The 57671-nt window shown below is 46.4% G+C and carries 44 protein-coding genes (1 of these 44 only partly in view); 29 read left to right on the forward strand and 15 right to left on the reverse strand.

What is annotated here, in order from left to right; translation table 11 throughout:
* On the forward strand, nucleotides 1–642 hold the 3' portion of the coding sequence (locus MKY01_RS13140; protein WP_036608744.1) for a LysR family transcriptional regulator. The gene continues 255 nt to the left of window position 1, outside the view; 642 of the gene's 897 nt are visible here — the last part of the coding sequence; its start codon lies beyond the left edge, outside the window; its stop codon occupies nucleotides 640–642.
* 127 nt (nucleotides 643–769) lie between these two features.
* Here the strand turns inward: MKY01_RS13140 and MKY01_RS13145 are convergent, their stop codons facing one another.
* Both MKY01_RS13145 and MKY01_RS13150 read right to left on the reverse strand, forming a co-directional pair.
* The gene (locus MKY01_RS13145) at nucleotides 770–1486 is read right to left on the reverse strand and encodes a YoaK family protein (RefSeq protein ID WP_339286549.1); all 717 of its coding nucleotides are present in this window, start codon (nucleotides 1484–1486) and stop codon (nucleotides 770–772) included.
* A gap of 86 nt (nucleotides 1487–1572) precedes the next feature.
* Nucleotides 1573–2457 carry an alpha/beta fold hydrolase gene (locus tag MKY01_RS13150; protein ID WP_339286551.1) on the reverse strand — a complete coding sequence of 295 codons (885 nt, stop codon included), beginning with the start codon at nucleotides 2455–2457 and terminating at the stop codon, nucleotides 1573–1575.
* A gap of 245 nt (nucleotides 2458–2702) precedes the next feature.
* Between MKY01_RS13150 and MKY01_RS13155 the strand changes: the two genes are divergently transcribed.
* Both MKY01_RS13155 and MKY01_RS13160 read left to right on the forward strand, forming a co-directional pair.
* Complete coding sequence (locus MKY01_RS13155) at nucleotides 2703–3446, forward strand: GTP pyrophosphokinase family protein (RefSeq protein ID WP_339287155.1); 744 nt, start codon at nucleotides 2703–2705, stop codon at nucleotides 3444–3446.
* A gap of 6 nt (nucleotides 3447–3452) precedes the next feature.
* Nucleotides 3453–4688, forward strand: a complete 1236-nt coding sequence (locus tag MKY01_RS13160) for a multidrug effflux MFS transporter (protein WP_315371610.1) — start codon at nucleotides 3453–3455, stop codon at nucleotides 4686–4688.
* 137 nt (nucleotides 4689–4825) lie between these two features.
* On the opposite strand, the gene MKY01_RS13165 is transcribed toward MKY01_RS13160, so the two are convergent.
* Entirely contained in the window at nucleotides 4826–5476 is a 651-nt protein-coding gene (locus MKY01_RS13165; protein ID WP_253507890.1) for a hypothetical protein, read from the reverse strand.
* 422 nt (nucleotides 5477–5898) lie between these two features.
* Here MKY01_RS13165 and MKY01_RS13170 point away from each other — a divergent pair, with 422 nt between their 5' ends.
* From MKY01_RS13170 to MKY01_RS13195, 6 genes are all read left to right on the forward strand, one after another.
* Entirely contained in the window at nucleotides 5899–6897 is a 999-nt protein-coding gene (locus MKY01_RS13170; RefSeq protein ID WP_143781211.1) for an ABC transporter substrate-binding protein, read from the forward strand.
* A gap of 169 nt (nucleotides 6898–7066) precedes the next feature.
* Nucleotides 7067–7687 (forward strand): flavin reductase family protein, encoded by a 621-nt coding sequence (locus tag MKY01_RS13175; protein WP_076249572.1) that lies wholly within the window; start codon nucleotides 7067–7069, stop codon nucleotides 7685–7687.
* A 233-nt stretch (nucleotides 7688–7920) separates the two neighbouring features.
* On the forward strand, nucleotides 7921–9075 hold the full coding sequence (locus tag MKY01_RS13180) for a type III polyketide synthase (RefSeq protein WP_076327836.1): 1155 nt from the start codon (nucleotides 7921–7923) through the stop codon (nucleotides 9073–9075).
* A 108-nt stretch (nucleotides 9076–9183) separates the two neighbouring features.
* The gene (locus MKY01_RS13185) at nucleotides 9184–11430 is read left to right on the forward strand and encodes an MMPL family transporter (RefSeq protein ID WP_076327837.1); all 2247 of its coding nucleotides are present in this window, start codon (nucleotides 9184–9186) and stop codon (nucleotides 11428–11430) included.
* Nucleotides 11431–11621: 191 nt separating this feature from the next.
* Nucleotides 11622–12641, forward strand: coding sequence for an alpha/beta hydrolase family protein (locus tag MKY01_RS13190; RefSeq protein ID WP_076327838.1), 1020 nt, complete (start codon nucleotides 11622–11624; stop codon nucleotides 12639–12641).
* A 51-nt stretch (nucleotides 12642–12692) separates the two neighbouring features.
* Nucleotides 12693–13865, forward strand: coding sequence for a GDSL-type esterase/lipase family protein (locus tag MKY01_RS13195; protein WP_143781413.1), 1173 nt, complete (start codon nucleotides 12693–12695; stop codon nucleotides 13863–13865).
* Nucleotides 13866–13999: 134 nt separating this feature from the next.
* Here MKY01_RS13195 and mnhG read toward each other — a convergent pair whose 3' ends face one another.
* Genes mnhG through MKY01_RS13225 form a run of 6 tightly spaced genes read right to left on the reverse strand, consistent with a single transcriptional unit; the run spans nucleotide 14000 to nucleotide 19908 of the window.
* A complete protein-coding gene (mnhG, locus tag MKY01_RS13200) occupies nucleotides 14000–14392 on the reverse strand; it encodes a monovalent cation/H(+) antiporter subunit G (protein ID WP_017688856.1) in 393 nt (130 codons plus the stop codon).
* Nucleotides 14376–14660, reverse strand: a complete 285-nt coding sequence (locus tag MKY01_RS13205) for a Na(+)/H(+) antiporter subunit F1 (RefSeq protein WP_017688855.1) — start codon at nucleotides 14658–14660, stop codon at nucleotides 14376–14378. The genes mnhG and MKY01_RS13205 overlap by 17 nt, the downstream gene beginning before the upstream one ends.
* Nucleotides 14660–15136: a Na+/H+ antiporter subunit E gene (locus MKY01_RS13210; RefSeq protein WP_036608718.1), complete on the reverse strand. Its 477-nt coding sequence runs from the start codon at nucleotides 15134–15136 to the stop codon at nucleotides 14660–14662. The genes MKY01_RS13205 and MKY01_RS13210 overlap by 1 nt, the downstream gene beginning before the upstream one ends.
* 6 nt (nucleotides 15137–15142) lie before the next feature.
* Nucleotides 15143–16621, reverse strand: a complete 1479-nt coding sequence (locus MKY01_RS13215) for a Na+/H+ antiporter subunit D (RefSeq protein ID WP_047842678.1) — start codon at nucleotides 16619–16621, stop codon at nucleotides 15143–15145.
* Nucleotides 16614–16952 carry a Na(+)/H(+) antiporter subunit C gene (locus tag MKY01_RS13220; RefSeq protein WP_036608715.1) on the reverse strand — a complete coding sequence of 113 codons (339 nt, stop codon included), beginning with the start codon at nucleotides 16950–16952 and terminating at the stop codon, nucleotides 16614–16616. Before MKY01_RS13220 ends, MKY01_RS13215 begins: the two co-directional genes overlap by 8 nt.
* 1 nt (nucleotide 16953) lies before the next feature.
* The gene (locus MKY01_RS13225; protein WP_339287157.1) at nucleotides 16954–19908 is read right to left on the reverse strand and encodes a Na+/H+ antiporter subunit A; all 2955 of its coding nucleotides are present in this window, start codon (nucleotides 19906–19908) and stop codon (nucleotides 16954–16956) included.
* 461 nt (nucleotides 19909–20369) lie between these two features.
* On the opposite strand from MKY01_RS13225, the gene MKY01_RS13230 reads away from it, so the two are divergent.
* The gene (locus MKY01_RS13230) at nucleotides 20370–22010 is read left to right on the forward strand and encodes a diguanylate cyclase (protein ID WP_339286556.1); all 1641 of its coding nucleotides are present in this window, start codon (nucleotides 20370–20372) and stop codon (nucleotides 22008–22010) included.
* Between the two features lie 71 nt (nucleotides 22011–22081).
* The gene (locus tag MKY01_RS13235; RefSeq protein WP_339286558.1) at nucleotides 22082–22603 is read left to right on the forward strand and encodes a hypothetical protein; all 522 of its coding nucleotides are present in this window, start codon (nucleotides 22082–22084) and stop codon (nucleotides 22601–22603) included.
* A 103-nt stretch (nucleotides 22604–22706) separates the two neighbouring features.
* Here MKY01_RS13235 and MKY01_RS13240 read toward each other — a convergent pair whose 3' ends face one another.
* Complete coding sequence (locus MKY01_RS13240) at nucleotides 22707–23846, reverse strand: GGDEF domain-containing protein (protein WP_339286560.1); 1140 nt, start codon at nucleotides 23844–23846, stop codon at nucleotides 22707–22709.
* A gap of 232 nt (nucleotides 23847–24078) precedes the next feature.
* On the opposite strand from MKY01_RS13240, the gene MKY01_RS13245 reads away from it, so the two are divergent.
* The 7 genes from MKY01_RS13245 to MKY01_RS13275 all read left to right on the forward strand — a co-directional run bounded on the left by MKY01_RS13245 (nucleotide 24079) and on the right by MKY01_RS13275 (nucleotide 35934).
* A complete protein-coding gene (locus MKY01_RS13245) occupies nucleotides 24079–30789 on the forward strand; it encodes a hypothetical protein (RefSeq protein WP_339286561.1) in 6711 nt (2236 codons plus the stop codon).
* The gene (locus MKY01_RS13250; protein WP_127546919.1) at nucleotides 30786–32477 is read left to right on the forward strand and encodes a DUF11 domain-containing protein; all 1692 of its coding nucleotides are present in this window, start codon (nucleotides 30786–30788) and stop codon (nucleotides 32475–32477) included. The genes MKY01_RS13245 and MKY01_RS13250 overlap by 4 nt, the downstream gene beginning before the upstream one ends.
* A gap of 153 nt (nucleotides 32478–32630) precedes the next feature.
* On the forward strand, nucleotides 32631–32888 hold the full coding sequence (locus MKY01_RS13255; protein ID WP_036608707.1) for a YolD-like family protein: 258 nt from the start codon (nucleotides 32631–32633) through the stop codon (nucleotides 32886–32888).
* A 100-nt stretch (nucleotides 32889–32988) separates the two neighbouring features.
* On the forward strand, nucleotides 32989–33108 hold the full coding sequence (locus MKY01_RS13260) for a hypothetical protein (RefSeq protein ID WP_017688846.1): 120 nt from the start codon (nucleotides 32989–32991) through the stop codon (nucleotides 33106–33108).
* A gap of 156 nt (nucleotides 33109–33264) precedes the next feature.
* Complete coding sequence (locus tag MKY01_RS13265) at nucleotides 33265–33768, forward strand: ferritin (RefSeq protein ID WP_036608705.1); 504 nt, start codon at nucleotides 33265–33267, stop codon at nucleotides 33766–33768.
* Between the two features lie 469 nt (nucleotides 33769–34237).
* Nucleotides 34238–34978: a polysaccharide deacetylase family protein gene (locus MKY01_RS13270; RefSeq protein ID WP_074094795.1), complete on the forward strand. Its 741-nt coding sequence runs from the start codon at nucleotides 34238–34240 to the stop codon at nucleotides 34976–34978.
* A 44-nt stretch (nucleotides 34979–35022) separates the two neighbouring features.
* Nucleotides 35023–35934 (forward strand): hypothetical protein, encoded by a 912-nt coding sequence (locus MKY01_RS13275; RefSeq protein WP_076327843.1) that lies wholly within the window; start codon nucleotides 35023–35025, stop codon nucleotides 35932–35934.
* 181 nt (nucleotides 35935–36115) lie between these two features.
* Here the strand turns inward: MKY01_RS13275 and MKY01_RS13280 are convergent, their stop codons facing one another.
* The 3 genes from MKY01_RS13280 to MKY01_RS13290 all read right to left on the reverse strand — a co-directional run bounded on the left by MKY01_RS13280 (nucleotide 36116) and on the right by MKY01_RS13290 (nucleotide 39006).
* Nucleotides 36116–36715, reverse strand: coding sequence for a response regulator transcription factor (locus MKY01_RS13280; RefSeq protein WP_036608692.1), 600 nt, complete (start codon nucleotides 36713–36715; stop codon nucleotides 36116–36118).
* Nucleotides 36712–37848, reverse strand: coding sequence for a sensor histidine kinase (locus tag MKY01_RS13285; protein WP_174806443.1), 1137 nt, complete (start codon nucleotides 37846–37848; stop codon nucleotides 36712–36714). Before MKY01_RS13285 ends, MKY01_RS13280 begins: the two co-directional genes overlap by 4 nt.
* 99 nt (nucleotides 37849–37947) lie before the next feature.
* The gene (locus MKY01_RS13290; RefSeq protein WP_036608678.1) at nucleotides 37948–39006 is read right to left on the reverse strand and encodes a fatty acid desaturase; all 1059 of its coding nucleotides are present in this window, start codon (nucleotides 39004–39006) and stop codon (nucleotides 37948–37950) included.
* A gap of 374 nt (nucleotides 39007–39380) precedes the next feature.
* Here MKY01_RS13290 and MKY01_RS13295 point away from each other — a divergent pair, with 374 nt between their 5' ends.
* The 11 genes from MKY01_RS13295 to MKY01_RS13345 all read left to right on the forward strand — a co-directional run bounded on the left by MKY01_RS13295 (nucleotide 39381) and on the right by MKY01_RS13345 (nucleotide 54424).
* The gene (locus tag MKY01_RS13295; protein ID WP_282321667.1) at nucleotides 39381–40220 is read left to right on the forward strand and encodes a YitT family protein; all 840 of its coding nucleotides are present in this window, start codon (nucleotides 39381–39383) and stop codon (nucleotides 40218–40220) included.
* A gap of 672 nt (nucleotides 40221–40892) precedes the next feature.
* On the forward strand, nucleotides 40893–42098 hold the full coding sequence (locus MKY01_RS13300) for an ROK family protein (protein ID WP_339286564.1): 1206 nt from the start codon (nucleotides 40893–40895) through the stop codon (nucleotides 42096–42098).
* A 36-nt stretch (nucleotides 42099–42134) separates the two neighbouring features.
* Entirely contained in the window at nucleotides 42135–43187 is a 1053-nt protein-coding gene (locus tag MKY01_RS13305) for an ROK family protein (protein ID WP_339286566.1), read from the forward strand.
* A 49-nt stretch (nucleotides 43188–43236) separates the two neighbouring features.
* Nucleotides 43237–44460: an MFS transporter gene (locus tag MKY01_RS13310; RefSeq protein ID WP_339286568.1), complete on the forward strand. Its 1224-nt coding sequence runs from the start codon at nucleotides 43237–43239 to the stop codon at nucleotides 44458–44460.
* A gap of 21 nt (nucleotides 44461–44481) precedes the next feature.
* Nucleotides 44482–46725, forward strand: a complete 2244-nt coding sequence (locus tag MKY01_RS13315) for a helix-turn-helix domain-containing protein (protein ID WP_339286570.1) — start codon at nucleotides 44482–44484, stop codon at nucleotides 46723–46725.
* Between the two features lie 237 nt (nucleotides 46726–46962).
* A complete protein-coding gene (locus tag MKY01_RS13320) occupies nucleotides 46963–47337 on the forward strand; it encodes a hypothetical protein (RefSeq protein WP_339286572.1) in 375 nt (124 codons plus the stop codon).
* Between the two features lie 394 nt (nucleotides 47338–47731).
* Complete coding sequence (locus tag MKY01_RS13325; protein WP_339286573.1) at nucleotides 47732–49333, forward strand: extracellular solute-binding protein; 1602 nt, start codon at nucleotides 47732–47734, stop codon at nucleotides 49331–49333.
* Nucleotides 49334–49444: 111 nt separating this feature from the next.
* Nucleotides 49445–50347 carry an ABC transporter permease subunit gene (locus MKY01_RS13330; RefSeq protein ID WP_017688833.1) on the forward strand — a complete coding sequence of 301 codons (903 nt, stop codon included), beginning with the start codon at nucleotides 49445–49447 and terminating at the stop codon, nucleotides 50345–50347.
* 38 nt (nucleotides 50348–50385) lie between these two features.
* On the forward strand, nucleotides 50386–51258 hold the full coding sequence (locus MKY01_RS13335) for a carbohydrate ABC transporter permease (protein WP_339286574.1): 873 nt from the start codon (nucleotides 50386–50388) through the stop codon (nucleotides 51256–51258).
* A gap of 204 nt (nucleotides 51259–51462) precedes the next feature.
* A complete protein-coding gene (locus MKY01_RS13340; protein ID WP_339286575.1) occupies nucleotides 51463–53181 on the forward strand; it encodes a hypothetical protein in 1719 nt (572 codons plus the stop codon).
* A gap of 289 nt (nucleotides 53182–53470) precedes the next feature.
* The gene (locus MKY01_RS13345) at nucleotides 53471–54424 is read left to right on the forward strand and encodes a TIM barrel protein (RefSeq protein ID WP_339286577.1); all 954 of its coding nucleotides are present in this window, start codon (nucleotides 53471–53473) and stop codon (nucleotides 54422–54424) included.
* A 149-nt stretch (nucleotides 54425–54573) separates the two neighbouring features.
* On the opposite strand, the gene MKY01_RS13350 is transcribed toward MKY01_RS13345, so the two are convergent.
* Nucleotides 54574–55209 (reverse strand): response regulator transcription factor, encoded by a 636-nt coding sequence (locus tag MKY01_RS13350; protein ID WP_100528869.1) that lies wholly within the window; start codon nucleotides 55207–55209, stop codon nucleotides 54574–54576.
* Nucleotides 55206–57287 (reverse strand): ATP-binding protein, encoded by a 2082-nt coding sequence (locus tag MKY01_RS13355; protein WP_339286579.1) that lies wholly within the window; start codon nucleotides 57285–57287, stop codon nucleotides 55206–55208. Before MKY01_RS13355 ends, MKY01_RS13350 begins: the two co-directional genes overlap by 4 nt.
* Nucleotides 57288–57671: the final 384 nt, after the last annotated feature.

Consider the following 57671-nt stretch of genomic DNA (forward strand, 5'->3'; position numbering starts at 1 on the left):
CGGGAGGGCAAGAAAGGACTGATCCGTCTTACGGCAACCTACTTGCCTTCGAATTTTCTGTTGCCTGGCTGGATTGCGCGGTTTAAGCAAATGCACGAGGATGTGGAGATTGTTGTGAGCACAACCAACACCCGGATGGCTTTTGACCAGTTGCTTCGTTATGAGGCAGAGATTGCAGTGTATGGTGGAAGTGGCATTACACATGCAGGTGTCCAATGGGATGAATTGTTTGACGATGAGATGTGGTTTGTTGTGCACCCTGACCATCCGTATGCGGGAAAAGAAATCGAGCTGCATGAGATGATGGCAGAACCGTTCATTATGCGCGAAGAAGGCAGTGCCACGCGTGAGCGACTCGTTTCCCTTTGCACAACAAATAACCTGGCCGCTCCCCGCATTGCGCTTCAGTTCAACGGGCTGAACGAAACGATTAGTGCGGTGAAGGCAGGTTATGGGGCCAACTTTATATCTTCTTTGGTTGTGAACGAAGATGTGCAGCAAGGCAGGCTGGCACGTGTATTTGTTCGAGGTGTACAGCTGAGAAATACGGTTGCCGTATGTACACGAGCCGGGGAGGTATTATCACCTGCTGCACAGCATCTGGTCAAGCTTATCCGCCAAGAAGCTGCTTTGATGAAATAAATAGCGTGATTGTACTTAAAACAATTTAAAGTACGTGTTCAAAAAGACCGGTTTTCAGTATCCTAAAGCGGACTTTTGAACAGCCACTTGAACATGGACAGGGTACTTCTTCTATTATTAACTTTTATTAACTTTCGCTTTGTTGTGAAGTTCCCCATGCATGTAATCGGGCGTATAGGGTTACGCCGCCAATGATCAGGATAGGAATCCAGACTGCAATCATGGGCACACGGTGGAATAACAATGCGGCTGCAATGACGCCGATCAAATAGATGACAACAGCACCTGCACGAAGGTAGGAGTCTGTGGACAAGGCTTTGGTTAACGATCGGATATTGGCATGTCGCAGCTTTTTGAGGATGTTTACGGTATCCTCGACCACAGCGGCCAAATTATTGGTGAGCACGGTTGTTGAGATGCCAGCAATGCCAATGCGGCGTGCCGCAGTTGTTTGCATCCCCATTGCAACGGCTAGGATGACAATTAACAGATAGGACAGTTGTTCTGAAAATGGACTAATCATGGCGATCGCGAACAGCAGGAGCAATATGCTTTCAACAGTAAATACAGCTGTGACCTTAGAAGACCAGCCATTTTTGGTCTGCACAGGTCCAACCATATGTGCTGCAATGGCATTGCCGGCAATAAAACCGATGAGAGCAAGCAATGACCGCAGCACGACAAATTCCTGAGCACGGGCAATGGCAATACCCAACAAAACAATATTTCCCGTCATATTGGCTGTGAGCACATGCCCCAGTCCCAGATATCCGATCAGGTCCACAATTCCGGCAGACATGCAGAGTAGCAACATGGCGTATTTTTGGAGGGTGCTTTGATTCATCCTATCCGTCCTTTCAAAAAAACGTAGCTCCTCCAGTATACAGCCATAACCCATGCATCTTCAAAATGAAATTCATCGCGCAAGATTTAAGGTGCAGCGAGCCAATCAAACATATTGTTCACTGCTGACTGATGTATTTTCTCGTGAAAATGATGATCCTGCCCGCCATAAGCGTGAAATGTGACCTCTGCACCTTGCCGCTTAAGCCAGTGATACATTCGGGTTCCGTGACTATAATTCACTTGTGTATCTGATGTACCATGCATGATCAGCACGGGACAAGATAGTTTGTTCGCTTTCGACAAGGGAGAACGGGCGAGATAAGCTTCTGGAACCGTGCGTGGGGAACCACCCAGGACCCGTTTCAATGTGCGCCTCAGGTCGGTTCGCTCATGGTAAGTGCGTTCCACATCGGCGACACCGCTCCAAAGAACTAACTTATGTACTCTGTCCGGTCCTTCATTATAGGTCGTTGCGGTATGTACAGCATTAATGGCCCCACGGGAGAACCCCATTAACGATATCCGAGTCGGATCGACAAAGGGTAAACGCTGTATCAACCGGTAAGCGGCATGCACATCTTCGGCATCTTTCCCGCCATACTCGTCACGGCCCTCACCTCCTTCGTTGCCACGATAGGATGGGGCGAACACGATATAACCTTTATGTACAAATTGCTCAAGCCAAACGGTATTTACCCCGCCATAGCTGCCAAGTCCGCCGCGGCAATAGATCAGAACCGGCCACTGTTCCGGTAAGTTATCCGTATCATGTATTGTTGCAGCAGGGTAATGGCTGGCGAGCGGTTGCAGATGAAGATGTAGAGGCTTATGTATGGAAGCGAATTCCGGAAAGGCAGAGGAGACAGAGCCGGGATGAGAAGTTTCATATGTTGTGATATCAGGTAATGAACAACCTTGTGGCAGGTATAAATAAGCTTTAACCCGAAGTGTATCGGATGAATACGTCACTTGATAGAGCAGGGAAATCCACCTCTTTTATTAATAATTGCAGGCCAAATGAAAGGGATGCTTCTATAGGATGCGCGTAAAATAAGTTCCCATACCTTCCAGGCTGAATCGCCAGCCCAAATGTGAGAAATTCGTTTATTGGCTCCATATGATTTATAATGGTTCAGGAGACATGTGGATTGACCGCTTGTTCTCATATTCATAAAACTAATTTTAGTGTGCAGAAAGAAAGGGAGAAAGCCATGATGAACGCTCCACATCCAATTGATCAATTCAAGAAATTCAAATATGAAATTACCAGATTTATGATGATCTATAAATTTGCTCTGGATCAAATGGAGACCAAGATTGAAGTCCTGAAGGAAGAATTCCAGTCTTTGCATGATTACAGTCCAATTGAGCATACAAAGTCCAGACTGAAATCTCCTGAGAGCATTATGAACAAGATGTTCCGCAAAAATCATGAGTTAACGTTTGAGAGCATTAAGCAAAATATCAAGGATATCGCCGGGGTACGGATTACATGTTCCTTTATCTCGGATATCTATCGCATTAAGGATATGCTGTGCAACCAGAGTGATCTGCGTGTACTGGAGGTCAAAGACTACATCGAGAATCCAAAGCCAAACGGCTACCAAAGCCTTCACCTTCTGGTGGAAGTGCCTGTGTACATGTCCAATGGTGAGGAACGAGCATGTGTGGAGATCCAGATCCGTACAATCGCGATGGATTTCTGGGCGAGTCTGGAGCATAAGATTTTTTATAAATACAATAAGGATGTTCCCGAGCATTTGACGAGAGAGTTAAAGAATGCGGCAGATTCGGCAAATGCGCTGGATCAACAGATGGAGCGACTTCACCGGGAAATTCAGGAGATTAAGGACGCCGATAACGAGCGGGATGAAGAAGAATTGCGCCGTATTATTATTAACAATCAACAGTTCACACTGCCGTCCAACCTGCTCAAGCTACTGGGTAGCGGGGAGTAGTATTTGATGAAAAGTACAACAGCTTCATTGAACACAAACTCCACATCTCGTGTACGAATGGCTTTAATTCTGGGGACATTGTCGGCCTTCGGGCCGTTGTCCCTGGATATGTATTTACCCGCATTGCCCACGCTGGCTGATGAGTTTGGTTCATCTACATCGTATGCTCAACTCAGTCTGACGGCGTGTATGATTGGACTTGCGGTTGGACAGTTGCTTGCTGGACCTCTAAGTGATGTGCGTGGTCGGCGAACACCGCTCATTGCAGGGCTTGTGCTCTATACGATCGCCTCCATACTTTGCCTGGTTAGCCCGACGATGGGCTCTTTTGTTGTGCTGCGGTTCATTCAAGGTGTAGCTGGAGCGGCAGGGATTGTCATCTCGCGCGCAATCGTCAGAGACGTATATTCGGGCCCGGAACTGACACGGTTCTTCTCTCTGTTAATGCTGATTAACGGCGTAGCCCCGATTGCTGCACCAATCATTGGTGGACAATTGTTGACGTATACATCGTGGCGCGGCGTATTTATTTTGCTTAGCCTCATCGGTATACTGACGTTGTTGGCTGTCATTTTCGGTCTTGGAGAGACATTACCTTCCAATCGCAGATCAAGCGGAGGATTGAAGCAGACATTACTTACGTTTCGCCAAATCGCGGGGGATCGTCAGTTTATGGGTTATGCGTTAACCCAAGGGTTTGTAGCTGCTGGCATGTTTGCCTACATATCCGGTTCACCGTTTGTGCTTCAGAAAATATACGGGGTATCCCCGCAAATGTTCAGTGTATGCTTCGCCATTAACGGGTTAGGCATTATTCTGGCCAGTCAGATTGCCGGTAGACTTGCAGGAAAGGTATCAGAGAATCGCCTGTTAATCGCGGGGTTGCTAACCGCGGCGCTCGGAGGAACTTCATTGCTCATCGCCATTCTGGCTGGAGGTAATCTAATCTCTGTACTGATTCCGCTATTTTTGGTGGTATCCAGTGTTGGGTTGGTCAATACCGCGTCCTTTGCCTTGGCGATGGCCAATCAGGAGAAGTCGGCAGGCAGTGCTTCTGCGCTTATTGGTGTGATGACGTTCCTGTTCGGTGGTATTGTCGCTCCCCTCGTAGGTCTCGGAGGAGAAGGCACAGCTGTGCCAATGGGAATCGTTATCGCGTGTGCTGATCTCGGTGCCTTGGTGATTTACTTCCTAATGGTCAGTAAAGGCAGGAAGCGCCAGAACGATCAAGTGTTGAGTTAAATGTACTGATTATGTACACCTTGCATTTATGGAGTCTTAGTAATGTAAAGGTGCATCTGGATAAAAGGACGAAAAAGAGCCTCACTTGGAAGGAATTATGCTTCCAAGTGGGGCTCTTGCTGTAGGTAAGGACAGGTTTAGCAGAGCGCAAACAAAATCTGTGTATTGGACAGTATACCTGGCGTGAGGAATGGATAGAAGTACCCCACCACAAAACCAAACAGATTAATTGCAGGCCACATCAGGTAGACATCATTGTATGTGAAGACAAGGGACCACCGGTTATAGCAAAAGTTGGGCAGCGCACGTTCTTCGTTATCTCGTGGTGCCGCTGCACCAGTCTGTGCAAATTGCACAGCTTGAGTGAGACTTTGCGGCTGTTGCTGGAGGAAGAGCGGGAGCAGACCCGGGCTGCTTTTGATCAGGTTATACAGAAAAAGCATTTCTGCCGGAGGCTGACCTACCGGACGAGGATAGGCACTAAGTAGGGTGGGCAGGTTGCCTTGAGTCAGTTGCGCAGGTACGCCTGGTGCTGTACCCGGGATTGTACCTGGAATGCCTCCGGGGATATATGGACCGGGTCCTCCGCCTGGAATGTATGGAGGATAGGCGCCTTGACCGCCAGGGATACCAGGAAACGTTGGACCACCCGGTGTGCCGCCACCGCCACCTCCTGGGAACAGGGGAGGCAATTGAAAGGAACGGTCTTCTCCATAACTTAGATAAGGGTTATATTCGTAATACATGTACAGAACATCCTTCCTGTCGTCGTATTCTGCATTCAGCATATGGCGGCATCCGCCTATAGGTGAATGCCGTCAAGAAGATTTTAAATGATCTATATAGTTGAACTAATCATTTACACCAAACGGAGAAGATAGAAAAAACCTGAAAAAGCGAAGCGCTCGCATTTATCACCGGATTTTCCCTTAGAGAAAGAGGAATTGAAAAAATCTGGGGATAACAGCGATTGGAAGGTTGTTCTATCATCGTAGTGTCAGTGTAAATAAATTTTAGTTCAACTGTATAGCGCAGAATATAATCGAATTGACAACTGAACTGATAACAATTATCATTGTCAATGGAATCGGACAAACGTACATGCGGATATTATATGTATCAATAATAGTTTCAATATTTTTGAACATTGAAATCTGTCACAATAGCGCCGAATAAGGTTTCTATAATGAATTGAAAGGGGATATATCAAGTGTTTAAGAGAAATAAAAAGATGATCATGCTTCTAATGACGGTGATGGTTATGTCCATCTGGTTGGCCGCGTGTGGAGCGAAGCCTGCAGAGAATGGAGCAGCAGGAGAGAACGATACAAAAACGGAGACTGAGACACAAACAGAAGCCGCTACAGAGCGCACATTAACAGATGCAATGGGACACGAAGTAACCATCCCGGCTAACCCTGAACGTGTCATCGCGTCTTATCTGGAAGACCATCTCGTTACACTCGGTGTTAAGCCAGCGGCACAGTGGTCCATCAACAACGGCAATGGTTTGCAGGATTATCTGCAAAATGATCTGAATGGCATACCTGGTATTGCAAGTGATCTACCTTTTGAAGCCATGGCCAGTTTCTCACCAGACCTGATTATTATGGGTTCTGAAAGTACAGTGGAAGGGGAGAAATACGAACAGTACAACAAAATTGCCCCTACTTATGTACTCGGAGATGAGGTCAACAAGGACTCGCGTCAGGCTCTGCTCAAGATCGGCGAGCTTTTGAACAAATCGGATGTAGCGCAGAAGGCGCTTGATGATTATGATGCCAAGGCAAAGGAAATCAAAGAAAAAGTAACTGCTGTTACTGGAGGAACAAAATCCGCTGCAGCGTTGTGGTTATTCAATAACAAGTTTTATGTTGTAAGCAACAATGTTTCCAGTGGTGAAGTGATGTACAACGAACTTGGACTTGCAGAGCCTAATGTTGTGAAGGAAGCATCCGCGAAAGCAACGGGTAACTGGTCTGAGATTTCATTGGAGAAGATCGCGGAAATGGACACAGACTATCTATTCCTGGTGAACAGTGACAAGGGAGCAGGCTCAGAAGCGCTGAAAGATGCCGTATGGCAGAGCATTCCTGCTGTAAAGACAGGTAATGTCTTTGAATTTACCCGTTCTAGCAGCTGGCTGTATAGTGGAGTTCAAGCGAACCTTCAAATTATGGAAGACATTCAGAACAGCATCGTTAAATAAGAAATAGCCAATACGAAATGGCATGTTCAAACTCCTTGGTGCAGTGGGCACCAGGGAGTTTTTTTGTTAATTTAGCATTTTACGATATATAATAAAGAAGTAGAAACATTGTCGTATCATGAAGTAGAGTTGTCATTTGCTTCACGAGCATGGAAGGGGATATTTACATATGTACACATTGGATCCACGTGAAATAACGGGGAGAGACAACTATAAACTGATGAGTGGTTCGGTGGTGCCACGTCCAATTGCTTTTGTGACGACACTTTCAGATAAGAATGGTGTAATTAATGCAGCGCCTTTTAGTTTCTTTAATGTGGTTAGTTCGGACCCGCCGCTGTTATCCATATCTATTGCACGTAAAGACGGTATCATGAAAGATACTGCACGTAATGTGATTGCTCATCAAGAACTGGTCGTGCATATCTGTGATGAAGCAATCATAACAGAAGTGAATGAGACAGCAGCCATACTGGAACCCCACGAAAGTGAGCTTGAGCGGACAAAACTGACTACAGTGCAAAGTACCAAGGTTGCTGTGCCAGGAATTCAGGAAGCACTCATTCGGATGGAGTGTGAGCTGTATCAACACATTCCGATCACGAATGATGAGGGCAAACCAGTGAGTGACCTGCTGCTGGTACGCATTGTACAGTATCATTTCAGCGAACAAGTCTACAATCCGGACAAGGGCTATATCCTGATGGATCATTTGAAACCAGTCAGCCGACTGGCGGGTAATGATTATGCCAAGCTTGGGGAGAGATTCACGATAATTCGGCCTGAATAGTTCTGACAGATCGAATATGTAATATAGGAACGGGTTTAATCCGGTATCAAAGGCGGACAGCACGTGCGAAACTCGCATAAGTTGTCCGCCTTTGCTTGTTAATATGAACATAAACAGGACAGGTAGTGAATAGACTTGTACTATATCCTGCACACATGTCATATGAACCTATTTTATATATAGGTTGTTTAAAAAGCCTACTTTTGAACACGTACTATAAGGGGGTTAAGCCGATGAACCAGCTTGAGGCAAATACTGGGGCAAGTATTATGGGAATAGGAACGGCGTGGCCTGCCCACCGTATTGAGCAAAAGGATGTGTCTGCCCGTCTCGCGCAAGCGCTGGAACATGAGCCGGATGCGAGAAGGTGGGCCAAACGAATCTTTAATCAGTGCGGTGTGGAGACTCGGTATACGTGTGAACCAAATCTGCTTGAGCCTGTTGATTCTTGCCGATATTTACCCTTTACCAATGCGGACGAGGTTCCGACTACATCCGAGCGTATGGGCAAATACAAAGCTGCTGCTGTTCCACTTGGTCTCGAGGCGGCCGGACAGGCCATTCAGGATGCAGACGTAACCTCCTCGGAAATTACACATCTCATTACGGTGAGTTGCACGGGGCAATTCCTGCCCGGACTTGATGTTCGGCTGATCCAACAGCTTGAACTGTCACCGCAGATCAACCGGATTCCACTGGTGTTTCAAGGATGTGCAGCCGGTCTGAAGGCGATCCAACTGGCGAATTCCATTGTAACGACAGATCAGAAGGCTACGGTTCTCATCGTGTGTGTGGAACTATGTACACTTCACTTTCAGCCATCTGCCAAACGGGACGACCTGTATGCTGCATCTTTCTTCGGAGACGGTGCCTCTGCCTGTATTATTGGTGCGTCCGGTACAGACCGCAATGAATGTTTTCGACTAGGCCGAGGGCACTCAACGCTGCTCCCGGATTGTGCAGAAGAAATGATCTGGGAAGTGGGCAATACAGGCTTTGATCTCTACCTGTCACCACAGATTCCGAAGCTGCTTGGTTTGCATCTCGGCCCAGAGGTAGAACGGTTGCTGGAGGGGAGCGGTTTACCGGAAATATGGGCGATCCATCCGGGAGGCAGAGGCATCGTGGATGCCGTTCAGAAGCTGTATCAGTTGACAGATGAGCAGGTCTCCTACAGCCGAAACATCCTGCGGGATTATGGTAACCTGTCGTCCGTGACGATTCTTTTTGTTCTTCAAGCCATCCGCGAGGATTACAGACAGAAGGAAGAGCATTCCAGTGGGATAGCGCTGGCCTTTGGCCCGGGACTGACAGCAGAGTTACTTCCTTTTAAATACATCCCTGCCCCCATAGCGAACAGAACACCTGTGAATCATGGCATTCAATAGTTCACGAACCCGAGTGAAGGAGATATACACCGCAAGTGTATGAATGTGCTTATGATCTTACCGATGAACATAATCGAATGACTAATCTGATCGCAGAGGAGCTTAGGTATGGGTTATCGCAGACTTGCTGCCTTCATCAGCCGATATCCGCGGTTCATTATTCTCTGCTGGGTATTTATCATCGGGATGTCAGCGGTCTGGGCATGGAAGTTACCTAACATTGTTCAGGATCACGGATTAAAACGGGTTCACGGGGATGCGCAAGCAGTTGAAGCTGTTCTGGAGGACGAATTTGGATCTCCTGCTGATCCGGTTATTCTGGTGTTTGAGAAAAAGGAAAATACCTCGCCGTTACAGTTCCGGCAGTGGATCAAGGATCGTTTGACACAGGTTCAAGTGTTGCCTGCGGTAACCTCTATCACATCCCCTCTGGATGTTAGCGAAAGAGTGACGCTGCAAGACCAAAGGGCATATGCCCTTGTGAAAATGGATGTGCCCGCGCATCAGATGGGTCCCCTACTGGAGCAGTTGCGCGCCGTGCTGGCAACAGACGGTCCAGGTACGGTGCAATTGACGGGGAAGGCAGTCGTGCAGCAGGATGTCAATCATCTGAGCTTTCGTGATCTGGAACGGGCAGAGATGGTGGGCCTACCGATTGCCCTGATCGTTTTGTGTTTTGCATTCAGGGGGCTATATGCCGCGTTGATTGCTGTCATGATGGGGATCAGTGCTGTGATTACTGCGATGGGAGTCACGTCACTCCTTGGTTATAATCTGGAATTGTCCAACTTTATCATTAATGTGATTCCCATGGTGGGCATGGCACTGAGTATAGACTTTGCCCTGATCATCCTGAGCAGGTACAGGGAAGAAGTTCAGCGGGCCTATGAAGATGAAGGTGAAGTTAACTTTACAGGAAGCAGTCTGGATATGCAGAGCGAGGTTCTTCGGAGCGAGATTCTTCAGCGAACATTACGTACAGCAGGCAGAGCGGTGTTGTTCTCGGCAGCTTGCGTGCTCCTTGGGCTACTGGGTCTGCTCTGGATCAGACTGCCGATGTTTCTGAGTGTCTCCTTGGGGGCCATTATTGTTCTGCTCCTATCGCTACTGTTAAATGTTACGCTGCTGCCAGCTCTGCTGTCACTGTCTGCGGGTCGGGTCTTCAGGCGAAAGTTAGTCCATTCGTTACCCAGAAGCTCGGTCTGGCATAGATGGTCTGCAATGGTCATGAAACGCCCAGTCAGTATGGCCATTGGAGGTACGGTTGTGCTGCTCCTGTGTGTTTATCCAGTGACACGGCTGGAACTGTCCGTCCCGGATGCCTCTTCACTGCCAGAGAGAATGGAGTCCCGCCAGGCAGCAGAGCAGTTGCAACATGATTTGGGGCGAAAGAATACCTCCGCCATCGAGATCGTGATTGGCGGACAGCAGGAACTGTTGACTGCCTCTCACTGGCATTTGGCCCACAACAAAGCCCGTCAATTACTGCAGGACTCGGGCGTATTGAGCATTGTTTCACCATGGGGCCTATTACAGCCGAATCAAAATGGCTCGCAGAGCCTTTTTCAAATTCCACCGTCCTTATTGACTCCTTCCATAGAAGGCAAGGAGTCAATAAGGACGGCATGGCTACGTTCAACGGTCTCTGATCATTCCATACGCTTAATAGCCAACGTGTACGGGGAGCCCGGGTCGGAGCAGGTCGCAGACTGGCTGGAACGAATGAGGAATAGCGATCATACACCAGGTTCCAACAACGTAAAACTACGTTATGGTGGGGAAGCTGCCAAGCAGTATGAAATAATGCAGGAAGTCACAAGTCAACTGCCCAAAGTGCTGGTATTTGTAGTGGTCACCAATTATCTTGTGTTACTGGCGGCATTCCGATCGATGCTCATTCCAATTAAGGCAATTCTGATGAATCTGCTCAGCTTAGCCGCTTCATTTGGCATATTGGTGTGGGTGTTCAATGAAGGACATCTAGGTATGGAGCCGTCAGCCATTGCCATTATGATTCCTGTATTCATTGCAGGATTGGTGTTTGGCATATCCATGGATTATGGTGTGTTTATGCTGAGCCGTATTCAGGAAGTGTATAGACGAACCGGAGACAGTGATGTGGCTGTCCAACAGGGATTGGCTTCTACAGGTCGTCTGGTCACCTCCGCAGCGGCCATTCTGCTTGCGGTGACTGTGCCGTTTGCTTTTGCTGAAGTCGCAGGTGTGAGGCAGTTAGGGATCGGAATCACGGCAGCGGTGTTGATTGACGTTACATTAATCCGTCTAATACTGGTACCTGCATTGATGAAATTAATGGGCAGGTGGAACTGGTGGCTGCCAGGTCAGATGAAATGAAGGGTATTTCCGTAACCTGTCTTCAGGTTGGAGATATCCTTTTTTTGGCTAGAAAGCGTGTGATTCTATTCAAAACAGGCAAACATGTTCAATTCATGGGTGACATGGATGTTCTATAATGGATGGGATTAATTCCATATAACAGTCTTTTATCTACGTTATCCTACTAAAAACAGGAGGGACACAGGCCCATGTCTGATATTGAAGCCTATCTACAACAACAAACGAATCTTCGTGGTCGTTCCGCGTATCATGCAGATCAACCCCTGGAGTTATGGCGCAGTCAGTTACGTACACGTGTGAAAGAACGGCTGGGAGGTTTTCCCACGATGGCGGCCGCACTGAATCCTGTCTTACTGGAGCGCATTACATGTGACGGATATATTCGGGATCGGATTGAAATCACGACCTATGCAGGACTTCGCATGCCAGTGTATTTATTAATTCCGGGTGATGGAAGCATTACCGAAAACAAGAGACCTGCTATCGTTGCTTGTCATGGGCATGGCTACGGTAGCCGAGAGATATCGGGTATGGAACCGGATGGGTCACTACGGACAGGCGAGCCCGGATTACACAAGGACTTTGCAGTAGCTCTTGTGAAGCGTGGTTATGTGGTTGCGGCTCCAGAGTTGCTCGGATTTGGTGATCGAAGACTGGAAGAGGACCGCGATGCGCCACCAGGGGTAAGCTCCTGTACGAAGATTGCTGCGCATCTGCTCATGGTGGGGAAGACCCTCGCCGGTCATAGGGTGTATGAAACAACACGTGTATTGGATTATGTATCGACTCGGCCAGAAGTGGATTTGGAGCGAATTGGAAGCATGGGTATCTCGGGCGGTGGGCTGGTGACCGCATTTACAGCCGCGTTGGATGAACGGTTCAGTGCAACTGTGGTAAGCGGTTATGCAAATACATTCCAGGGTAGCATATTGGATCGGAACCATTGTCTCGACAACTATGTGCCAGGTATCCTGCGTGAAGCGGAGTTGCCGGATCTCATCGGCCTGATTGTGCCTAGGCCACTTTTTATTGAAGCTGGAAGTGATGATCAGGTGTTCCCAATCCATGCAGCGAGAGAGGCGTATGCCCGTTTGACACACATATATGAGCAGGCGGGAGCAGCAGAATCACTGGATGCGGATTTCTTTACCGGTGGACATGAGATTAGCGGAGCGAAGGCTTATGACTGGCTTGATCAAGTTCTGTGAAGCTGTGGATCTTCAACTAATATAATTCTGATTCGAGAGGAGAATTCAGTGATGAAATGGTCAATATCGGTAAAGCTTCTGCTCTGTTTTGTTCTGTTTGCAAGTACAACGGGCATCGGTTTGGGAAGCAGTGGAGGGCAAGTCGCCGAAGCGGCAACGGACAATTACAGATTTGATTTTGGTTCGGGTGGTGTTGAGAGCGGTTACACAGGCGTGTCCGCAGGAGATGCTTATACGCCTACGAAAGGTTATGGCTTCAACACACCTGCACAGATGAGGAATGTGTCTGCCTCAGGAAGCGGGGTTAAGAGTGACGCTGTGCAGTTTCTGACTTACGGCACCAAGAGCACCAATACCTTCAATGTGAATCTGTCCAATGGCCTATATGAAGTTAAAGTGGTCCTGGGCAATACTGCCAGAGCGAGTGTGGCTGCAGAAGGTGTCTACCAGATCATTAATATGACAGGCAACGGGGCAACGGACCAGTTTCAAATTCCGGTGACTGACGGGCAATTAAACCTGCTGGTTACAGAAGGAAAGACAGGCACCGCCTTCACACTTAGTGCACTTGAAATCCGGAAGTTATCCAATCAAACCGTTACCAACCGCACGATCTACATTGGTGGTGACTCAACAGTTTGCAATTACTATCCGCTAGGTAGCAGTGTACAAGGAGGTTGGGGACAGTTGTTTCCGTCCTATGTGAACAATGCCACCTTCCAGGTTCGAAATATGGCGGCAAGTGGTCAATTTGCGAGAGGTTTCCGCGATGATGGTCAGATGGAAGCGATTCTGAAGTATATCAAGCCGGGAGATTATTTTATTTTGCAATTCGGAATTAACGATACCAATGCCAAGAATAATACAACGGAGGCACAGTTCAAGGAGATTATGCGGGATATGGTACGTAAGGCGAAGAACAAAGGAGCAACGGTTATCCTCTCCACGCCTCAGGGCCGGGCAACAGATTTTAATACAGCCAATGTGCATCAAGCGGAGAACCGCTGGTACAATCAATCAACCCGTGCACTCGCTCAGGAAGAGGGAGTCACCCTGGTTGAACTGAATAAGTTAAGTTCTGCTTATTTCACGTCCATTGGTCCAGCAGCAACACTTGCTCTGTATATGACAGGGGATAGTCTGCATCCGAATCGTCAAGGGGCTGCGGAGCTTGCACGTATTGTGGCTGCGGACCTGAGAAGACAGGGACTGAATGGATTCTGACTTTACTACTTAATCAGTCTGCATAATCAGTGCTTGATATGATCCGTGTATGCAAAATAAACAAATACCCCCGGGAACATGCCGCGAAACGGGCGGCTGATCCTCGGGGGTATTTGTTATGCCTAGACTGGGGATTACTCCATCATATCCTTGGCTTCATGGTTCACTTTTTTTCCTTTTAACAAGGGTTCCAGTTCATCTTGCACGCTCTGCTCCCACAGTGGTACATCTGTGCGATAGGCGGCCCGTCCGTTCAGATGTCCGGCGACCGGAGCCGTGATGAATACAAACAGGATACCTAACAACAAGCGGGCACTGATATAGTTATCGAAATACCAGAAGTAGAAAAATGTAGCGCTTAATACACAGAACACTCCAAGTGTCATACTTTTGGTTGCGGCATGGGCACGTAGATATACATCAGGCAGACGAATAAGTCCGAATGCACTGAGTGCACTTAGTAGTGCACCGAGCAGTACGAGTAGACCTATAGCGGTTTCAGCGGCTACTTTAACGATCTCCATCATTTTTGAATACCGCCCCCCGTTCAATATAACGTGCAAATGCCACTGTACTTAGAAAAGCCAAAATGCCAATCAGCAAAATAATATCCAGATAGGCTTGGGTTTGCAGCATCATCGACAGAACGGCAACGATGGCAATCACATTGATACCGATGGTATCCAGTGCCGTGATCCGGTCAGCCATGGATGGTCCCCGAAGCACCCTGTACAAGCAACCCAGAATGGCTAAGGAGAGAATGAGCAATGAGATGAACAACAGTGAGGATAACATTAACGCGTCACCTCCATAATTGCTTTTTCGAATGTATTTTGGATATCATCTCTCATTTTCTGTTCATCTTTGATATCCAGTGCGTGAATAAACAGTTTGCGTTGATTACCTGAGATCTCAAGCGGCAGAGAACCTGGTGTCAATGAGATGAGTAAGCAGAGCAGAGTAACTTCCCAATCCGAGGACAATTGAGTTTTATACGTAAAAATACCGGGCCTTATATCTAACTTGGGCTTGATAATCTGGCGTATAACCTCAATGCTGGCTCGCACCAGTTCCTTGAATAGCAGAGTAATCAGTTTGAAGATGGCCCAGACTCGCACAATATAGAAGCGCTGGGGGAAGAATCTGCGCATCCCCCCGATGAGAAGCAGTCCGAGCAGGTAACCTATGAGAAAACCAACACCATTCCAGGCGTTGTTCAGAAACATCCATACAAAAGCAATGATAAGATTCAGTACAATCTGAAAGGCCATAGACATCTACTCCTTCAATACGGCATCAATATAAATATTGGGATGCAGTAGAATATCGCCTGCGCGGGAGGTCAATTGGAACATGCCTTCAGCCCCCACACCCATTACGATGATGAATACAAACAGAATTCCGGCAGGAATCAGAAGGCCGTTCACCGCGTAAGGGCGTCTTGTAACCCCGGCAGGCGGTTCGCCCCAGAACGCTTGTATGAAGATACGAAGTACCGAATATAACATCAACAAACTCGAAAGCACCGCAATGCCGGTAAGACCATACAAGCCTGCCTGCAAGCCTCCTTCAAAGAGAAGCAACTTCCCCGGAAATCCACTAAATGGCGGCAAACCTGCCAAGGCAAGTGCACTAATGAAGAACATCCAGCCGAGCAGCGGATAGCGATGGATTAACCCGCCCATGTTATCAAGTTTGGATGTTCCGGCAACAGCGATCAAGGCACCGCCGAGCAGGAAGAGCAATGTTTTGATCAACATATCATGCAGCATATAGAAGAGCAGACCTTCCAGTGCAGGGCGACTGGCCGCGGCCATACCAAAAGCGACAAACCCTACACCTGCGACCACGTTGTAGATGAGAATCTTGTTTACATCGCGGTATGAGATCGCACCGATGACACCCAGGACCATCGTTGCTCCAGCCATCCATCCGATTAGTGCATGGAAGAAATCAGGATCATGATAGAAGATCAGTGTGAATGTTCGCACAATCGCGTACAAGCCAACCTTGGTAAGCAATCCTGCGAACAATGCAGTGACAACAGCAGGTGGTGCCGCATAAGAGCCCGACAGCCAGAAGAACAGGAACAGCCCGGCCTTGATGCTAAATACGATCAGAAAGAGAACAGCAATTAAGGTAATGACTCCGCTCTGTCCCACTTCAGCAATTTTGACGGACAAATCTGCCATGTTCAGTGTGCCAGTTATGGAGTAGAGGAAGCCGATGGAAGCGACAAAAAGAGCTGAAGAAACAATGTTAATCAAGACATATTTGATCGTTTCCCGAAGTTGTCTTTCCGTACCTCCCAATACGATCAGTGCATAGGAAGAGATGAGCATCAGTTCAAAGCTGACAAACAAATTGAACAAATCTCCGGTTAGGAATGAACCGTTAACGCCCGCGATCAGAAAATGAAAGAACGGATAGAAGTGGTGCTCTTCTCGCTCCTTGTTCACACTGCGGAACGCATACAGCAGACACGCCAGTGCAATGATAGAAGCGGCAACGACAAGTAGCGCCGATACCATGTCCGCAACAAGCACAATACCATAGGGAGGTGCCCATCCACCCATATTAAGCGTTAGAACTCCAGTCTGAGCTACCCGCGTAATGAGTATCGTTGAGACCGCTGCTGTAAACAAAAGTCCAATGACACTAATGATCCGCTGGATATTTATTTTTCGGAAAAATAGCAGAGCCAGAACACCTGTAATCAAAGGCAAGAGAATGGGCAGAACGACGAGATTATTCATATGGGCGCCCCCTTACTTCTTCCATATCGTCTGTTCTCAGCTTCAGATAAGAACGATAGGAGAGAACAAAGAAGAACGCAGTGAGTCCGAAATTAATAACAATCGAAGTTAGTATCAAAGCCTGAGGAAGAGGATCGACATAACGTTCAGCCATCTCCCCAAGCAGCGGTGGTGCCCCAGTTTTGAGACGTGACATGGTGATCAAGAGCAGATGCACACCATGGGTTAGTATGGACATGCCAAGTACGATGCGGAGCAGGCTCCGCGACAAGATTAAAAAGACGGCAACCGCAAACAGAATGCCAACGGCTACACACATCAATATTTCCATATCAGCGATCCTCCCCGATCTGTAGAATGATGGTCATGGTGACACCCAGGACAGCGAGATACACGCCAAGATCAAACAGCATGGCTGTAGCGAGTTCTGTCTCTCCCAGCAAAGGAAGTTCGAAATAGCCGAAGGTTTGACTTAGGAACGGGACTCCGAATATAAATGAACCCGCACCCGTGAGTAAAGCTATACCCAATCCGATTCCTGTTAGCATACGGAAGTCAACCGGTAACGCTTTGCGTATCGTATCTGTACTGAATGCCAGGGCAATCAATACGAGCGCTGCCGCTGTGACCAAGCCGCCGATGAAACCTCCGCCCGGATTGTGGTGACCTGCAAAGAAGAGGTGCATGGCAAACGTCAGTATGATGAACACAACAACCTTGGTGGTCGTTTGCAGCAATACATCATTACTCTGCAAAGGGACAGTATCCCACGAGGATGAGCTGCGTTCCCGGTTACCATACTTTTTCGTATTGTCCGCTTCATCATCTAGAGCAGGTTCGGAATCCTGACTCTCGTCCTTCTTACGGAACTTCAAGCGGGCTCCAAGATCTTTTGCTTCGAGGTTCAGATTAATCATGGAGTAGATAGATAACGAAGCAACGCCAAGCACCATAATCTCCAATAATGTATCGAAGCCACGGAAATCTACCAGCAACACGTTCACGACATTTTTACCACCAGCTGAGTCATAGGCTTCCTGAAGGAAGAAAGTAGAAATGCTGTCCAGTGAGGCTGTTCCGCTTGCGGCCAATGCAACAAAAGTCATCACGATCCCGACTGCAATCGCTACGATCATATTTACCGTGAGATAACTGCGGCTTGATTTGCCACGTTGAAGCTCAGGCAGATGGTAGAAGCAGAGCAGGAACAGTGCAACAGATACCGTCTCAACAATCATCTGTGTCAACGCCAGATCTGGCGCCCGGAAGAGTACAAACAGTAGGGTTACGAGGTAACCAACCGCTCCGGTCATAATGACTGCTGACAGTCTGTTCTTGGCAAAAGGAATCGAAACTGCAGCACCGATGAGCGTGACTAGCAGTACCACCTCATAAAATGAGAAAGGTGCATTGCCCTGCAGATTCCAGCTAATATTTTCTCCTGAACGGAAGAAGGCATAGACCAGCAACGCGACCGTGAATGAGAAAATGTAAACGAGATAATTACGAACCGAGCCATTCATATAGGCTTCCGTCCATTTGCGTGCATAATGCTGAAGATTATCAAGCACGACATGGTACATATTGTTAATAGTTAATCCTTGTGGATAATGCTCATAAATATTCCTCCATCGTGGCAACAGCTTGTAGAGAGTGATTCCGAGAATCACAACTCCGATTGTCATAATCAGTTCCGGAGTCCATCCATGCCACAGGGAGAAATGTACATCGAAGCGCTCATTCCCATTCAAGAGGGATGGAAGCACAGCGGCCATTGCCGGTTCAATCAGTGATCCGGCCAGCAGATTCGGGAAGAGTCCGAATACAACGACAAGAACACCTAGAACAAAAGGCGGAATGAGCATGCCAGCGGGCGCTTCGTGCAGCTTCTCGGCAGGGATCTCGCTTTGGCTACGACCGAGGAATGTTTTGAACACGATAATAAGCGCATAGATCAGGGTAAACACACTTGCAAGCCAAGCGAATACCGGCAATAGAACACTCCAGGACCCAAGTCCAAAGATTCGTAGATGCGTGACTTCCACCATCGCCTGGAAGAATAACTCCTTGCTCAGGAATCCGTTGAAGGGCGGAATACCCGCCATGGCAAGTGAGCCGATCAATGCCACGGTGAATGTGATTGGCATGAATGAAGCAAGTCCACCGAGCTTCCGTATGTCACGTGTACCCGTTTCATGATCAACAATCCCTACGACCATGAACAGAGCGGCCTTGAAGGTTGCATGATTAAACAGGTGAAGCAGCGCAGCGGTTATTGCAACAGTATACATCGCAGAGGATTCGCCATATCCGAAGTAGAGAGCAGCAGATCCAACCCCTAAGAGGGACATGATCAGACCAAGTTGAGAGATGGTCGAATAGGCAAGAATCGCTTTGAGATCGTTTTTTTTCACCGCCAGGAATGATCCATAACACAAAGTCAGAAGACCAACGCCGGTAACGAGCCAGAACCAGAGTCCCTGTCCACCGAAGATTGGTGTAAACCGTGCTACAACGTACAGTCCGGCCTTGACCATGGTGGCTGAGTGAAGATAGGCACTCACAGGTGTCGGAGCTTCCATGGCATCCGGCAACCAGATATGGAACGGGAACTGAGCTGACTTGGTGAAAGCTCCAATCAGGATCAAGATAAGTGCGGGTAGAAATAGTGCGCTTTCCTGAAACTGACCCAATCCTGTAATGGTTGCACGAATACTGAATGTTCCGGTAATGAGATACATCATCATGAATCCGGTAAGCATGGCGAAACCGCCAAATACCGTAATCAGGAATGATTTTTGTGCTCCTGAAGTTGAGGCTTTACGTTTGTAATGGAATGCGATCAACAGGAATGACGTAATACTGGTCAATTCCCAGAATCCGTAGAGCACGATCATATTATCAGACAGCACCACGCCCAACATGGCTCCCATGAACATCAACAGATACAGGTAGAAACGGTTCAGCGCTTCTTTCATATCCATGTAGAAGATGGAGTAGAGAACAACGAGGACACCGATTCCGGTGATTAGCAGTGTCAACATGAGGCTCAGACCGTCCAGATACAGATTAAATCCAATGTCCAGTGAAGGAATCCATGGGATATTTCCGGATACGGTATTGCGCTGTGATACAGCGGGTATGAGACTCGCAAAGTATACAAATAATAGTGCCGGGACAAGGAGAACCGGCCATCCCAAATGTAATTTACGGAAGAAACGATGCAGCATGGCAAGAAGAATGCCAGCGGCAAAAGGCAGAATAACAGCAACATGAAGCAGGCTCAACATTACACCCCCAATGTTTAGTATTTCGATTACTCTCTCTGTGACATACAGGCGCATGATCCTTTGAAGGATATGCTTGCTCTCTATATTCATAACCCAAGTATGTATATACAGAATCGTGTCTATTCTTTGAATGGAAGAAACACGGTGAAGATTTCAGTATAATATTGTATGGGCATGTATAATAAAAAAACACACAAGTTCCGATAAATATGAAAACGATTAGGGCGTGTCTGAAACTCCGAAGAAGCAGATTTTGCCGAATTTTCGTTCCAAGCCAGGAAGTTTTCCGCAGGCGTGCCGGGGCACGTCAAGGGAAAGTGACGCAGCAGGGGGCGAAAAGGCGGTAAAAGATGCACTTCAGCGAGTTTTGAGACACGTCCGAGGTGACATTCCGTGTACTCTTTACAGCATAGTTATGTTGAGAAGCAAGATGGTTTCACCGTGTAATGGAGGAAGTAATGTCATTCAAAATTAGAACTGTGCTTACAGTCATCTTTGCTGTGTTATCCTTGCTGGTTACCCTGACGATTGGGTCTATTTTTAGCCAAAAGTCATTTGTTGCTGTAGAGACTGAGATTGGTCACTCGCTTACAGGCACGGCCTCACAGGCTTCGGACAAGCTGGATCGATTCATGTCCGCTCGCGCGGGTGAACTGGACCTGCTGGGCCGAATGGCTTCGTTGGAAGATGAATTCCAACCTGATGAGATTCAGATGCTGCTGGATCAGTTACAAGATAGCTTTCCCTCATTCTCATGGGTTGGATTCATGGACCCGAAGGGAAAAGTGTTAGCTGCTACGGATGGTATCTTGCTTGGGGAAAATTTATCAGAGCGACCTGTGTATCAGGAGGGAGTCAAGGGTAAATTCATTGGAGATGTGCATAATGCAGTACTTCTTGCCAAGCTGCTTCCGAATCCAACGGGAGAGCCGTTGCAATTTGTCGATATCAGTTTCCCGCTGAAGGATAGCAAAGGAATGATTCAAGGTGTGCTCGCTGCACATTTAAGCTGGGAATGGGCGAAGGAAGTTGAGGAATCCGTACTTGCCCCATTGAAAAGGGAAGAAAAAGACATTGAGTTTTTTATCGTAAGCAAAAAGGAACATACAGTGTTGCTGGGGCCGAAGGAATGGGTCGGTAAACCGTTGGTATTGCCTGGCATCGAAGAGGCCCAGCTCAACAAAAGTAGTTGGTCCATTGAAAAGTGGCCTGATGGTAATGAATATGTGACAGGGTTTGCCTACAGCCAGGGTCATCTGGATTATCCCGGATTAGGCTGGACCGTAGTCATTCGTCAAGTCAAGTCATCTGCTTTTGCGTCTGTGTTTGACCTGATGTGGTTTAATGTGTGGTCTGGACTCGCCGTTACCGTACTGTTTGCACTGATTGGCTGGGTTGTCTCACGTCTGATCTCTGCCCCACTTGTGCGTCTTACCAGAATAGCCAATCGACTGCGTGCAGGGGAAGAGCTTGAGATTCCTGCGATTAAGGGGATTAAGGAGATTGAAGTGTTGTCCCGTTCGCTTCGGGATATGCTGACCTCTCTTATGAATAAAAACTCAGAGCTGGTCGTGATGCAGAATCTGGCGCATTTTGATCAGTTGACTAGACTGCCAAATCGCACTGCCCTTGAAGTGTATCTGGAGGAGTCTCTGGAGACCGAAAGTGAAAATCACACGCTGACTTTTCTCTATCTGGATCTCGATGGATTCAAACGGGTCAACGATACACTTGGACATCAGACTGGAGATGTGCTGTTACAGAAAGTGGCCCAGCGACTGTCTGCTCTTGGTCAGGTGAAGGGGATAACAGTCCGATTGGGCGGAGATGAATTCCTGATTGTACTTCAGTCTGTTGGAAGTCATCCGAGGGAAGAAGCCATGGCTTATGCAGAAGCCATCATTCAAAGCTTGAACAAGCCGTTTATTATCGATTACGAGCGAATTCGAATTGGATGTAGCATTGGAGGAGCCGAATATCCTACCAACAGCGACAACCCAAGTGAGATTATTCGGATGGCAGACGAAGCTTTGTATGAGTCCAAACGTGCAGGCAAGAACAGAATGACATTTTATTCCGAGTTGAAGCAGGATCGTTAGCGTATAATAACATTAGCTGGGTTATCCCAATCACCTTTGTGCGAATGTGCGTATAAACAAGGAGGGGTGAAATGTCTGGAAAATATACATCTGTACCTTATGGTTATGAGCCACCGGCGGCCAGCCGCAAAGGCACATTGACTTTTTATGACTCGTTTGAACATGTGACTGATGAGCAACTCGAGCGCGCCGCTGCAATGGTAGATACCCGTTCATTCATACAGCTTGTGTTGTATCCTTTACACGAGAGCACGTTTAAACGAATGAGCAAGGATTCGATACAGGCATATTACAAAAGAGAAGACCGCCTGCATGATTGGCGGAGAGAACATCCAACTTCACGTATACGTGTGGAGGGGCTTGAGGGCAAGAGAAAGAAATATACACCTGTGGATAGCGCGCTGCGCCATATCACTGCGGAATATCCAGCCCCTCACTTTCTGTATTTGACGATAGAGATGGCGAATATGTTTGCTTCATTTGATTCCTTCAAGGATTGGATCAAAGAGCTGCGTCTCATCATTGATGGATCGTCCGAATACCTGCATCCGATGCTGGAGCAAAATCGCCATCGCTGGGAATGGGCGGAATGAAAACATAGATGTATGAAGAAGATCGGCGTGCTGCTCGTATTCAAACCCAAAAAAAGTTGTGTTGTACAAACCGGAATTCCGGTGTACAGCACAACTTTTTTAGTTATATTTTCTCTGCCAAGGACGAAGTCAGATCAAGTGATGTTACGGTTTTATTTTTACCTGTTCGTTTGTCGGCATACAGACAGGCATCCACTTCCTCGAACAATTTGTCTTTGGTTAGATTAGGGCTGTAGCTTTTGAGACCGATACTCACCGTGATGGAAGCTCCTTCAAGTTCCAGATGGCCCATCAGGGCAATCTTCTGACGAATCTGTTCCACCAAGGCATAAGCCTGCTTGAAAGATTGCTCAAACATCAATAAGGCGAACTCTTCGCCCCCGTACCGTGCTGCAATATCACTTGAGGTAATGGTTTCCTGAATGATCAGGGACACTTTCTCCAGAATAATGTCTCCAACCCGATGACCATACGTATCATTAATGGATTTGAAGTCATCAATATCGATCAGGGCCAGATGCAGACTCATGCCACTGTTGGCATACTCAAATGCTTTTTCATAATAATCCTTGAATGAACTTTGATTATAAAGGTTGGTTAAACCGTCTGTTTTGGACTGTTTGGTCATAATGGCATTTCGCACAATAAGGTCCTGCTTGGCAAGCATGCTGGCCTGAAGATCATCGAGCACCTCAACGCCGCTGGTTACGATAACCTGTGCTACATATGTACCTAGGATTAGAAAAGCAGGAATGGATACCATGTCAAATGAAGACAGGTACAACCGGTAGGCCGGATCGAACAAAACCAGAAAGTAACCAGTCATCTGCATCAGAAAGACAATCCAGACTCTCTTTTTACTGAAGAACAGCACCGAAGCAAAGATGGGCAACAGACAGATTGCTAATATAATCCGAATGTCATAATTGACATGAATAATCGTCCAGGCGATAACCGTGCTGGCTATAGACATGGTGTAAAAGGAATATGAACTGAAGCGTCGATCAACCCAACTTGCGAACAAAATGCATGAACTGCTGACGGCCGTAGGCCAGAACAGGACATTCATCAAGAAATCTGTAGGTGTGCGATCATACTCCAGGAACAGGAAACAACCAATCTGAATGGCGAAATGTGCAAAGATGACTATCCAGTAGGCATGGAGCATTTTTTGAATCCATTTGGAATGTTTGAACTCGTACTCTGTTGGAATGTGGCTATTGTGCGTATGGAAACCTTTCATATATCACCGCTGACTGCATCATAATGGTACGACAGAATTACTCTCGTATATGATAATTATAAATCACAATGAACAAAACGCAAATGTATTTAACTGTTATGTGAGAACAAGACTCACATAAGTTTCGAGTTGTCACAAACTTTTTATGGAGGACAAACAAAACTCAACAATACACTCATAGACTATATACATGGCTCCGTTCCATATGTAGGAAATCATTGATGAAGGGGAGGTGATCTTCATTCCTCTTGTCGTTCGTTCAACCGTTAATGCTACGGGAGCAATTACATTTACAGGAAATACGCTTGGACTGAGTCGTTCGGAAACAGCGGGAGTACCCGGAACACAGGACAGTATTGGAGGTTTTATCACAACCAACACCAGCCTCCAGTACGGCACCTATCCACTGGGAACGACAAGCCTGTATCAGAGCAACAGTTCAGCAGCCATTCTTACACTACCTGCTGGAAGTACCGTTCTGTATGCAGAATTGATCTGGGGCGGCAGTTACATCAATGGTACAGTCAATCTGAGTGCTGCCATTAACAATCCGGTTACGTTTATTACACCCGCAGGGACTTCCAGTGTTACCCCTGATCCACTTACCTACAATCAATTCGATCTGGGGGGCGGTGCTGCTGGCTATGTACGTTCCGCCAACGTAACCACACTTGTACAAAATGGGGGAGCAGGTACATATATCACCGGTGCAGTGGTAGGGACTATAGTTATTACAAATGATTCCACGGCCAATCATGCGGGGTGGACACTTGGAGTCATTTATCAGAATCCCAATCTGCCTTTTCGCAACATGTCTTTGCGTGCAGGCGGCGTACTCGTTCAATCCACTTCACCACCTGTTGTTACCACACTGACTGGATTTGCAACGCCCCTTTCCGGTGTATTGGGAGGAAGAATACTGTTCAGTGCGCAGGAGGGCGACGCAAACCGGACCGGTGACCAGGCATTATTCGGGCCAACCTCAGCTACATCGGTTGCTTTGTCCGGGCCCAATAATCTAGCTGCGAACTTTTTTGCTTCTCAGATTAACGGAGATACCGGAGCGCTTAATACAACAGGAACGTTTGGGACACGAAATCAGATCAACGGAGCTCCAGGTACAAATATTATCGGTGGACGTCAAGGCTGGGATATTACCAATGTGGATGTTTCAGCAAGACTGATCAATAACCAGTCATCTGCGGTGTTGACATTAACGACCTCGGGGGATGCCTACATTGTCAACGCCAATGCAATTCAAGTTGATATTAATGCACCCAAAATCACATTGGCTAAGGCAACGGTCGCCGCCGGTGCAGTTGCCGGGGATAGTATTCTATATTCGGTCACCGTTACCAATGCAGGCACTGCGAGTGCGGCCAGTGTTGTTTTATCAGATTCACTTCCTGCAGGTCTTACCTTTATTCCGGGCAGTGTCACGGTTGCAGGTGTATCCCGTCCAACACTTGATGTGACGGCAGGCATTCCGCTGGGTTCGTTAACTTTATCCAGCAGTGTTGTTGTAACCTATCGAGCACTCATCGGTCAGGATGCAAGCATTCTGCAACTGGTGAATTCGGCCAATGCAGCCTTTACATTTCAAAGTGTAGCAGGGGGGCCGGTCATTACCGGAGTTATTCCGTCCAATAACTCCACCCTTACGGTTTATTCGCCAAACCTGTCCATTGTGAAATCGGCGAGTACCACCAATGCCACGGTGGGTGACCTGGTAACCTATACACTGCAAGTGAACAACGGAGGGAATGTTGCTGCCAACGTTACATTGAGGGATAACATTCCAAGTGGTAGCTCATATGTAGCAGGCAGCTTTCGTCTGAATGGAAATGTGATTGCTGGCGCCAATCCGGTTACCGGCGTTAATCTGGGGAGCCTCGCGGCAGGAAGTGCCAATACCGTGACTTTTCAGGTACTTGTAACAAGCTTGCCAACACCGCCGACTCTTGTGGATCAGGCGACAGCTTCTTATTCCTTCAATTCACCTGATGGTCGGACGATCACGGGAAACATCGCCTCGAATACCTTAACGATTCCGGTAACATTGCCCAATGTGACCACGGTAAAATCAGCATCCGTCACCGATGTTGCTGTCGGGGAGACCTTCACGTACACCGTAGTTACTACCAACAGCGGTATTCAGGTGATTAACAATGTGGTACTTACAGATGCGCTCCCTGCTGGAATAACTTTTGTTCCCGGCAGTGCAACCGTAAGGGGAACTGTTGTACCGTCTGCGAATCCGAGCAGTGGTATCTCCATTGGGACATTGGCGGCCGGAAGTTCTGCGACGGTGACGTTTCAGGTGAATGTGCAGTCTTTGCCTGCTTCAGGTTCGTTAGTTAATCGAGCGGTAGTGTCCTATAGCTCTGGTTCGTTCACGGGCATTTCCAACTCCAATTCCATTACAACCCCTGTATACCAAGCTGTTGTTGGTATCAACAAGTCGGCAAGCCAAACCAATGCGACACTGGGGGATCAGATTGCATACACACTTGTGGTCACGAACAGTGGGAATATAGCGACTCAAGTGAATGTGACGGATACGATTCCAGCGGGGCTGACGTTTGTCCCGAATTCGGTAACTGTGAATGGTACTGCACGTCCTGGAACAAGCCCATTAACCGGAATAACACTGGGCAGCCTCCTGCCGGGAGTTGCGGCTACGGTGGTGTTTCGCGCTACACTCACCACACTTCCGACTCCCCCGACACTGGAGAATCAAGGGACTGCAAGTTATACGTACCAGCTTCCAAGTGGAAGGAATCTCTCAGGCAGCAGCTTATCCAATATCGTTCGTATATCTGCATCGGCTCCCAATATTTCTCTTAGTAAAACAGTAAACACACCAGATGCGACAGTTGGAGATGTGCTTACGTATACCGTTGTTGCAACAAACGCAGGAATTAGTGCAGTACAAAATCTGGTGATTTCGGATGCACCATCCGGCTCTGAATTTGTCCCGGGTAGTGTCACGATTAATGGATCTTCTGTTCCCAGCGCAAGCCCCGTTGCGGGAATCGCAGTGGGTTCATTGAATAGCTCAAGCAGCGTAACTGTGACCTATCAGACCCGAGTAAATTCCGTTCCATCTACGGGTTTGGTTAGTAACCAGGCCAATGCAGCATTTACATCAGGCAGTTTTAACGGTGTTTCTTCTTCTATATCAGTAAATACCCCCATATTTCTGCCAGTGATCCAAGTGGTGAAGTCAGCAAGTACAACAAGTTTGACGGTAGGCGATACGTTTAATTACACCATCCAAATTAACAATACAGGTAACATAGCTGCAACGGTTACCTTGACAGATCCCATTCCAGCAGGAGCAGTATTCAGCACAAATAGTGTCATTATTAATGGCGTACCTACACCTGGAGTCAGCCCGGAGTCGGGTATCAGTCTAGGAGAGATTGCTGCGGGCTCAGGTGCAACGGTCACCTTTGTTGCGACGGTTACCAGCTTGCCAGATGCAAGGCAGTTAATTAATCAGGCGGTTGCTTCATTTGCCTACACACTCCCAAGCGGGAGAACGATTGCCGGTCTCTCGTCATCAAACACCATCACTATTCCAGTGTCTCTGCCCAATGTTACGATTGTCAACAGTGACAATGTAGAGTACGGCGTAGTCGGAGATGTCATTCGATACACATCTGTTATTCGTAATAACGGCACAGTAGCCGTTAATAATGTGGTATATGTCAATCCTCTTCCTTCGAATACCCCATTTGTACCCGGAAGTGTCATTGTGAACGGGACTTCGTTCCCGCTCTCCAATCCGACCGCCGGCATTCCAATCGGTACGTTGGCTCCAGGAGCCGAGGTTACCGTAACTTTTGAGGTGACGATTACCATGCCGATTCCTTCGCAGATTAACAATCAGTCGACGGTCAGCTTCACATCCGGTTCATTTTCAGGGTCATCATCGTCCAATACCACTCAGACTCCGGTCATACAACCGCAGATTTCACTTGTCAAAACAGCAAATACCGTAAATGCAACTGTAGGTGATACGGTTGTATACACGGTAACGGTCAGCAATGCTGGCAATCTGGAAGCAAATGTTACTCTCACAGACAACATTCCTTCTGCGACTACTTTTGTACCCAACAGTGTGGTTGTATCCGGTGTGCCAGAGCCGGGAGTAACACCAGGAACAGGTATTCCGGTAGGCATTGTAGCAGCGGGGGCGACGGCTGTTGTCACGTTTGCCGTTGTTGTGGATTCACTTCCATCCCCACAGCAGCTTAGCAATTTTGCTACATCATCCTTTACATTTACACCTCCAGATGGGCGGACGTTGAGTGGCTCAGCCACTTCGAATACACTCACGTTCCCGGTCTCGTCACCAAACGTCGCTGTTGTCAAAAGCACAGCTTCCACTGCGGCTACGGTAGGCGATACGGTGACCTATTCCATTCTGGTGACCAACAGCGGAATTGCACCGGTGAACAATATTCAGTTTTCAGACCCGATTCCAGCTGGAGCCTCTTTTGTTACAGGGAGTGTCACAGTGAATGGGGTTGCGCAACCCGGAGCCAATCCGGCAGGTGGGGTACCCCTTGGTACATTGGGGCCCGGAACGTCCGCGACGGTCACATTCAGTATCCGTATCGACGCGATCCCGCCAAGTGATCAGTTGAGCAATCGCTCTACGGTCAGTTTTACCTCAGGTACATTCTCAAGCACAACCTTTTCAAATACCGTGGTCACTCCGGTGTACCAGCCTATTCTTTCAGCGCAAAAAACAGCCAGTACACAAAATGCTACCGTTGGGGATACAGTCAGCTACACGATAACCGTGAGCAATCAGGGAAACTATGGAGCCCAGATTAACCTGACAGATAACCTTCCAGCCGGAACCATCCTTGTTCCAAATAGCGTTATTGTGAACGGTCAACCGCTGCCAGCAGGAAATCCAGCAACGGGCATCCCCGCAGGTAATGTGGCTCCCGGAGCTACGACCACCATTACCTTTTCAGTAGTTGTTGATACGCTGCCAAGTCCGCAACAACTGGTGAATCAGGCTTCGGTAGCTCTATCATATACATTGCCGGATGGGCGGAACATCACGGAGTCTGTTCTATCCAATGTGTTGACCATTACCGTATCGGCACCGGATGTCGATGTCGTCAAATCCACAACTTCAACGGCGGTATCAGTTGGTGATATCGTAACGTATAGCATCGCTGTAACCAATAACGGAATTGCAACGGTCAACAATGTGGTTTTCACGGATGCAGTGCCGACAAGTACCGTTCTTGCGCCAACCGGCGTGTTTGTCGATGGTGTTCTGCGCCCTGGTGCCAATCCTTCTACGGGAATAACGCTTGGTTCCATCGCACCTGGCGTTACGGTAACCGTTGTATTTAGTGTGCAGGTCACGGCGCTTCCGGCAAGTGCAGTGTTAAACAATCAGTCCACGGTCAGCTTTACATCAGGGGCTTTCTCAGCGACCACATTCTCCAATACGGTTACAACTCCGGTCTTTCAACCTATTCTGGCGGCAGTCAAAACGGGAGATCAGACGATAGCAACGGTAGGGGATACCGTTGTGTACAGCATCGCCATTTCCAATACCGGGAACTATGGCGCATCTGTCACGTTAACGGATACCATTCCGGCAGGAACAGAGTTTGTTCCTAATAGCGTTATTATTAACGGGGCTTCTGCACCAGGTGCAGATCCAGCTTCGGGTATTCCGCTTGGTGTCGTTTCCACAACAACTCTAGTTACCTTCTCCGTTGTGATTGTGACGTTACCTTTGAGCCAGTCCATTACCAATCAGGCTTCTGCGACATTTTCGTATACATTACCTGATGGAAGAACACTTGGAGGCACGATTACGTCCAACGCACTCAACATTCAAGTATCTGCTCCGAACGTCAGTGTAGTTAAGACAGCTTCGGTAGTTGATGCCGTGGTAGGCGACACGATTGTGTATGAAATGGTTGTGACCAATGAAGGAATTGACCCGGTAAACAACATTGTGATCACCGATCCGATTAACCCAGCCACCACATTTGTTACAGGCAGTGTTCTGGTGGACGGAGTCCCACGTGCCTTGGCCAACCCTGCGCTGGGCATAGCTCTTGGTAGTTTAGCCCCTGGAGCATCGATAACGGTATCGTATGCAGTTCGGGTCAATACGCTTCCAACACCACCACAAGTGAGCAGTCAGTCTTCCGTAAGTTTCACATCGGGTGTTTTCTCGGGAGCAGCGTATTCCAATACGGTTGTAACACCAATTTATCAGCCGATTATTGCCGTAACCAAAACAGGGAGCACCTCCAATGCAACGATTGGTGACACCATCACCTATTCTTTTGCCATTAACAATAGCGGGAATCTTGATGCAAGTTTGACATTAACGGACAATATACCGAATGGAGCCGTACTGCTTCCCAACAGTGTTCTGATTGATGGTGTTCCACAGCCAGGTGCCAATCCAGAGACGGGTATCGTTGTGGGTACCATACCGTCCGGAGGTACGGTTATTGTAACGGTTACCCTCGAAGTGACTGTAGATACGTTGCCACAGGATCAGCAACTGGTTAACCAGGCGGTGGCCAACTATACATTTAGTCCACCCGATGGCCGTCTGTTGACGGGGACCGTATCTTCGAATGTTCTGGTTATCCCGGTATCTGCACCAAATGTTGTAGTTGCCAAAAGTACAAGTGCCATTGATGCTGTTGTTGGTGATGTAATCACCTATACGGTTGTAGTAACCAATAGCGGCATTGAAGTGGTTAATAATGTGGTCATGGTTGACCCGGTACCTGTCGGTACAGTATTTGTGCCAGGAAGTGTTACGGTGGATGGTGTGCCAAGACCAACAGGGAATCCGAATACAGGCATCACGCTTGGTTCGATTGCTGCGGGTGCTTCCGTTACGGTTACATTCAGAGTAGAGGTTGTGGTGATATGAGCCAATCTTCCGGTCCGTTGTCCCACTGGCTAAAGAATCAGTCCCTGGTTCGATTCAGCTCGGGTGCGACTGAACTGGAACAGGTATCCTATTCGAATACGGTTGTAACACCGTGGATCGGCCCCAGGCTTGAAGTCAGAAAAGTCTGCAATGTCACGGAGGCTGCCTTAGGGCAGTCTCTTATCTACCGTGTTGAAATTGTTAACACCGGAAATCTTACGGCCCTAGTGTACCTATTGGATCAGCTATCTGCAGAGACGGCACTGCTTCCCAACAGTGTACTGCGTGATGGTATTCCGTTACCGGGAGCATCACCGGAGAGAGGATTGCCTCCAGCTGAAATCGCGCCCGGAGCCACGTTGCGATACCACTTCCAAGTTGTAATCTTGCGTTTACCTGAGACACTGAAGCTGCTGAATCAGGCACAGGTTAACTATGAGTTTCTGACACCGGAAGGCAGAACGGTTACAGGTATGGAACAATCCAATATCGTGGAGGTCAATCTGGTCTCATCCCGGCTGGAGATCTCCTTGCAGGCGGATCACATCTATACCTTCTCAGGGGATATTGTCATGTACACCGTCATCGTGAGCAATCCGGGTTTTATTGCAGCCACCAATGCCCAAGTAACGATTTCTTTGCCACAGGGTATTGTTTTTATACCTGCGAGTGTCATCGTAGATGAAATGTTTGCGCCACAAGTAACGCCTGATACGGGCATACAACTTGGAGAGATTTTACCCGGAAGCTCAATTAGGATACAATATCGGGTTCAGGTTACGGGGGGAAGCGATGCAAACGGAATATCAAGTGTAGCCGTACTGGCGTATATCTCGGCAGGACAGCAGGAGACGGTCTACTCCAATCAGGTTACCCTGGAAGTGATACAGCCCCAGGTCTCTGTGGTGAAAAGTGTGCTCCCGGTAACGGCCATATTAGGCGATGTCGTCCAATATAATATTACCGTCTCTAATGCAAGCAGTTATGCGGTGGATGGAACTCTCCTGGATGTACTGCCCACAGGTGTGACATTTGTCGAAGGCAGTCTGCGCTGGAATGGGGTTAAACGTCCCGGAACCAATCTGGCTAAAGGGCTTAATCTGGGGACGTTGACAGCCCGGTCGGTTCTGAATATTCAGTTCGAAGCGAAACTTCCAGATCGAGATGAATCGATGCCTGATGACTACAGGTATGTGAATCATGCTAGCCTGATGTACACATTTCGATTGCCGGATTCACGGTCAGTGCAGCGGATGATTACATCTAATGAGGCTGTGGTCGAATTGAAAGCGCCGATAATTCAGGCTTATGTTCAAGTGACACCCACATTGGTCGAGCAGGGAGGTACCGTCACTTTTCAGGTACGTGTGGGGAATACGGGGAATTTGCCGGCACGTGTACAACTTGGGAGCATTTTACCTGAGGGTGCCAGATGGCTTGGTCAAGCTACGGGTCAGCTCCAATTGAGCATATCAGAGTATTCCACACCACGGGTTCTGCATGTGGGCGTGATTGAGCCTGGAACGGAAAAAAACATCTCGTATGTAGCGAAGTTAGCTTCTGAGAAGGTGGGGACGCTGCAAGGAGACTTGATTGCCAGGTACACGTATGAATGGAATGGACAAAAACGGGCTGGCGAAACCCGATCGAATGAGTACAGCATCATTGTGGAGTATAGAGAAGAATAGGAGGTATCAAAGTTAACGGTAACTTGCCTGAGGAATTTGCTCATTCTGGTTGCCATGAGATTACACGAACGTAAATGAATGGTATACTAATTGAATATGAACTCGGCAATCAACCCGTGGAATCGGGACGTCGGAGTAGAGGAGGCAGCCACATTGGCAAAAGCAAAAGTAGCAAAAAGACCTACACGGGATGAGTTTGAACTCGAAGAGTTGGGAAACCAGCTGGTTGAAGCTTTTCGGGAACGTTCGGAAGTACTGTTGACGGTATGGGGCAAAGAAGATCAGGTGCAAGGAGTCATCGTCAAAATGGACTCCCGTACACGACTCGTGCATGTAGAGTATACCGAAGAAGAGTTCACAGCGAAGGTACCTTTTCTGGATATCATGCGTGTGCAATCTCCCCGGTACTGAACGAAAAAAACAGCAATCTGAATAATTAGGGCATCCGCCCTGTCAAAGTCGTTCTTCCTGCATAAGATAACCCATACCTGTTGCAGAGGAGGTACGGTCAATGAGCGAAGTATTAGGTGGAGAAACAAGAGGCTACGGATACGGAGGTTTCACTTCTGTAGGTGCCATTCTGGTTCTGTTCATCCTGTTGGTTATCATCTCCAAAGCGTTCTTGGTATAATTGCATATCTCTAAAGAATGAAAGAAGCTCTGCCATCGCGGCAGAGCTTTTTTGTTCGTTCAGTCCTTGGCGAATTTTGTAGAAAATCGGTGTAAGTCCTGCTTACGTTATGTTAGAATATAACCATCCCTAGAGAAAGAAAGAGGTGTTTTGATTATGAGCCAAACGTTAACAGAATCTTTAAATGAACAGATGAACTTTGAGTTTTATTCCGCTCATGTATATCTGGCTATGGCAGCCTATTGTTCCAGCAAAAGTCTGGATGGATTTGCGAACTTCTTCATCGTGCAAGCGGAAGAAGAGCGATTCCATGGCATGAAAATATACAAATTCCTGAATGATCGTGGGCAACGTGCCACACTTGAGGCTTTGCCAGAACCGAAGAATGAATATGCTTCGATGCTGGATGTGTTTGAGCATGGTTATGCTCATGAACAGCAAAACACGAAAAAATTCTACAATCTGGCTGACATCGCTCTGAATGAACGTGAACATGCAACGATGTATTTCCTGAAATGGTTCATTGATGAGCAGGTTGAAGAGGAAGCTTTGTTTGACAATATTATTCAGAAGCTGCGCCGCATTGAAAAAGACAGCAATGCCTTCTACATGCTGGATGCCGAGTTTGGCAAACGTTCGTTCACTGCTCCTGCTGAATAAATGCACGTTGGGAGTCGAGAAGATTCCAGCGTCAAAACACCATTTACATACAGCATGAGGTAATAATCCTGAACGCAATGGGGGCAATCTCCTTGCAAAGGGTGATGGTTTGATGCCATATGCTGATTGAAGACAAAGAAGCCTGCACTTGTGCAGGTTTTTTTGCATGCACAGATTGAATGATTGTATAGATTTGCTTGAATTGGAGTAAAGGTCTATCAAAATTCTGAATGTGGGTAATAGAGGATATGTCACAATTGATCTATCCTGCCGGGATCTTATTTTGCGCAAATCTATCAAATTCGTATTAAATTTTAGGTTTATCTGACAAAAGTGTAACTCTACCGTAGCCTTTGGAGCGAGAACAGGAGCCACTATCTTTGATAGTATTAGGATAAATCGCCAAGGGATGAAGGTAGAAAAACATGGACACCCGGGGAAATATAACACACAAGGGAGACTTTTAATTATGCTACATATTCGTAAATCTATCATGGTCACACTTGCTATTTTATTAATCATTCCACTATTATTGCCGCAGTCGGTATCTGCCAAATCAGCTGCATCCAAGGATGGTGCAAGCAAAGCAAATTCCAAAATCATATACCTGACGTTTGATGATGGGCCAACCGCTCATACGGGTCAGTTACTGGATATTCTGGATCAGTATCATGCGAAGGCAACGTTTTTTATGTTGGGACCTCAAATGGAGCAATTTCAGAAGGCTACCAAACGAATTGTAGCTGACGGACATGGATTGGGTCTGCATGGTGTGACTCACGTTCCAGGCAAATTCTATAAATCTGCATATAGCGGATTGAAAGAGATGCAACAGGCCAATGCAAGTCTGAACAAGGTTGCCGGAGTTAAAACAAGTCTCGTTCGGACGCCATATGGTAGTAAACCTTATCTCAAACCGGCATTCCGTAATGTACTGCTGGGCCAGGGTGGATTCCATCTATGGGATTGGAATGTCGACTCGGAAGACTGGAAATACAAGAAGGATCACCAGAAAGTCTATAACAGTGTAATGAAGCAAATCCACAATGTGCAAAAGAGCGGAACAACACCTGTTGTGCTTATGCACGACCAGGAAGCAACGCTGAAAGTATTACCGCAAGTATTGAAAACATTGAAGGCAGAAGGGTATCGTTTTGAAGTATTAAGCAAAAAAGTACAGCCGGTTAACTTCTGGAACGACAAGCGTTAATCTTTTGAATTTTTAGATTGGCTACAACGAAGGAGGTACACATCATGAAGAAACAGCCATTATGGATCACGATTCCAGTAACGACAGCGGTTTTGCTTGCTTTGGCAGGATGTGGCGGACCGGATTCAAATACAGCATCATCAGAGAATAGTTCTTCACCAACGACAACAGTGGGGGAGCAGACCGAGACCGGCAGCGGTGGTGCTGATTTCTCTAATGAAAATGAAACAGGAACCAAAGAGAATACGGGCACAACAGATAATGAAGACACATCAGGATCGAAGGCAAATGACAACCAAGTTGCCACTGGTCATTCAGGTGTGAATGATGTGATCAAACAAGTTCGCAACCAGTTGAAGATGAAGGATGCAGCGTTACCCACTTCATTTTCATTGGACAAGGGTACATCTTTGGGGGCGGCAATACTGTCCAATACTGCTGATGCATTTAAGGTAAACTTCTACGCTACCACTCAGTCTGTTGCCATTAATGATCAATCTTTAACTGCATCCGACAGTAAGATACCTGTACTGGCTTCCTATGAAGTGAAGACCTATAAGGACCCGGATCAGCCAGAAATATTCCCTGAGACGGACCTGAAAGATATTCCAGCAGATATGGCTGTGGATCTGGGACATGGCATCAAAGGTATGAGTGAAGGTGCCGCAGGCAGTCAATATCTGACTTGGCAAGAAGGTAGATGGACGCTGGAAATTCGTTCGGTATCCGAAGATGAAATGAATAATCCGGGCATAGCGAAAAAAATGGTGGAGTACCTGGAGTTACATACCTTGCCTGTACCTAAAGATAAAGGGTATATCAAGGTTGAATATCCAAGTGGTGGACAGTCTGTTCATGTAACGGTCTCATGGCAGGACGGTAACCAAATTCATCAGCTTAAGACCGATCAAGTGCCATTAGAAGCTCTTGGCATGGTTGTATCTGTGAAATCTTAAGTATTCTACGGTTATCCTGCAATGTAGAAGAAATGAGTGTGGGATTGTTACGATACACCTAAAAAAAGCTTGGCCCAGGAAGAAATTGCTGGGCCAAGCTTTTTATTTTGAGCATGTTATCGCAGCTTATGTAGCCCGGGGTACATGCTTATTTTTGTTTCAATAGGTTAAAGCGGTGCTTTCATTTGAACCACCCTTTTTCCTTGGAGCGAGTGATGGCCTCAATGCGGTTACTGGCATTTAACTTGTTGAGAATAATGGAGATGTAGTTACGCACCGTGCCCGTTGTGATGAACAGATGCCCAGCGATTTCCTTGGTGTTTTTCCCATCTGCCATGAGGCCTAGTACGGCATTTTCCCGTTCTGTCAGGGGGTTTTCTTCTACATAAGCTTCATCTACCAAGTCGGGAGCGAAGATGCGTCTGCCATTCATAACTTGGCGGATCGATTCGGCCAGTTCTTCAATTGGACTATCTTTGAGCAAGTAACCACGGACACCGCCCTTTAGGGCACGTTCGAAATATCCGGTCCGGGCAAAAGTGGTCAGGATAATGACCTTACAGCTCATTCCTTTGAGTTCTTCTGCAGCTTCAAGGCCGCTTTTCACGGGCATTTCTATATCCATCAGACAGATGTCTGGTGCAAGCTCTTGGACAAGGGCAAGGGCTTCCTGGCCGTTGCTGGCACGTCCGACGACTTCCATATCTTCCTCCAGATTGAGGAGGGAGGACAAGGCGCCGAGCATCATGCGCTGATCTTCCGCGATTACAATTCTAATCATGATTCTGCCTCCTTTATCGGTTTGCGAACGAGTTTCGGAACATGAATAATGATCGCTGTACCCGGGATGTCTGTCGCAGAGCGAATATCCAGACATCCGTTCACAAATTCAAGTCGTTCCTTCATGCCCAAAATTCCTGTTCCACGCCGATCCTGTTTGCGAGTTCGTTCTATTCCAACACCGTTATCTTGAACGGTTACTACATTATCCGCTAGTGTTTCCTTAATGATGATAGTACAGGTTGTTGCCTGACTGTGTTTGACGACATTCGTGACAGCTTCTTTCAAGCACATACCGAGCACATTTTCATTCAATTGTGACGTATCCTGTAACTTCGGATTACCTTCCAGCACAAATTCAATCGAAGCGGCCTTCAGAATCTGCTCCGCCCGGAACAGTTCATCAACCAATTGTGTACCACGCATAGTGGTGACCATTTCCCGGACTTCCTTCAGAGCTGTACTTGCCGTTTGTCTGAGGTCGTTCAATTCAATCTCGGCCTGATCGGGATTATTGCGGAGCAGCCGTCTCGCCAGATCGGTTTTCAGACCGATCAGAGAGAGCTTCTGTCCAAGTGTATCGTGCAGGTCACGAGCAATACGCTGGCGTTCTTCCATTTTTACGAGATCATCAAGTCGCTTGTTCGCATTCTCCAATTGGCCTTCCAAATGTTCAGTTTTGTTTTTGTTATACGTACTGATTGGGAGCAGGATGGAGGCCATTAAGCTGATGAATACAAACGGGAGTTGGCTCACCAACAGAGAACTCTGATTAATGAAACCGTAATTAATGGTTACGAAACTGGCTCCCAGGTTCACCGAGTAGAGGGTGAAGAAACCAGCTTTATTTTTAATATTCCCAATAAAGAAAGCAAGAAACAATGAGAAGTAGGCATAATCATAGGCGATCGTCATCGTAATGGATATGGCAATAAGCATTCCAATCCACATGTACACCTGCCAGCCCTTGGTGATGAAGGCGAGCAGGTAACAGACGAAGAAGACGAGGATAATGATGATGCCGGTTACCATCGTCCATAATTTAGAATATTGCGATATAAAATAGAATGGCAGGATGAAAAAGGCGAGCCATACATAAAGGTTCAACCCTGTTTTTTTATAAAAATTTTGCATCCACTTTTGAATGGAATTCTCCTCCTCAAACTTGTACTCAACTTTAGCATGACTGTAGCATGACTATGGCTTGAACACAAGAAAACGAATCCGACAGAGTTAAGGCTTCTCTGTCAGACCCGCTGGATTGGTTACTCGGATAGGCGGTTGAACATACGGCTTGCGGGATAGCTTTTTGAGCTGTCTGAAGCTAATAAACTGTTTAGAATCTTCATCCCACAGACGGAAGCGCAGGGCAACCAGACTGGAACGTAGTGTAATAGTCGTTGCTTTTTGCAAAGGTGGTGTTGCGTTATGTGCTTCTTCCAAGAAATAGTTAGGTACACGTGGGCTCAAGTGATGCACATGGTGAAACCCGATATTACCACTGATCCATTGCAATAATTTTGGCAATTTGTAATAAGAACTGCCTTCAACAGCTGCTTTTACATAACTCCACTCATCTTCATGTTCAAAATACGTCTCTTCGAACTGATGTTGGACGTAGAACAACCAGATACCAAAGAAACCGGAGAAGAAGAAGATAGGTGCCTGCACCATTACAAAAGCCTGCCATCCGACTAACCAGGACATGAATGCATAGAGCACAACGATCAATACGGTAGTCAGGTGTGTATTGATACGTTCTTTACGTCTAGCACCTTTGCGGTTAAAACGGTAAGCCAACAGAAACACGTAAATGGGTCCGATACAAAACAATACAAACGGGTTACGATAAATCCGATAGAAGAGACGACCCCAAGGAGAAGCTTCTTTATATTCGTCAACTGTCATAACCCAGATATCACCTACACCACGTTTGTCAAGATTACTGCTTGTTGCGTGATGGATAGAATGCTCGTTTTTCCACTGCTGATAGGGTGTCACTGTTAATACACCAGTAATGGTACCGAGAATATCGTTGGCGCGTTTGCTCTTGAAGAATGAACCATGGCAGCAGTCATGGAAAATAATAAAGGTCCGCAGTACAAATCCGGATGCCACCAAGGCAATCGGGAAGGTCAGCCAGTAGGAAACCGATAAGCTAAAGTAAGCTGCAGCCCATAACAAGAAGAGCGGGAGCAATGTATTGATTAACTGGCGGATACTTAGTCTGAGATCATTTTTTTCGTAAGGGGTAACTTCTTTTTTTAAGGCCATTTCTTTTGATCTGTTCATAAAATTGTGTCCTCCTTCAATCGTTATAACTGTAATCAGCTACAACTTGGCGTTTCCCGCTAGACTTTCCTGTAGGAAGCGTTTTTATCATTGTAAAACAATCCGAACATGACAGTAAGTCATAAACGTCAGCCTTCTGTAATGATGAATATCAATGATGGACCATGACATTTGTCATGGGTGTATGATACTCAATAGCTCTGCAGAAGACAGAAGAGCAGGTTTTACTAATTCCTTTGCACAAATTACGCAACAATTTGTATTATGTATACAAATTTTGTTGAGAGCATGGTAAAATCTATCCTTGAGTGATTATGACAACTTATGAGACGGGTCGATTAGGTTGATTTCTGATGGATTGGATGGAATGCATAATGAAGAAACGAATTACGGATATCCTATTTATTATGGCAGGTGCATTTCTGTTTGCACTGGCGGTGAACCTGTTTGTCATCCCGAACGATTTGGCTGAAGGCGGCGTCACGGGTATCACGATTATTTTGTATTACCTGTTTGAATGGTCCCCTGGACTGATGAACTTGATCCTGAACGGTATTTTGTTAATTGTGGGATATCGGTTTCTTGATAAAACGACTACGGTATATACGATTATTGCAGTGGTATTCAATTCGTTGTTCCTGCATGTGACGGAGAGTTGGACGATTGCATCGGATGAACTCTGGATCAATACCATTTTTGCCGGATTATTTGCCGGTCTTGGTATCGGCTTGATTGTTAGAGTGGGAGGCACAACGGCGGGGACAGTGATCCTGGCCCGACTTGCCAACAAATATCTGGATTGGAATATCAGTTACGGACTTCTGTTCTTCGATCTGATTGTGGCTTTCTCCTCATACTTCATCATTGGACCACAAGGATTAATGTGTACAATTGTCTTGCTGTTTGTCGGAACCAAAACAATGGAGTTCATTATTGAAGGGCTCAATCCGAAAAAAGCCGTTATGATAATCTCTTCCAAACAGGATGAAATCGCAAAGCAAGTCATTGAGAAGATGGATCGCGGAGTAACCGTCCTGTCCGGTCATGGCTATTACACAAAAAATAAGAAAGAAATTCTATACATTGTGATTAGCAAGCAGGAAGTTTCTATGCTGAAGAAGATTGTACGAGCAGAAGATGAGATTGCTTTTATCACCATTCATGACGTGCGTGATGTTTTCGGTGAAGGATTTATTGAACTCTCTAAAACTTGATGAATATATGTATATAAGGAAGAAAGGAGTTGCGGTGAAATATCACCGCAACTTTTTTGATAGGTTAATGGTATCCGGTATTAATCTAGTTCAATAAGAAAGAACCCTTCTCCGAAGAGAAGGGCAAAAGAGTATTAGTAATGTCTTCTTTTTTTGACTCCACAATATTCAACAGTGACATGACAGTGTTTTTTACACTTTGTAGGGACATATTTAACTTTGGTAACACAAGTTTTCGTAATTTTTTTGTAAAAACACTTTGGTCTTGGATGATGACATTTATGATGTTTTCTATACATATTAAAACCTCCCTGATCGTGATAAGGTATTCTATGAGCGTGTCACTGTTTCGGAAATGTATAAACGTCTATTATTGTATAATAATTCCTTTATTAGGCTTCTGTGTTACAGGTGAAGGTTGGTTCTTTCTAGTAAAACTTTCTACTAAAAGAGTGCAATGACAAAAAGCTGTACACCTACCAAACACGATGATATATTGAATTTAATCAATTTGTTAATAAACCTAACTAACTAAGCATTTAGCATAATTTCCAGGAGCGTTTTACAATCAGCAAGATATAGATCGAAACGGTGTTATTCGTCTATATTTTGTACCCGAGAGCGACTTTAATCGAATTATGAAAAATGCTAACTATAAGAGGAGGCGATAACATGGCTGGCACACCGCAGTATATCCGCAATCTGAATGAAAATCTTATCATGGATGCCCTCATAACTCAGGGAAGCATGTCGAGAGCGGATATCAGCCGTCAGACCGGACTTAGTAAACCAACGGTGTCTTTGGCAGTCGAACATCTGATTGACCGTAATCTGGTGAGGGAAATGGGGCCAGCTGACAACGCTCAGGGTCGAAAAGCAACCCTCATTCGTTTCAACGAAACGGCTTATTATGTCTGTGGTATAGATATCGGCGCAACTCGTATTCGGATTGCATTATCCGATCTGAATGGAGAGATCATTGCCTATCGAACATATCCCATGGTTGCTCAAGAAGCTTATGAGCGAGCAGAAGCGACGATGTTGGAGCTTCTTCGAAGCCATATGAACGAACTGCTTGATGAGAATCATCTGAACTGGGATCAGATTCAGTGCATCGGGTTCGGTATACCAGGCGTAGTGCTACCTGAATCAGGGCGTATCAATCGTATTGTGGACCCTTTAGCGGGTCTGGAAGAAGCTTTCTCTTTAGAGTCGTTGTCAGGAGCTTTTCCCTGTGAAGTAATTCTGGAAAATGATGTGAATCTTGCAGCGCTTGGGGAGTATCGGAGTGGTGTAGCAGCAGGATATCCCTTGTTTGTTTTTTTCTCCATCGGTACAGGGACGGGCGCTGGCATCATGGTACATGGCCAACTGCTTCGAGGTTTAGGTGGCTTAACTGGAGAGATCGCGGAGATGCTGGTGGACGATGGCCGACGTCTGGAGGAAGTGCTGTCCGCTGATGGTCTGATGCAACTGGCGAAAGATTATCTAGATCAGCATGATGAACTATTATTGGAGGCTGCTGATTCGGGTGCAGATGATCTTCACAGACACCTGACTCCCGAGAAGTTATTTGAAGCTGCGCGCAGTGGAGAAGTAGAGGCGTTAGACATTCTACAACAATACAGCCAGAAGATTGCTTCCGCTCTGCGTCAGATTAGCGTTGTGCTTGCTCCAGATCTCATTGTGCTTGGCGGAGGTGTAGGAGGGAACGGTGATGTGTTATTGCCTTTACTGAGGCAGATCATCTCTGAGCAATTCCCTGTGCAACCACAGTTAATCTGTTCCAAGCTTGGTGAGCAAGCTGTTGTCACTGGCGCGGTACAGGTGGCCATACAACAAACGATGCTGAACCTTCAGCAGGAAGCCATGGAATAAGAGATTGGATATACAACATGTGAGGAGGGAAAAGGCATGACAGAATCCGTGAAAAACGTAAGTAATAATGATCAGACCAATCAGAATGGTACGGCTAAAAGTGATCTATCCGGCTGGATTGCAGGTATTGACATTGGAGGCACCAAAACATTAATGCTCTTGTCATCACAACAGGCTGGAAATGAAGTTCATGAACGTATCTTGCCTACGCTTGCCAGTGATCAGCCGGATGAGTTCTTCCGATGGTTATTCACTGAATTGGAAATATTCTGCCGCGAAGTTGGATGCAATCTGGATCAACTTAAAGGTGCAGGCTTGGGATTCCCTGGTGTGATTCTGCAAGAGGAGGGGATACTGCGAAATGCTCCCGCTTTTCAGTGGCCTGAGCTAGATATTCGCCCTGTTATTGCGAAGTACTACAGCGGGAATATCATGTTGGATAATGATGTGAATATGGCGGCAATGGGAGAATATGATCAAGGGGCAGCACAGGGACATCAACACTGTGTAATGGTCACGGTTGGAACAGGCATTGGATCTGCTCTTATCCTGAATGGACAGCTCTATAGCGGCCAGAATGGAGCAGCAGGTGAGATTGGGCATTTCATTGCAGGAGACGAAGGGCTTTATACCGGTTACGTTGCGGATGCGGATTCCTTTGGCGTATTTGAGCAAGTGACCTCAGGTACGGGAATTACCGAACAGGCGAGGCGTTATTTTGCTGCTGGAAAGGGGAGTTCCTTATCCCTGATCATGAGTCTGGCAGGAGGGGAAGCGGAACAGATTGAAGCCAGGCATGTATTCAAAGCAGCGGAGTCGGGTGATCTTGCTGCCCTGGAGATTCTGGAACTACCCATGCGTTATATGGCGAGAGGTCTGGCGAATATTACGGCTTTACTCAATCCTTCCATTATAGTGATCGGTGGTGGCGTGGCTGCATCCAACCCATCTTATTATCTAAATGAAGTGCGCACACGCCTCCAACGTTACACTGTTCTGCCTACACTTCTAGCTGTAGCTGAACTGGGGAACAAAGCAGGAGCAATCGGTGCATTGGCTGCAATCAAGTCGAGTCTGACACGCACATAAAAATAGAGAATAGGCGAAGCAACTACAGAAATAAAGGATGGAGATCCGGATGAGAAGTAGACATATGAAGGCTTACACAGAGAAAATAAAAGCCGATTCCAAGGATGCAAAACATGTTTTACTCCAATTGCAGGGCCTATATCTGTTTATGGGGCTAGCTGGTGGGATGTTTAACCCGTACATTAATCCCATATTGGTAGCACAAGGGTTTTCCAGTAAAGAAACCGGATTTATTATGGCGTTTGGCACACTTGTATCCATTATTCTTCAACCTATATGGGGAATTCTGGTAGATAAGTTTAAAAAGACACGGTTCGTACTGGTGATAAGCCTGCTTGTTCCTGCATCGTTAGCGTATTTCTACAATATTCAAGTGTACTTTATATTAATATTGATTTATACTTTATGCACTATATTCCAAGTGACTCAAATACCCGTTGCTGACTCCTATGCGGTTACAGCTGCGAGAGCCGCGAAAACCTCATATGGCATGATCCGACTCTTCGGCAGCATAGGAACGGGAGTTGGGGGATTTGCCGCAGGGATGTATCTCTCCCAGTTTTCCATTCACATGTTATGGCTACCATTTCTCCTGTTTAACATTCTGAGCGCTATACTGGCAAGTACACTTCCCCGGCAGACGAGTATATCCTCGTCCTCGGTAACCTTCTCCGTAGGTTTGGCAAGATTGCTCCGAAACCGGACATTCCTTCTATTTCTAACTGGTTGTTTCCTGGTTAACCAAACGCTCACTGCGTTTAACTCCTTTTTTGTTATTTCATTTCAGATGGCTGGCGGTTCTGTGACCATGACAGGTACGGCGTTGTTGCTTGCGTCGATTACCAATGTTCCATCCATGTTGGCAGCGGCATTCATACTCCGAAAATGGGGGCATGAACGCACGATGCTGCTTGCAGCGGGGGCGTATATGTTACGTTGGGGGATACAATGGCTATGGCCGACACCTGAGGTCATGATTGGCGTTCAGGTGCTGCATGGGTTATCCTTCGGATTCTTTTATATCGCAGCAGTGGAATATGTGGCATCGGTTACGGGACGGGAAATGCAGGCCACAGGACAAAGTTTATTTAACATGGTGTTTGCTGGCCTGGGCGGAATTGTTGGTAATATGCTTAACGGATATTTACTCGATTCCGGCGGTCCATCACTGATGTATCTGGCTTGCACGATCAGTGCGGCACTAGGATCAGTGATTCTGTATATCGTCAGCAGGCAGGCCAAAGAACAGAGAAGAGCATACTCATTAGAATAGAGATGGAAGGAGTTGGAGCCTATGAAAGTAAATCTGAAGCGGAATTGGCACACCAAGTTGATGTATTCGTATTTTCCTATTTTTCTGCTTACGATTTCCATTCTGATCTTTCTCTCCTTCCTGATTGTCAACGAACTCTCACGTAACGAAACACAAAAAGCTGACATGATCTCCACCCGCTATATCGTGGATACACTGGAGCGCTCACTAAGCGACATTGAACTTCGCTTGCTTGAAGACATTGGTGCGAACAAAACATACAGTCGCTTTCTGGAAGCTGAACAGGGACAATTATCGAGTCAATTCATCTATGATGCAGCAAGTGGGCTGGGACGTATGCTGGATCAGCAGGATATGATTCAATCCATTTATCTCTATCGTATGTCCGATTCCCAGATTCTTACGCCCAGAGGCATGATGCGTTTGGAAGATTTCGAAGATCGTGCCTATATTGAGCAAGCCTTGAAAGATCGGGAGTACCTCGGTTGGAACCTGCCACGTGATTATAAGGAACGTTCCTTCGACGTACCTTCACAGGTGATTAGCATGAATAAGTGGCTTCCGTTACCGTGGGGCGGGGAAGGACTGCTCGTCATTACCATCCGCATGTATGCAGTGGAACGGCAGATTGATAACATGACCAATGAAAAGTTATCTGTTCTTCAGGTTCGGGATAAGAGCGACAATCTGATCTATACCGCGCATCAAATGGACCCTTCAGCAGGTGAAATCCTTAATCGTGTGACTGCGGACAAGCTTGGTCTGGTCTTCGAGAGTGGTATTCAATCCGGACAGCTGTATTCATGGGTATCCCTTGTTTCTTATGTGTGGATCGGTATTGGTTTATTAACGATTGTTGGTGCGGTGGCGGGACTAATCTACATTACTCGCAGAAATACACGCCCCATCCAGCTGATCATGAATCGAATTCAGGCGTTACAGCCACGTGCCGAGGAGAATGAAGCAACTCCATCCGTCAAAGATGAACTGGCACTCATCGACCGTGCGCTGGAACATCTGATTGCTCAAACGGTTGACTATGAGAAACAACATCATGAAAACTTGCTGATTCATCGCAGACAGTTGCTTGTTGATCTGATGGAAGGAGAGCGGATGGATTCGTTCCGTCAGCGACTTCGCCATCTGCAACCGCTAGAGGAACGATTCATGGAACCGAAGAGTGTTGCTGTCCTCATTGCGGAGATGAATGGTGACGATCTCTCGACCAATCAGAATATTCTGAAGATTGCGCTCATGAATGTAGTGGAAGAACTTGTGCAGAATGAGACCCAGTTCGGCGGTTGGGCTGAATGGTTTGGGAACCGCAGGCTTATTGTGATGATTGCATCGGATGAGCAGGAAGGACTGGACCGTGAATTACTTATGGATCTGGCTAAGCAGATGCATATGTGGATTGCGGAAAACTTCCGCCTACGGTTTACGTTCGGGATTGGACGAACCGTACCGGGCTGGGAGGAGATTACTCGTTCCTATGCGAGTGCAGATGCGGGTTTGCAGCATAGACTTACCCTTGGTAAAGATGCGATCGTTCTCAGTGAGCAACTGCCGGATCGTATTGAGCTGCAATCGTACAAGTATTTGCAGATGCTCGCAGACTTTGTCCGTGAATTCAGACTAACCGGCGATGGTTGGCGAACGCAGCTGGATCAGATGTTTGTTGCGTTTAATGAAGATCAGATTACAGATAACGATATTCGCATGTTGCTGCAGGCGTTAATCCAGATGTTGTCCCGTGAATTCGGGGAGCTGTCTGAGCGGTTGCAAAGCCAATTTGCCGAGGAAATCCTGACTCGTCTTCGCAGTGATATCCAGCAGGTGGAGACACTGGAGGGGATTCAAGAGATTTTGCAGGAGTGGCTTAAAGAGGTTTATCGCAATTATGTATCTGTGAATGAAACGAAAAGTCATCGCGCGATGATCAACGAGCTGCGGATATATATTGAAGAGCATTTTGATGATCCGGATCTGTCGCTGAAACATCTGAGTGATCGGTTCCAAATCTCGGGCAAATATGCGAGTTATTTGTTCAAGGAAGAGTTTGAGATGAAGTTTGTTGATTTTCTGGTGAAACTGAGGGTCGAAAAGGCCTGTCGTCTGTTGTCTGCATCCGATATGGCTGTTCAGGATATTGCTCTTCAAGTGGGATACGCCAATGCAATTTCCTTCGGCAGGGTATTCAAACGGATTATGGGCGTGACACCAGGGGACTATCGCAAGCGGAGTGGAAAACAAGGGGATCAATAACGGAATTGCACGTGTTAGAACATCCGAGTATCGGGTAAAATCCAATAATCCTAGAGATATCTATGAAATCTCCTGTATGAGGCAATAAGGTTTTGTCCCTTATCGTCCTTTACAGGAGATTTTTTGGCTGTTCAACCACGATCTTAGGCCAGTGTGGCTGATATGTTGTTAAGGAATTTTACGAATGTCCTATACTAGCAGTATGACAATTCATAGATTAATAGGGCAGGAGTGAAGATGGTGTACAAACACGGACAGCAAGTGTGGGGATCGGTAGATATCAGTAAACGGGTTACCATTACAGCAAGCAACAACACATTTACATTTCATGTAGATGACTCGTCTTATACGATAACTATACCTGTTGGTACCTACACGACAAGTCAACAAAGGCATGAATCCGAACTTATTCAGGTCATTTCGAAGGCAGGGGCAGCTCAGAACATTCCAGTACGATTTATTTTGGGCGGAATGCATTATGATGAGAAGTATAATGTATTGATTTTGGAACATACGGACACAAGCAACGAACATGTTATCGATCAATTTGCGGGAAATGCCATCGATACGTTGTTTGGTCAAGTGAAGTTTAATCTTCCGCCGAGGAATTAGTCGTGGAATCGTTCTACACGTGTTGCTAAACAAGGAGATCACATAAGATGTGGTCTCTTTTTCATTTTTTGAAGAGAGATTTAATGGAAAAAAGATTATTGCAAGATGGGTGATGCCAGATTGTCTATGAGAAATCAAAATTAATGCAACACAATATGTTATTATAGTTAACATTAAAGGTGTGAAAATTGTATATTGTCAGGAAATATGTTTATATATCGCGGTATTTAACTTAAAAAACGTGAATTTCACATTTTGAAAATAGTTTATTGTCTAAATATCAGATCTCATGTAATGATTAGTGACATTCACAGGTGCAACAAAATGGGATGAACAAAGTGGAGTGGCAATCATGTGAATCCATTCAGAGAGTGTGCGAAAGGGGAAAGGTCAAATGAGATTATTTCAAAGACGTAAGGCAGGCAAGGCAAGTTCAATCCTCGCAGTGGTAACAGCATTCACTCTATTATTATCTGCATGTTCGTCGGGAAGCGAATCAACATCTTCATCTGGAGAGTCGGGTTCGGGGGAAAAAACAACTTTGAAAGTAGAAATCTTCGATCGGGGAAACAATCCGGCGGGCTACACCATTTCGGACAGTTATCTGACTCGCTTCATTCAAGAGAAGTTTGGTGATCCAAACAACATCGATGTTCAGTTTGTTCCAGTACCACGCTCGGAGGAAGTACAGAAACTTAACGTTCTGATGGCGAGTGGCTCTGAAGTACCTGATATCGTCTTTACCTACGATTCGGGAACATTCAACCGGTATGCAGAGCAAGGAGGTCTGACCGAACTTACGGATCTGATCAATCAAAGTGGTCCTAACCTGAAGAAGTTCCTGGGAGATGAAACGCTGGCCTACGGTCAATACGATGGACAACAGTTCGCGGTTCCAGGTAAACGTCTTGTACTTGGCAAGTACGCATCCTATGTTCGTCAGGACTGGCTGGATGCACTCGGATTGCCTTCCCCTGAGACAGCTGAGGAGCTGCATACAACACTGAAAGCCTTTAAGGAAAAAGATCCGGGTAAGGTTGGCACAGGACTTATTCCTATGGGGATGTCCATTGCCTCGGCTCAAAATGAACCACTGATCTGGTCATTCATTGAACCGCTGACGGAAGAACAGAAATATACATTAACGCAACAACTGGGTTCCAATGACTATCCAACGTTGTTGCCTGGTTTCAAGGACGCTCTGAAATATATGAACACACTATATAATGAAGGATTAATGAGCAAGGATTTTGGACTCGACAAAGACAAGAAAAAGCTGTGGGAAGATGTATCTAACGGCAAAGTTGGATTCTACACCGAGGATGCAGGGGAGATTTATATCTCCGGTACGTACAAAAACCTGCAAACCAATCAACCTGGTGCAGTGATGACACCGATTGATGCATTCAAAAACTCCGAGGGCAAATTCGCCAAACCGGCATATGCACCCAATGCGATGTATGTCATGATCCCGAAATCGAGCAAAAATGCGGAAGCCGCGATGAAGTATCTGGATTGGATGGCTTCGGGCAACAACCTGTTCGATCTGCAATTCGGTGTTGAAAATGAGAACTATGAGCTCGTGGATGGAGTTCCACTGATCAAAGATGATGCTTCTCCTGAAATCGCAGGTCGTATCTATAATTCCGGTGACATTGCCATTATCGTCAATGGTAAATACGTTGGAGATGACAAGAAAAATGAAGAGGCTTATGTCGTACAGGTAGAGTCGAAGTATCGGGATGATATGCGCAAGTCGGTAGCGATCTCTAACACGGACACCATTCAACCGGTACGTTTCTCCAAACCGATTGACGCAGAAGCACGTTACGGTAACGGCTTGAAAGACAAGTTTATGGAGTTTTTCGTGAAAACAACCATTTCCAAACCCGCTGATTTTGAAGCTACGTATGACAGCATGATGAAGGATTACATGGCGAGCGGTGGTCAAGCAATCCTGGATGAACGTACAGAAGCTTACAAAGCGATGAAATAAGTAGAGTAGAGATCACATCTAATGTGTATGACAACAAAGAACAGGGATTTCATTAGGGTGATGGTAACATCGCCTTGATGAAGAATCCTGATTGACATGGGGGGAAGGTATATGAAAACAAGCATCTATTTCCGCAGAAACTGGCAACTATATGCGTTGCTCCTACTGCCCATGATCTACTTCATTATTTTCAAGTATGGGCCAATGTATGGCGTGCAGATTGCGTTCAAGGACTTTAACTTCTTTCAAGGGATCGCCGGTAGTGAGTGGATTGGCTTGGATGCATTCAGAGAAGTGTTTCAAAATCAGGGATTCTATACGGCATTACGCAACACGTTAGTGCTTAACATGCTGGATCTACTGGTCTCCTTCCCGGCACCACTTATATTAGCCATCTTATTGTTCGAGCTGAAGAAGGCCTGGTTCAAAAAGTTGGCACAGACTTTACTGTACATTCCTCACTTTATTTCGTGGGTCATTATTGGAGGGATCGTACTTCAGGTATTCGGTACACAATCTGGTTTCATTAACAATATCTTAATGAGCATGGGATTTGATCCATTACCTTTCCTTTCAGACAAAAACTATTGGCTCTTTACGTATCTTGCGGTAGGCGTTTGGCAAAGTGCAGGCTGGGGTACGATTCTGTATCTGGCATCCTTGACAGGGATTAACCGGGAGCTGTATGAAGCGGCAGAAGTAGATGGAGCAAGTCGGTTACGCAGAATCTGGCATATCTCCTTGCCAGGCATCAAAACAACGATTGTTACCTTATTGATCATCAATGTCGGCAACATGATCTCTATCGGCTTCGACCGACCGTTTATTATCGGTAACGTGGCTGTACGTGAATACTCGGATGTGCTCAGCACATTTGTCTATCGTGTCGGTTTACAATCTGGTCAGGTTACGCTCGCAACAGCTGTAGGTTTGTTCCAGGCATTAGTTGGACTTGTCTTCATACTCGGAGCGAACTATACGTCCAAGAAATTAACCGATGAGAGCATTATGTAGTGGATTGATTCACATATGATCTGTAAGGAGTGAGTGAGATGTCTGAAAACACGGCGAATCGAATATTCAACACGGTAAACGTCATTCTTATTATCATTACGATGGTGGTGTGTCTTGCACCATTCATTCATATTATTGCGATCTCCCTCAGTTCCAACCGGGCGATCGGTTCAGGAGAAATTTCCTTTTTCCCAAAAGAATTGTCCTTTGAGGCGTATACCAAGGTATTTGCAGATGGATCAATGATTCGTTCCCTCATCTATACCATTTGGCTGACCGTCCTGAGTACGGTGCTAAGCATGGTGATGACCATTGCAGCAGCTTATCCACTGGCGAAGAGCAATCTGAAAGGGCGCAAGTGGTTCATGCTTGTCATTGTGGTGACGATGTTTTTCAGTGGCGGCATTATCCCCGAGTACATTCTGATCAAAAATCTACATCTACTCGATAGCACATGGGGACTTATTCTGCCTGGATTGATTAGTCCGTTTTATATGATTATCCTCATTACCTTCTTCAGAGGTATTCCCGAAAGTCTAGAAGAAGCAGCAGGCATTGATGGAAGCAGCCACTTTGGAACACTTATGCGCATTATCTTGCCACTATCCCTTCCAGTTATGGCGACACTGAGCCTATTCTACGCGGTAGGACGGTGGAATGGTTTCCAGGATGCACTCATGTATATTACGAAGCCTGAACTATACCCTTTGCAATTGAAATTGTATCAGATGATTCAGCAAAACCAGATTACAGAACTGATGCAGAACGAAGGTATTGGTGCTGTTCAAGTCCTGCCTGAGAGTCTGAAAGCAGCCAGCGTTATATTCTCAACGTTACCGATCCTGCTTGTGTATCCGTGGTTGCAGCGGTACTTTATCAGTGGCGTAATGGTAGGTGCTGTAAAAGGTTAATAGAGGTTGTTCAAAAAGTTCACTTTTGATTACGAATGATGCCTAGTGGCATCATCAGCATCGAATATGAAATTTAGCCGAAATGTCCGTTGCTCACGTAGTTGTCCTACGCTCCGCTACTCCATTTCTAGCTTAATTCCATCTTCTTGGTACTGAAAACTGATCTTTTTGAACACACACCTATAGTCTCGGGAGGTCCATGACATGACACAACGAAGGGTAGAGAAGATGTCGAAAGAGCAACAGTATCTTGTAAATCAGTCCATGTTGATGATGGATAGCTTCTATGACAAGGAAATGGATCTGCTTCGTAGTTTCGAAGAAGAGGATTCATCGCAGCACAGTACACGAGCCAGTGCACATTATGCGCTCGGGTTGTTAATTCGAAATGAGCCTGGTGATGTGAAACGCGCGATACGAGTGTTCCACAAGGTGCTCGATGTTCAATATGACGCTCCGGATGAGATCTATCACGGAACCTTCGCGACCCGACCAACTGATGTGCATCCACCAGCGGGTCACTATGCTTGGAAATCTTTTGCGCCAGGCACGGCTTATTTCCTGGAACGCACCTTTGAGAAGGTGTCTGCGCAGTTTATCCATAAACTACAGGAAGAGGGTTCTCTGCTCACAGAGGCAGTAGACCCCAAACAACTGAAACACCTTTTTCATTCGGCAGTGAATCAGGTTCTGCCACCAGTGTGGATCAGTTATGATCCCAACTGGCGCGAGTTTATCGCTTGTGTCTGTGTGGTCGTAACTGCCGAATTCGCCGAACTACTGCCGGAGACACTCATGAAACGGATGGACCATGCGATGGAGTTGGCTGTTCAAGGGTCAATAGAACGCAGGTTATCCGACGTAATTCCAATGAACACGAATATTGAGTTGATGCATATTTTCATCACCCACTACTACGGCCATCGCTTGAACCGAACAGAATGGGTTCAGCATTCGGATGAACAAGCGGAGGGATTGATGAAGGAGTTTGAACAGTACTGTGGTACATTCGCGGAATTCAATACGACAACGTATTACGGGGTTGATCTGTCCGTGCTTGGCATGTATCGAAAGTATGGACTCACGGAACGTTTGATCGACATTGGACACCGGATTGAACATGGGCTGTGGAATAACATTGCGCTATATTACAATGCCAATCTGGAGAATCTCTCCGGCCCGTTCTCCCGGGCGTACGACATGGAGATGCGAGAGCATAGTTCAATCGGTGTATTTATCTATCTTTTGCTTGGAGAAGGGTATGAATATCTGGCAGGAATCAACTGTGAGTCAGGCCATGATCCAATGATTGCGCTCCTTGGGGTGGATGTGCCCGCTGAAGCCGTGCCGTATTTCAAGGCTCATCAAGAAGATCGGCTTGTGCAGAAACGGTTCATGGAACTGTGTGAGCGCAATGATCCAACGTCCAATCGGAATCTGTGTACAGCCAAAGCTTGGATCGGTGAAGATCGGATGATCGGGGCCATGTCGGGAAGTGTGAATACGAATGGACAGATGCATCCAGCTACGATCCACTGGCAGACAGAGACGGGGGAACGTTATTATCTTCGCTTGATCCGCCGTGAGGTAGGCGAGGGGTGGAACAGCCATCTGCGCGGAATAACGTTTGATGCGGACCTCACGCCAGATTCGTTAACCATTGATGTGGAGCTGGATACGGCGGAAGAGATCGACGTTTATTTTGAAATCAGAGGGCCATCCCTTCGTCAGCAGGATATTACACCAGCGTTATGGCAGTTCCCGGGACTTACGTGTACCGTGAAGGCTGAAGCACCTGAACCATCCGTGTTAATGTACGTGAATCATGCGGAGATCATCTATCGTTATGTGCCTGGAAAGACGGCAAACAAGATGAGATTTGAACTCACCCTCCGTGAAGACAACGGATTGAGGAATAAATAGGTATATAAGATGAACTGAACATTTACACGAGAACGAAGAGTGCAGAACCGATCTGAAGAAGCGGAGCGTTCGCCTGAAAGCTTTCTGCAAGAAAGCTGCATCGGAAGCATAAGCTATCACCGGATTTTTCCCTTTGGAGAAGGGGATCAAAAAAATCTGGGGATAACAGCGATCAGAAGATGGTACTGCAATTGGAGTGATCTAGTATAAAGTGTATTGGTTCAACTTATATAGATAGAGATAAATGGAATATGAATGGGCGATAGAATGAGAGACAGGAGGACCAAGTATGTACACAGACAAACAAGAATATTCGTTCTCAACATGTTGGAATATCAAACGTCATACGACCGGACAAGGCATGATCGAGGAGATCAAGTCTCTTGGATTCAAACAAGTTGAGCTGAATTATAACGTTACGGAAGAGATGCTGCAGACGATAGAACCGATGATTGAACGGAGTGAGATCGGTGTATCCAGTGTGCATAATACATTCCCGCATGTGGCTGATCCCGACTACGGGACGGATTCCGTCCTGCTTGGGTTCGATGATGAGCCGCGCCGCAAACGGGCGATTGAGCTGTTACTTCGCTCAGCCGAGTACGCACATCGTTATGGGGCCAAGGCTGTCGTTGTACATCCCGGTGAGGTTCCGTTTGAATACAATATAGATGAAGCGTTGAAAAAGATATACCACGATCAAGGACCGGATTCACCGGCATATCAATCTTTATGGCAAGAGATGCTGGAGAAGCGGGAAGATGGCAGCGCACATTACCTGAGCTTTATTCAGGAGAGTCTGGAAGAGGTATGTAACTTGTCGGAGCAGCGGGGATACGGGGTGAATTTCGGTATTGAGACCCGTTCACGCTGTTATCAGATGCCGACTTTGAACGAAGCGGGAACGATTATTGGACAAATGAAGGGCGCACCGCTTGGTCTTTGGTACGATATTGGTCACGGCATGATGATGGATCGAATGGGGCTGTACGATAATGTACGTCAGGCTAACGCGTTGATTGATCACGTGGTTGGCGTGCATATTCATGAAACCGTAGGGTTGGCAGATCATTGGTGTCCATACATTCATAGCAAAGACATGACCTTTTTTGATTCATTTTTGGATATCATTGAACGTTCGCCAGTGAAAGTATATGAGCTGAAAGCCGCGTGCACACCGGAAGAGATTGATGAGAGTCATGGAATAATCACGGCTCGTATTGCTGAACGTCAGCGCGGGTAAAGGAGCAGACGTATCAAGCATGAATGCTCCTTATAGGAAAACCTCATAGTAAAGTAAATCAACAAATAGAGCGGTTCAGAACAAACCTCAGGTTGCGTTAGAGGGTGTTCTACTGCTCTTTTATTGTTCTTTTAAACGGGTACATGTTTTTACCGTTTCTCAGGGAGTGTTACGTCACCGAGAATCCCTGCCTGATAGCCTTTGACTACAGCCCCGATTCTGGACTTCACACCAAATTTCTGTGTAATAGAGGTTATATGATACTCCACTGTACGCTGACTGATCGCCAGATCCTGTGCGATCTCCTTATTGGTCATCTCCAGTGCAATGCGGTTAAGCACTTCCCGTTCAGTTGCTGTGAGTGATTCCTCCAGATTAGGGGATAACATGGTCTCTGGAATAAGAACATGTCCCAACATACTTTGGTGAATGGCGTTGATAATCTGTCCATACGTTGCTTGTTTCGACAAGTAGGCATGAACGCCCAGATCATAAGCTTTTAACTGGAATTCGTGATAGTTGTATCCGGATAACAATATAATTTTGACGGATAACCCGTATTGATCTTTCAATCTTCTCACAACCTCGAACCCGTCAAGCTGGGGCATGCGGATATCCATCACAACAACATCTGGTCGCAACGCCTCTACTTCGGATAAAAAAAGCAATGGATCGCTGAATGTTTTCAGTACATCTATGCCGGGTTCGCGGTTTAAGCGGTTGTTGAGACCTTCCATGACCAGGGGGTGATCATCAAGCAGTACGACTGTAATGGGTTCGCTCATTGTTCAGTTGCTCCTTTGGTTAAAGGCAAACGGATGTTGATTGAGGTTCCTTTGCCAAGGCTGGAATGTATGGTGAATTCTCCACCGAGATGCTGAATGCTGCTTTGTATGGATATCAAACCGAAGTGCCCTGTTGCAGTATCAAATGTGGTATGAACATTAAACCCCAAGCCGTCATCCTCTACTTGTAGAATCAAGTCAGTATCCCTTGTATGTACCTGAATGGAGCAAAACGACGCCTGTGCATGCTTCATCACATTCATAATGAGTTCACGGATCGTCCGAAAGACGGTGGACTTCAGAGGTTCGTGCTTCAACTCTTCAGAGAGGGCGTTGTAGTTTAGTTCCATTCTGATGCCACTTTGTATTTGAAGTGTACGGATGAGCCATTGCAACGCTTCCTCGAGATCACTTCGATCCATAATATGAGGGTAGAGATCATCACATAATTGACGTATATCTCTCTGGGAAGCATACAGGCACTCCAGCCAAACAGCCGTTTGATCCTTATGCGTCTCTCCGGTATCGTGTAATTCCTCCAAATCACGAGACAGGAAAATCAGGTTTTGAAGCAGTTGGTCATGAAGGAAATAAGAGGTTTTCATACGCTCTGCCTGTTGGGCTTCCATCATAATATCATTGAACTGCCGATGACGGCGTATCTGGTGTTCATGAAGAGCTGTCTGGTCTACACGGTATTCATATCGCTTCTGCAGATCGGATAAGAGTCTGCCATTGACGAGCATTCGAATTGCTTCCAGCCTGCCTTTATCAATGATATCCTGCTCTTCTGCTGAAAAAAGGGTGCGATTTTCTTTGTGACCAATGCCCAGAAATCCTATCGTCTCCGTGGTGGGTTCACCTGACAGCTCCCAAACCTGCGCCAAATCAACTTTCTGTCGTAAAACTTCAATATCCAACGCCTGAATATCGATATTCTGAATGGAAGCAAAAACCCCTGTACCTTCCTGAGAATATCTGTGCTTATCATCAATCCATATGACAATTACACCTTCAATATCCAGCATCTTGTGGAACATCTCGGCAAACACGTGAATCATGTCCCGCATGTTTTGCTGCTCAGCCATTCGCACAGTCAACCGGAGTTGCTGGTGTTCCAACCAGTCTTTGTTAAGTTTGTTTTTCTTGCGTGAGCGTGTGAGCGTGTACTGATACACCCAAGTGATCAGCAAAAACGAGACAAACAGCAAGCTGATATGAATTAACGAATGCAGGTGAGAGGCGGCCAGAAACAGTAAAAAAACGATTAAAGCATATAGTCCATGAATCATCAATCTTGGCATAACCAGTTTGAGGTCAAGCATACTCCGTTGTACAAGTACATAAGTGAACATCCATGATAAAGGCAGAAATCCAATTAATGTGTACTCTACAGGCAATAACGGTTCACCTTGAAGCAGGGTTGGAATAGCAAAACAGATGATGAAGGGAATCAGGCTGACAATAATTCCTGTTAACATGAGCAATAGCTGGTTCTGCTCCTTGCGATTGTAGCTTTTACGATTAACCCATGTCATCCAGATTAAGATCAGAAGGGTTGCACAAAGAATAAAGTTGAGCAGATTGGTTGGACCAGACGGTGCAACAGGAGTACTGACGGTAGTAATGCCTTGATTGATCTGAATATCGGTCATCATCCACTGCTTGATGTACAGAAAGGCAAGGCCAGTAGAGTAGGCAATCGCAATACATCTGCTGATGATTAATAACCATCGAAAACGATGCAGACGGGTACGGAATACAAAAGACACATAAAAAGCAGTTAGACAGTAAGGTAACCATGCCGCACAAAAGGCCAAAATATAATTGGATAAAGGCAACTGGGAAGTGTATATCGTCAGTATACATATGGCCATGGACAGGTTAAGGAGGTAGAACAGACGCATCACTCGTGAACCGGGTTGGCTAAACAAGGCATAGGTTCCGGTCAACAATAGCAATAATTCTACTATGGATGAGAAGCCGATGTTGAACCATTCACGTGGTCCAGGCTTCATGGTATGTTCGGATGCCTGACCGTGAGAATTCTCAACGCCGATGGTGTAGGCTTCAGTCACTAAGAATACACCTTTTTGATGGAGTAACCGGACTTCTCTTTTGGGTTCCAAGGAGATAACGGTGTCACCTGATCTAATCCCGGATGCATATGCTAAACCTTGCGAATCTACATCATGTACTGCCCAAGAATTGGAGGCATTTGGTGTCAACGAAAGTCCGATATAAGGATTCATAAATGAAGAGATATGGATATACGTGGCTGTCAGTATAAAGCACAACATCGTTACAAACCACACGATATTAAATTTAGTTTTCATGAATCTATGTAATGAGAGTCCTAGTCGCATGGTAAAATCATCCGTTCTTATAAAATGCATCATTGGTAAAATGAAGTGGAAAAACAAGCCATGTAGCAATGACATGGCTTGCCGAGCATCACTCTA

The organism is Paenibacillus sp. FSL R5-0486, assembly GCF_037975155.1.
GTDB classification, from domain to species: domain Bacteria; phylum Bacillota; class Bacilli; order Paenibacillales; family Paenibacillaceae; genus Paenibacillus; species Paenibacillus amylolyticus.

Bases quoted from the DNA above. Each gene is read 5' to 3' on its own strand.
- MKY01_RS13145 (WP_339286549.1), bottom strand. From the start codon at position 1,486: ATGAATCAAAGCACCCTCCAAAAATACGCCATGTTGCTACTCTGCATG.
- MKY01_RS13155 (WP_339287155.1), top strand. From the start codon at position 2,703: ATGAACGCTCCACATCCAATTGATCAATTCAAGAAATTCAAATATGAA.
- MKY01_RS13160 (WP_315371610.1), top strand. From the start codon at position 3,453: ATGAAAAGTACAACAGCTTCATTGAACACAAACTCCACATCTCGTGTA.
- MKY01_RS13165 (WP_253507890.1), bottom strand. From the start codon at position 5,476: ATGCTGAATGCAGAATACGACGACAGGAAGGATGTTCTGTACATGTAT.
- MKY01_RS13175 (WP_076249572.1), top strand. From the start codon at position 7,067: ATGTACACATTGGATCCACGTGAAATAACGGGGAGAGACAACTATAAA.
- MKY01_RS13180 (WP_076327836.1), top strand. From the start codon at position 7,921: ATGAACCAGCTTGAGGCAAATACTGGGGCAAGTATTATGGGAATAGGA.
- MKY01_RS13185 (WP_076327837.1), top strand. From the start codon at position 9,184: ATGGGTTATCGCAGACTTGCTGCCTTCATCAGCCGATATCCGCGGTTC.
- MKY01_RS13190 (WP_076327838.1), top strand. From the start codon at position 11,622: ATGTCTGATATTGAAGCCTATCTACAACAACAAACGAATCTTCGTGGT.
- MKY01_RS13195 (WP_143781413.1), top strand. From the start codon at position 12,693: ATGAAATGGTCAATATCGGTAAAGCTTCTGCTCTGTTTTGTTCTGTTT.
- mnhG (WP_017688856.1), bottom strand. From the start codon at position 14,392: ATGATGGAGATCGTTAAAGTAGCCGCTGAAACCGCTATAGGTCTACTC.
- MKY01_RS13205 (WP_017688855.1), bottom strand. From the start codon at position 14,660: ATGTTATCCTCACTGTTGTTCATCTCATTGCTCATTCTCTCCTTAGCC.
- MKY01_RS13210 (WP_036608718.1), bottom strand. From the start codon at position 15,136: ATGGCCTTTCAGATTGTACTGAATCTTATCATTGCTTTTGTATGGATG.
- MKY01_RS13215 (WP_047842678.1), bottom strand. From the start codon at position 16,621: ATGAATAATCTCGTCGTTCTGCCCATTCTCTTGCCTTTGATTACAGGT.
- MKY01_RS13220 (WP_036608715.1), bottom strand. From the start codon at position 16,952: ATGGAAATATTGATGTGTGTAGCCGTTGGCATTCTGTTTGCGGTTGCC.
- MKY01_RS13230 (WP_339286556.1), top strand. From the start codon at position 20,370: ATGTCATTCAAAATTAGAACTGTGCTTACAGTCATCTTTGCTGTGTTA.
- MKY01_RS13235 (WP_339286558.1), top strand. From the start codon at position 22,082: ATGTCTGGAAAATATACATCTGTACCTTATGGTTATGAGCCACCGGCG.
- MKY01_RS13240 (WP_339286560.1), bottom strand. From the start codon at position 23,846: ATGAAAGGTTTCCATACGCACAATAGCCACATTCCAACAGAGTACGAG.
- MKY01_RS13250 (WP_127546919.1), top strand. From the start codon at position 30,786: ATGAGCCAATCTTCCGGTCCGTTGTCCCACTGGCTAAAGAATCAGTCC.
- MKY01_RS13260 (WP_017688846.1), top strand. From the start codon at position 32,989: ATGAGCGAAGTATTAGGTGGAGAAACAAGAGGCTACGGATACGGAGGT.
- MKY01_RS13265 (WP_036608705.1), top strand. From the start codon at position 33,265: ATGAGCCAAACGTTAACAGAATCTTTAAATGAACAGATGAACTTTGAG.
- MKY01_RS13270 (WP_074094795.1), top strand. From the start codon at position 34,238: ATGCTACATATTCGTAAATCTATCATGGTCACACTTGCTATTTTATTA.
- MKY01_RS13275 (WP_076327843.1), top strand. From the start codon at position 35,023: ATGAAGAAACAGCCATTATGGATCACGATTCCAGTAACGACAGCGGTT.
- MKY01_RS13280 (WP_036608692.1), bottom strand. From the start codon at position 36,715: ATGATTAGAATTGTAATCGCGGAAGATCAGCGCATGATGCTCGGCGCC.
- MKY01_RS13285 (WP_174806443.1), bottom strand. From the start codon at position 37,848: ATGCAAAATTTTTATAAAAAAACAGGGTTGAACCTTTATGTATGGCTC.
- MKY01_RS13290 (WP_036608678.1), bottom strand. From the start codon at position 39,006: ATGAACAGATCAAAAGAAATGGCCTTAAAAAAAGAAGTTACCCCTTAC.
- MKY01_RS13295 (WP_282321667.1), top strand. From the start codon at position 39,381: ATGAAGAAACGAATTACGGATATCCTATTTATTATGGCAGGTGCATTT.
- MKY01_RS13300 (WP_339286564.1), top strand. From the start codon at position 40,893: ATGGCTGGCACACCGCAGTATATCCGCAATCTGAATGAAAATCTTATC.
- MKY01_RS13305 (WP_339286566.1), top strand. From the start codon at position 42,135: ATGACAGAATCCGTGAAAAACGTAAGTAATAATGATCAGACCAATCAG.
- MKY01_RS13310 (WP_339286568.1), top strand. From the start codon at position 43,237: ATGAGAAGTAGACATATGAAGGCTTACACAGAGAAAATAAAAGCCGAT.
- MKY01_RS13315 (WP_339286570.1), top strand. From the start codon at position 44,482: ATGAAAGTAAATCTGAAGCGGAATTGGCACACCAAGTTGATGTATTCG.
- MKY01_RS13320 (WP_339286572.1), top strand. From the start codon at position 46,963: ATGGTGTACAAACACGGACAGCAAGTGTGGGGATCGGTAGATATCAGT.
- MKY01_RS13325 (WP_339286573.1), top strand. From the start codon at position 47,732: ATGAGATTATTTCAAAGACGTAAGGCAGGCAAGGCAAGTTCAATCCTC.
- MKY01_RS13330 (WP_017688833.1), top strand. From the start codon at position 49,445: ATGAAAACAAGCATCTATTTCCGCAGAAACTGGCAACTATATGCGTTG.
- MKY01_RS13335 (WP_339286574.1), top strand. From the start codon at position 50,386: ATGTCTGAAAACACGGCGAATCGAATATTCAACACGGTAAACGTCATT.
- MKY01_RS13340 (WP_339286575.1), top strand. From the start codon at position 51,463: ATGACACAACGAAGGGTAGAGAAGATGTCGAAAGAGCAACAGTATCTT.
- MKY01_RS13345 (WP_339286577.1), top strand. From the start codon at position 53,471: ATGTACACAGACAAACAAGAATATTCGTTCTCAACATGTTGGAATATC.
- MKY01_RS13350 (WP_100528869.1), bottom strand. From the start codon at position 55,209: ATGAGCGAACCCATTACAGTCGTACTGCTTGATGATCACCCCCTGGTC.